Genomic DNA, 57,671 nt, shown 5'->3' on the forward strand with positions numbered 1-57,671 from the left:
TGAAGTCACAGGAGGTGTAAGAGGGCTGAGAGCTGAGACTTGAGGGCTGAGAGCTGAGACTTGAGAGTTGAGAGTTGAGAGCTGAGAGTAGAGACCTGAAAATAAATAGAACGCACGGATGTCATTATTAACCATACGCGAAATCAAGGAGCGCACGGAGGCTTTCTTTAAGTCCAAGGGTGTGCCGAATGCGCGATTGGATACAGATACACTGATAGCGCATTCGCTCGGGATGAAACGGCTGGAGTTGTATCTCGATCTCGACCGACCGCTGACGGAAGCACAGCTCGTTGAGCTGCGCCCGCTAGTCAAGCGCCGAGCTGATCGCGAGCCGCTGCAATACATTGTCGGCACGGTCGATTTTTGTGACATGGAGCTGAAGGTGGACCCGCGGGCGTTGATTCCACGCTACGAGACCGAGGAATTGGTGGAGCTCGTGTGCGAGGCATTAACTGAAACGCCTAACGCAATTTTAGATTTAGGAACTGGAAGTGGCGCGTTAGCTTTAGCGTTCGCCAATAAGTATCCTGAGGCGGCAGTGGATGCCGTTGATTTCAGTGCTGAAGCGCTTTCGCTCGCAAAGGAGAACGTCGTTGCACAAGGACTGGATGCCCGCGTTACGCTACACGAGGGCAGCTGGTTGTGTCCTTTGGGACTAGGTGAGGAGCGTTACGACCTGATCGTCTCGAACCCCCCGTATTTGACAGAGGAAGAAATGACGACTGCCGAGCCGGAAGTCGTCGCGCACGAGCCACATGGTGCACTCGTTTCCGGAGCCGATGGCTTGGATGACCTGCGCCTGATTTTTAAAGACGCCGCTGCGCATTTGAAGCCCGGCGGTTTGCTCGCCTTAGAGACGGGCATTGCGCAAACCGAAACCTTGAACGCACTCTGCGAGGCAGCAGGCCTGAAGGGGGAGAGCCTCGAAGACCTGTCCGGGCGTCCGCGGTTTTATTTCGCGAGGAAGGGCTAGCGTTGCAAAAGCGGTAGTGCGGTGAAAATTCCGACCGCGCCTGAACACTTGTAACGAGTTCAGGCAATAATACCAACATGCGACTAAAACTGGTAAAAAGGTTTAACCGCAGAGATCGCTGAGTGCGCCGAGGAGATGGGGAGGGCTGCGTGAAATGCTCTGCGTCAGCTCTCGGCGTGCTCTGCGATCTCTGCGGTTAACAAATACAGCTGAAAAGTATTCACAGTGGTCTTCCCTTCGATGGCTAGATACTACCAGTTTTAGTCGCATGTTGGTATTAGACCACACCTCACTCAGCCTGGGTTGCCAGTCCTCCACGATGTGGCGATTGTATGGTTTATTGCCGTTTGCGTAATATGGGAATTGTTCTGCCAAATGTGCGTTGTTGATGGTTCGTCTCAGAGCCTCCAATGAGCATCGCCTTTGACTTTGTGCAGTTGGAGAAGTTGCAAGCATCCACTGGAAATGTCGAAGAACCGTATTCTAACGACGCTTTTAAGGATCAACTGCAGGGCCCGACGCAGTGCTTAGAATTGAAACCACTCGCTTCCGGCTTCTTTGCACTACGCCGTGACGAGTCGCTAGAGGACATTGAGATCACAGAGGCGCTGTTGTCTTGGCGGTAGCGGTTCCGAATCGCCCGACCTGACCAATAAAAAACCCCGGCGAACCGGGGTTTTGAAAAGAGATGACTAAAAGCTTTATTTACCTTTAACCCTCTGGGCTGATTAACTCCACGTCTTCTGCATCCGGATCTGTATCAGTTTCAATGATAATGGTTGGAAGACCGGCATGTGGCGGGATGTTCTTCACGAAATTAACGATTTCCTTGAAGTAAGGGTCGTTCTCGGAGAGGCGAACGATGATGCTATGTGCTGGTGGGACCGCGTATGTGTCCGGGTTTTTGGCGCCAGGGGCGAATCCAACGGTGCTGACGTTGCCACGACCAAATTCGACCGTTCCAGCGACACGAGAAATGAGGTCGACTTTGCCGTCCTTATTTTGAACGAAGAAGACCAGTTCGCCGCGAATTGAATCGAAATAAAGTCCCATCACGAAGTTAGTGCCACGGATCGCAGCGGTGCCGAGCGGAGATTCGACGAAGAATTCGGAGCCTGGGCGAAGCTTTTTGACGTGTCCGGAGACTTTACCGTAGCTCAGTTCAAGCAATGCTTGTGACTTGCTTGGGTCCGCTTGGAGTTGCTCGTAGCTTTTATTGCCGCTGAAGGCATCTTGCGTGAGCTCAGCGATTTTTAGGCTAGAGTCTGCTTCTACGACGAGTTCAGAACCGTTGGAGAAAACGAGGAGTGCGTTGCTCAATCCTGTGGTGGTGACGCTGTCGCCTTGCTTGAGGATTGTGCCGACTGTGAGCGGCGTTTCGACACCATCTTCGGCGTGGCTCGTGACCGTGCCTGTCACACTCAGCACTTTAGCGCTGGCGAGTTGGGCTGCATTAATTGTGAGGGCGCTTAAGCCGAAGAGGGCAAGCAGCACAAGATAGAAGCGGGTGTTTTTCATAATAAAGTAATGTGGAAACAGATGGTTTAACTACTGCAACCTATTTTTTATCGCGTTTTATTCAAGCTTTTTCCATGTGGAATTCTACGATGGCTACCTTGACTCACGTGTAACCATCATTTGAGCGCTTTTGTCGTGCATACGCACCGCCTCATGGGGCAGCTGTCAGAGGGTGTTCAGTCGTGTTGCCTTGCCTGAAGTCGTCGCCAAACTGTCCGCGTGTTTCCTCGTTTGTTTCTTCACTGGCCCAGAGGGCACTCAGTTCGACAAGCTCAGTCACCCCTTCGGGACCAAGTCGGCAGACCTCCCAGACCATCTACGCGCTACTCGCGCTCCGTCAGCTTTTCCACTTTTCAGCTTTCAGCATTTAAGTTTTTCAGCTTTGCTCCTGAAATGACTCTATTCCGTCCCTGTATCGATCTTCACGCTGGTAAGGTAAAACAAATCGTTGGCGGCACTTTAAGCGATGACGGTGCTGGCCTACAGACGAACTTTGAGAGCGATCGCCCAGCAGGCTATTATGGGCATCTCTATCAGAAGGATGCACTCGTAGGTGGGCACGTGATTAAGCTCGGGCCTGACAATGACGCCGCCGCTCGTGAAGCGTTGGCGGCATATCCGCGCGGTCTGCAAATTGGCGGCGGGATTCATCGCGAGAATGCTGCGAGTTGGCTGCAGGCGGGCGCGAGCCATGTGATCGTGACCTCGTGGCTATTTGATAAAGACGGCCATTTTCGGCCAGAGCGCTTAGATGCGCTGGTTGCTGAAGTGGGCAAGGAACGCTTGGTGCTCGACTTAAGTTGCCGTGCAGACGGGGATGGTTGGATCGTGGCCATGAATCGCTGGCAGACACCGACCGATCTGCTAGTAGATGCGGGGACGCTCAATGACCTGGCGTATTCGTGTGACGAATTTCTGATTCACGCCGCGGATGTTGAAGGCAAATGCGAAGGGATTGATACGCGATTAGTCGAGTTTCTCGGAGCGCATGCAACGATTCCGGTCACATATGCTGGAGGCGTGCACGCCTTTGAGGATTTGCAAAGCGTCCAGGATCTAAGTGCTGGTAAAGTCGATCTCACGATCGGCAGCGCACTCGACCTCTTCGGGGGTAACAAAGTGCGCTATGAAGACTGCGTTGCCTGGAATCGAGAGCACGCGAGTTGTTAGTTGAGTGTTGTTCGTTGAGTGTTGTTTGTTGTTGCTTGACCGAGATCCTTTTTAGTTGCGTCGCAGTAACCAGCCCTCAGCCCCTCAACCCCTCAACCCCTCAGCTCTCAGCTCTCAGCTCTCAGCTCTCTTTTAGAGTTGGCAAACACTGAAAGGCTAGACATTCCAGTCCATCTTCTTTGACGCACAGTGCTTTAAAGACTCCTAAAACTTTTTATCTTTCTTTATGGAACTTCTGGATGTTGGTTTCGCTATTCTCCTTATTAAAATCGTCATTTGCGTGATGCCTGGCGTGCTCGGTATTTTCTTTATTGCGAGTTCAGAGGAGACAAAGCGTGGTATGCGCAGCGCTCTATGTAATCAGTTGTTCGGAATCAGTAATGTGATTCCGTATCCTAAATTTGCCCGGTTTCTGTATATTTCCGGCACGATCTTGCTCTTTATTAGCATCACGTTGAGCTGGTTCCTCCTTTTACGGAGTTTCTTTGAGGGCTGAGGGCTGAGGGCTGAGAGGTGAGAGGAATACTGTGCGGAATTTAAAGAAAACGGCAGCACAAGCAGCCGATCCTACTTAACCACTCATCTGCGTTGTTCCGCTTTAACCATTGCGTGAGCTTTGCTCGTTACTCGACAGATTTTCAGTCAGTTCGCTTTGTTCAAAAAAACTTGAACAAAAAGTATTTGCCTGATCTTATCAACCCCTCAACCCCTCAACCCCTCAACCCCTCAACCCCTCAACCCCTTGCCTACAGATGTTACAGCCACCCCTGCCGCGCTCTCGCCGTGGGAGACTTCGACGATCGAAGTCTTTATCCGTGCGGCCAGTTTGATTGGGTTACCACGTTCGGTGGGTGAGATTTACGGCTTTCTGTTTTGCGCGCAATCGCCGCAGACCTTCGATGAATTGGCGGAGCGTCTAGGGATCAGCCGAGGTTCGGTCAGCCAAGGACTCAAATTCTTGCGTCAGTTGGGTGCGGTCAAGGTGCACTATGTGGCCGGCAGCCGGAAGGATCACTATCAGCCCGAGCTATCCATGAAGCGCTTGGTGCATGGCTTTGTGCGCGATCAATTTTCGCCGCATTTGGAATCTGGTGGCGAGCGCCTCGATGCGATCGATGCCCTCATCGAATCTGAGCCAGATCCAGCACTGCGAGCGCACGCCGCTCAGCGAATCAATACCTTACGCACCTGGCAGAGCCGCATGCAAAAGCTCATGCCCATCGTCATGGCCGCACTCGGCGGCGCCAGCTTCTTCAATCAACCCAAAGATGCTCCAGAAATTATCTGAAATGCTGAAACATGGAAACGCTGAAAACCTGAAATCTAGAAATACTGAAAACCTGTCTCCTGAGTTGCTTCGCTCAAACCGCTTATCACCACTCATCATACGTTTATAACAGACGCTTTTAATCAATATCCATCGTGCTCAGATAAGCGTCCCATCAGCGTAAATAAGCGGTTAGGACTACAGCGCCTGAGCAGCATGCCTAAGCCGCGAACCAAACCTCACTTCCAAGTTTCCCAAATCATAAGCATCTAATTTTTTCACCAGTAGCGCCAACCGCGTGAGACGAAGTCTTTTACGCGGTTCATCGCTCATAAACTTAAGCCTCATCCATCACCATTCACATTTATTGACGTTCATTAACGGTTAACACTTTTTCATCTACCACGTGGCGCACCGCGCTTTACCTGGCAGTCATCGCGGCCCTGCCGCTTCCATAGCCAAATGCATCAGCCATTAGCTATTATTCATCAGTCATCGCACCGAAGGTGCCATCAATTATTACGGCTCTGCCGTTTGCGAAAGTCTCGGAAAATTCCCGAACGACCAAGGGCGGAAGCGTCGCCGCTTGCGGCGATGAAATGAGGCTTAGAGGTTGCAGCTGCGCTGCGGTGAGAGGCGAGGGGATGATGGGGGAGGCAGGATAAGGCTAAGAGCCGTCAATTATGACAGGATTTAAGTCACTTGAAGTTTGGAAGTTAGCGAAGCAGCTCGCAGTCGATACCTATCAGTTTACTAGAGATGGGCAGATTAAAACAGACTTCGGTCTAGTGGATCAGATGCGTCGAGCTGCGGTGTCGATTGCCAGTAACATTGCAGAAGGGGATGAGCGGAATACAAATAAGGATACCATACGATTCTTCTATATTGCCAAAGCTTCAGCCGCAGAACTGTATACCCAGATTGAAATCGCCGAATCCATTTACGAATTAGACATGAATCAGAGTGCCAAGTTAAAAGCGACCTGCGATCAAATGGCTCGAATGCTCCGTGGCTTGATTAAAGCCAGGTCCTTAAATTAAAAAGACCCTCCCTCCTTAACCTCTAAGCCTCTAGCCTCTTAACCTCTTAACCTCTGAGCCTCTAGCCTCTAGCCTCTAACCTCTTAACCCCTTAACCTCTCACCGCGCCTTCGGCGCTCCAGCTTCGCTGGTATGCTCTTCCCTCTCCTATTTTTTATTCTTCTCGGATGCTTTGCCTCATGGCTTGTGATCCACTGCTTGCTTGCGGTTGGTTTCGGCCAAGGCGGGGATGGCGAAGTGCAGCATCACCACACGCACACAGGCGTCATCCCGCGCATCGGTGGGGTGGGCCTGATGGCGGGCTTTGGTCTGACCTATTTACTGTGCTTTTATCAGCTCAATCCCGATGATAATAAGACGATCCTGCACTTCGCGGTGGCGGGTGGGGCTTTTGGCGCATTTCTCTTAGGCTTTATCGATGATTTTCGCCCGCTCGGTGCGAAGGTGAAGCTGCTCGCTCAGATCCTGATCGGGGTAGCGGCCTATAAGTGTGGGCTATCGATTGATCGAGTGGGCATTCCATTCACCGATACGATGGTCAATCTCGGAGTCTTCGGGATGTTCCTGACGGTCGGCTGGTTCGTTGCGATCATGAACCTGATCAATTTGATCGACGGGCTCGATGGCCTGGCCGGCGGGGTCGGGCTGATGCTCATGGCCTTGCTGGTCTATTTGAGCATTCAGCGCGGGATTGCCTTTTCCTCGATTCTCTCACTTGGGATGATTGGAGCGATTCTGGGATTCCTCTTTCATAACTTTCCACCCGCCAAGTGCTATATGGGCGATTCCGGCGCTTACATGATCGGCTATGTCATTGCCGCGCTGTCCTTGTTGAATGCAGAAAAGGGTGCCGTGCTCGCTGCACTAATTGCACCTGCCTTGGCCTTAGCTTTACCGATTGTCGATGTGGCCTTTGCGCTCCTGCGACGTGCAATCAAGGGCCTGCCGCTGTTTCGTCCAGATCGCGGGCATATCCACCACCGCCTAATGCGGACGGGGCTATCGCGCCGCAATACCGTCCTGGTGCTGTATGTGGTTTCCCTGTTCGCGCTCGTTGGCGGGCTGCTGGCTTTTGCAGATCGTGGGCGCTACTTGCCGATCTTTTTGGGGTTCGCGTTTGTGGTGATTCTTTTTGCGCTACGTGGACAGAAGATCTCTGCAGCCAGTGTGCGTGTCTTGCTCACAGATTCATTACAATCGCGTCAGGATACCCGTAATGCGTTGTATTTGAAGAACTGGCTCGTCGTCGAAGCCGAGCGGGCGGACAGTGCCACGCATTTGTGGTCAGACTTTCGCTTTGTGCTGAAAAAAATGGGCTTCTGCCGAGCCGAGCTCAAGCTAGGCGAGGAGACACGCGATTTCTATGTGCCGCATACGCCACATGACGATTTGGAGCTGCTCTGGAAAGAGACACATCGCACCGCAGGCGAGATCCCAATGGAGCTCACCCTTTACGCCGAGAAAGATAACTTTTCCGAACACCAATTCACCCTCGCCACCGATATCGCCGCCGAGGCATTGGGCAGTGCCCGCACTAAGTGGAAAGATATCAACGGCAGCCCGATGGACTTCGACTCCGTCGCCAAAGAAGCGACCGACTATCGGAAGCAAAAAGCCCGGAATCTGTATCGCCCGACGTATTAGCGGCTGCGCCGCTGTTTAAGTGGAGCGCGGTGCTTCAGCCCGCGAACCGAGCCTAGGATGAATCAGGAGTATTTTTATCCCGCTAATTAACTCTGATTATACGCTGATTTTGAAGAGAACCTTTCGCTTAGATTACCCCACTCATCAACTTAACCCCTTCACCTCTCAATCTGTATCGCGTGGAGCAAAGCTCTTTTACGCGACCCTTTTTGCGGCCACACAACAACACAACCCCAGTCAGTGTCTCCAAATCACATCGGATAAGCTTAAGAACCCATCGTGCTGGTTTAAGCGCTCGTTAAGCGCAGTTAAGCGGACCAAACCGCAGAGCCAAAGACCACAACCCAAGTCAGTGTCCCGAAAATACGTCAGCGTAAGCAAATTAGCCTGCCGCGAAATCGCGTGAGGCATCGCCTTTGCGCCTTTTTGCGGCCACACAACAACACAACCCAAGTCAGTGACCCCAAATCACATCCGTTCAGTTTAAGAACCCATCGTGTTGGTTAAGCGTAAGTTAAGCGTGATTAAGCGGACTAAAAAACAGCAAAGCCAACGCCCAGAACCGCGTAGACCGCAGCAGGCTTATTACCTCTAGCCCCCTAACCCCTTGTCCCGGCGTATTGAAAAGAAGCCGGATCACTCAACCCCGTTGCTCCCTGCCTATCTTTATATTTGCGTTTGGTGCCCATTTTTCACCCCCCCTTCACTTCACTCAGGGCACGCTAACGCGCACCATCTCCGCGCTGCTCGCGCTCCGTCCAATTTTCCCAGTTTCCGCGTTTCCAGTTTCCGTGTTTCCGTGTTTCCGTGTTTCCGTGTTTCCGTGTTTCCGTGTTTCCGTGTTTCCGTGTTTCCGTGTTTCCGTGTTTCCGTGTTTCCGTGTTTCCGTGTTTCAGCATTTCCAAGTTTCAGCATTTCTTAAGTCGTCACTCCAGTTCTGCTGGTTGTTGCTTGTCATCTCACATTCCTCAGCTAGTTTGAACGCATGAAACAAGTTGCGGAGATTCGCCACGCCTTAGCTGAGCATCACGAACAGCTGCAGGCTTTACATGTCGCCAACCTGTGGTTGTTCGGTTCCGCAGCACGCGGTGACTCTACCGCTAAAGATCTGGATTTTCTAGTCGAATATCAGGAAGCGACTAGTTTGGTCGAATTTGTAGAGTTGAAGTTGCTATTGGAGAAAGTTTTTCAAATGGAAATAGATTTGGTTAGCCGTGGTGGGTGCCGTGAGCGATTCTTACAGGTGATTCAAGACGATTTACAACATGTCGCGTAATTCCGATTTATACTTGTTGGATATTTTAGATGCCGGACAAGCGATACAAGACTACGTGAAGGGCTATGATTACGAAACCTTTGCAGCGGATCGAAGAACGCTTGATGCCGTAGTCCGTTGTTTTGAGGTGATCGGCGAAGCGGTGAAGCATTTGCCTGAAGAGTGGAAGGCTGAACATCTAGAAATTCCTTGGCATGCGATTGCTGCATTTAGGAATATATTGGCACATGCATACTTCAATGTGGATGCCAGCATTGTTTGGACGAGCTTACAGCGTGATCTTGAACCTTTACTCGGAGCCTGTGAGCAACTGCAAAAAAGTAAGTGACGGCGCACTGTCCCAGTTTCCGTGTTTGTTCCTTCACTTGCCCCAAGGGCACCCAGTTCAGTCACCCTTCGCTCCGCTCAGGGCACGCTAACGCGCACCATCTCCGCGCTACTCGCGCTCCGTCCAATTTTCAGCTTTTCAGAAGATTTCGCCACCGCCGATGCAGTCGAGCTCCTAGCCGTGCTAAGCTGAGCAACATCACAATAATCGCGTGCGCGCAGCGTTTTACGCGACCAGTTTTCAGTGTTTGTTCCCCCCAAATCACCCACTCATCAACTTAACCCCTTCACCACTCAATCTGTATCGCGTGGAGCAAAGCTCTTTTGCGCGACCCTTTTTGCGGCTAATTCAACCCATCTTTATAATTTGCGTTTGACCTCATTTTTTCTCCCAGACTTGCCGAATTGGTCGAAATTAATAAAGTAACCCTCATCGAATCGTGGAATAAAGTTCATGGATAATTCAACTCAAGATTTCATTGGGACGGCTGTCTCGTTTAAAAACGGAATGGTTCAGTTGGATTTAGCGGATGGTTCGGCTCATGCCTTTCCGGTTCAGTATTATCCACGTTTATGCAATGCCGCATCGTCCGATCTGGCTCAAGTTTGTCTGCGAGTGGGTGGACGTGCATTGCGATGGGAGGCACTAGACGAAGACATTTGGGTGGCGGATGCCGTGTGTCAGAAGTATCCCAAGCAATCAGTTCCAGCCGTTGCCGAGCCGCAAGCACCCTACGGGAAATAAGTCAGTCGATCGGTCAAGCCTCCCTTTTTCAGCTTTCAGCGTTTCAGCTATTTCATATTTTCAGGTATCCCAGACCGCTGCGCGGGTCCGCTTACCCACGCTTATGTCAGGATCGCCAACCGGCCGATCCGATCACTCTCACTTTCACTCGCACCGCTTCTTTTCCCCACAGAACCTTAACCACGTGGGACGAAGTCCTTTACGCGGCCACTCCAGCGCAGCCCGCACTCTCACCCTCACTTTCACTCTCACTCCCCCTAGACCGCGACCGCGAGTATATCTGCAGTGTTCCGAGCCTGTCTTCAGGCGACAAGACCGGGCCTATGCAAAAGCACAATAATTAATTCCCATAGGAACCGGACCGTATGCCTGGGAGTGCTACCAAGCACTCGGCCTCGACATTCCCCACGATCCTCGCGGCTTCATCGCACCCGCGGATTTCGCTAGCGACCCGAAGATTGAATGCCTTGGGGTGCTCAGCTGAGGCGCGGCTCAGAGTGAGGAGTGAGAAGTGAGGAGTGTTTGAGTGGTAGCGTTTCCAGTTTTCCGTGTTTCCAAATTTCAGCTTTTCAAAAGCCCACTATCACTCAGCCATCGGCTGAATCACTCTCACTCCGGCTCTGCCGGACATCACTAAATTTTCCATGAAAATTTTACTCACAGGCTGTGCCGGCTTCATCGGCTCACACACACTCGATCGCCTCCTTGCCGACGGCCACCAAGTCATCGGCGTCGATAACTTCGATCCGTTCTACGACCGCGCACTCAAGACCGCGAACATCGCAGCTCATTTGGACAATCCCAACTTCGAACTTCTCGAAGCCGACCTAGCCGAACCAGGAACCGACCAAAAACTCAAATTCCTAGCAGAGGGCTTTGGTCAGAAGACAGAGGACAGAGGTCAGAAGACAGAAGACGGAGAGCAGAAAACAGAGGAGGTTTCAGGTTTTCCGCTTTCCGCTTTCAGTGTTTCCGCATCTTTCGATGCGATCATCCATCTCGCCGCCAAAGCCGGCGTGCGTCCATCGATCGAAGACCCCGTCGGTTATCAGCGCGCCAATGTCATCGCGACGCAGAACTTGCTGGAATTCGCGAAGGAGAACGACATCAAGCAATTCGTCTTTGCTTCCTCCTCATCGGTGTATGGCGTGAACCCCAATGTGCCATGGAGTGAGAAGCACGATGTCTCCGGGCCGATCAGCCCCTATGCCAGCACCAAGGTCAGTTGCGAACTCCTTGGCCATGTCTATAGTCATCTGTATGGTATCCGCGTGCTCGGGCTTCGTTTCTTCACGGTTTACGGCCCTCGTCAACGCCCTGATTTGGCAATCAATAAGTTTGCGCGCCTGATCGAAGCCGGCGAGCCGATCCCAGTCTTCGGCGACGGCTCCACTCGCCGCGACTACACATTCATCGCCGATATCGTTGAAGGCATCCTAGGCTCCTTGCATTACACAGGCTCGAACTACGAAGTGATTAATATCGGCAACGACCAGACCGTCACGCTATCCGAGATGATTGAGACCATCGAGGAAGTCGTGGGTAAAAAGGCGATCATCGATCGTCAACCCGAGCAACCCGGCGACGTGCCTCAGACCTGGGCAGACGTGAGCAAGGCAAACAAGCTCTTTGGTTACAAACCAACCATCTCTTTCAAGGATGGCGTCACTAAGTTTTATGATTGGTGGCGTGATAATCAGCCAGTTCTGTAATGCTCATGCTTTGTTCTTTCAGCTTTCAGTGTTTCGCAATTTCATCTTTTCAAATGACGTCACTGACGTAGTGCGAGAAGCACGAAGATGGTAAATCGGAACGATTTGCCCGGAACGTAGTGAAGGGTGAGTGAAGCGGGTGCCCTTTGGGCGGCGAAAGGAACAATTCTATGAATGGCAGAAAGCCAAACAGTCGTTTTAGTTCTCTCGCAAAGTGCTGAGCACTGGCGGCAATCAATATCCGAGGCCGCACAATCAACAAACAACTTTGCGTCGCCATTATTCATCATCCATTAGTCATTAAATTTTATGAGTAAAATTTTAGTCACAGGCGGATCCGGTTTCATCGGATCGAATCTCGTTCGTCTTCTCGTAGGAGAAAAAGGCGAATCCGTCATCAACCTCGATAAGCTCACATATGCCGGCAACGCCGAGTCACTCGCCGACCTCGAAGGCAACCCGAACTATACCTTTGAGCAAGTCGACCTCTGTGATGCCGCAGCCCTCAACGCAGTCTTTGCAAAGCACCAGCCCGACACGGTCATGCACCTCGCCGCTGAGAGCCACGTCGACCGCTCCATCGACGGCCCCGGAGAGTTCATTCAGACCAACATCGTCGGCACTTTTAATTTACTTCAGGCAAGCTTAGCCTACTGGCGCAGCTTGCCTGAAGCAGTTCGAGTTTCGAGTTCGAGTGTGGAGTCTGACTCAGAGTCCGAGAGTAGTTCATTGCTCGAACTCGAAACTAGTAACTCGAACGACATGAAGAAATCGGATTTTCGATTTCTTCATGTGTCTACCGACGAAGTCTACGGCTCACTTGCATCCGACGCGCCTGGCTTCTCTGAAACGCACGCTTACGACCCGCATTCCCCGTATTCCGCATCTAAAGCTGCGTCCGATCACCTCGCACGCTCCTGGGCCGATACCTACGGCTTGCCAGTATTAGTCACGAATTGCTCAAACAATTACGGGCCGTATCAATTTCCAGAAAAGCTGATCCCTGTCGTCATTCTCAAATGCCTCCGCGGCGAACCAATCCCCGTTTACGGTAAAGGCGAAAACATCCGCGACTGGTTGTATGTGACCGACCACGCCGAAGCACTCTACACCGTCGTCACCAAAGGCCGAGTGGGCGAGACCTACAACATCGGGGGTAATAATGAGCGGACGAACCTGGAACTCGTTCAATCGCTCTGCCGATTAATGGATGAGTTGCATCCTAAGGATGCAAAGTTCGAGTCACAAGTTGCTAGTTCGAGCGATGCAGAAATCAAAGACTCACAACTCGAACAACCGCAGAGCGGTTCGCTCTCGAACTCTGTCAGTTACGAACGATTGATCACTTTCGTAACTGACAGACCCGGTCACGACATGCGCTACGCGATCGATCCCACGAAGATCCGCGACGAACTCGGCTGGGAACCCAAAGAAGACTTTGAAAGCGGTTTTCGTAAAACGGTAAAGTGGTATCTCGAGAATCGTCAGTGGTGGGAGTCTATCCTGGATGGTTCGTATCAGTTAGAGCGTTTGGGGGAAGGCTGATTAAGGATTGTTGATTGCGGATTAATGAAATCCAAATGATCATTGAGAGAATGAAGACACATCAAGACTTTGAAGAGATGGAAGTGTGGCAGGATGGCCAAGATCTGGCCGTTTCAGTTTATACTGATTTCGCAGCAGTGAAGGACTATTCGTTTTGTGATCAAATCAAGCGAGCAGCGGTTTCGGTCAGCAACAACATTGCGGAAGGAGCTGAGCGGGCCACGAACCCCGAGTTTGCCAGGTTCCTTGACATTGCAAAGGGATCTTCTGGTGAAGTGAGAAGTATGTATCGCCTCGCCCAGCGGTTGAAAATGATAGAGTTTCGGTCGTCGATGAACGCTGTGGACAATGTAAGAGTATTTCCCGTCAATTAGGGGGCTTTGCTAAATACCTTCGTCAGACTAAAAAGTAGGCCTTTCAGGAGTAAATAACCCGTCATCACTAATCCCTCATTGGGAATCTTGAATCAATAATCAGCTCTCCATCATTTGTAATCAGGAATCCCTAATCTTTAATCAATAATCTACGATCTTTATGAAAGGAATCATACTCGCCGGCGGTGCCGGCTCCCGCCTCCACCCAATCACACTTGCCGTATCGAAGCAGCTCATGCCGATCTACGACAAGCCGATGATTTATTATCCGCTGTCTGTCCTCATGCTGGCTGGGATTAACGAAATACTGATCATCACCACCCCTGAGGATCAGGCTGCCTTCAAGCGTTTGCTCGGCAATGGTTCTGAGCTCGGTTGCCGATTCGAGTATACCATTCAGGAAGTGCCCAATGGGCTCGCTCAGGCTTTCGTGCTTGGTAAAAAGTTTATTGGTGACGACAAGGTCGCCCTAGTGCTCGGCGATAATATCTTCTACGGTTCCGGTTTTGGTGAATTAGTGCGCCGCAATACCGATCCCGACGGTGCCGTCATTTTTGCCGCTCCGGTGCATGATCCTGAACGCTATGGTGTCGTCGAGTTTGACGATCAAAAGAATGCCATTTCTCTCGAAGAGAAGCCGGCCGAACCCAAATCAAATTTTGCCGTTCCTGGACTTTATTTCTATGATAATGACGTGGTTGAAATAGCCGAAACCATCGAGCCTTCTGCGCGTGGTGAATACGAGATTACAACAGTCAATCAAGTTTACCTTGAGCGTAAGATGCTGAAGGTCGGCGTATTCAATCGCGGTGTTGCATGGCTCGATACGGGCACGTTCGCCTCCCTTAATGAAGCCTCTACCTTTGTTCGTGTGATCGAAGAGCGGCAAGATACCAAAATTGGCTGTATCGAAGAGGTCGCCTACTACTCCAAGTTTATCACTAGTGAACAGCTCATGGGGTTAGCTGAGAAATACGCCAAATCCGGATACGGCGATTATCTTAAGCGTGTTGCCACACTTTAGGGGCTCGAACTAAAAACTATACACTCGAACAACTGCTTCGCAGTTCACATGAAACGAATTAACGTAACAGAACCTTTCCTCCCTCCCTTTGAAGAATACGTAGAGTATCTCAAAGGGATTTGGGAGCGCAATTGGCTGACAAACCAAGGGCCGCTGGTTCAAGAGTTTGAGCAAAAGCTTCAAGCCTATCATTCGCTGTCAACACCAGTGCATTGCGTGACTAATGGAGCACTTGGGTTGCAGATCGCACTCAAAGCGCTCGATGTAAAAGGGGAGGTGGTCACCACACCGTTTTCCTACGTTGCGACGACAGCTTGCCCGTTATGGGAAGGCTGCACAGTCAAGTTTGCCGATATCGAACCCGATACACTGACAATTGACCCGCAAGCGGTTGAAGCTGAGATCACTTCAGAAACGGAAGCAATTCTTGCGACACACGTGTTTGGCAACCCCTGCGATGTCGAGGCACTTGATGCGCTCGGGGCAAAACATGGATTGGCGGTTATTTATGATGCAGCACATGCTTTTGGTGTGACTTACAAAGGAAAGAGTATTTTGGAATATGGCGATGCCTCTATGGTTAGCCTGCATGCCACGAAGTTGATGCACGCCGTTGAAGGCGGCTTTATCGTCGCCAAAGACTCTGCGGTTTCCGAGAAGATGGAGTGGATGCGTCGCTTCGGGCATAAAGGCACGGAGGCGTTTCATGGCGTCGGCACCAATGCAAAAATGAGTGAGTTACACGCTGCCATGGGCTTGTGTAATTTAAATCATGTCGAGGAGATTCTAGGTAATCGAAAGGCGGTTTGCGATGCCTTCGATAGGGCCTTCAGCTTTCAGCCCTCAAGTCTTCGAGCTCTTGTTTATCGTCAGGGGGCATCCAGAAACTATTCTTATTACCCTGTAATCTTTGAGTCTGAAGCAAAACTACTGAAGGCCATGGGAAAAATGAACGATTCCGGGATCTTTGCCCGTCGCTATTTTTACCCGAGCTTGGAGCACGTGCTGACTTCGATGGTGGGAGAAGTCACCGAGGTATCTAGAAATATAGCAAGTCGGATCGCTTGTCTTCCTCTTTCGGCGACTCAAGAGCAGGCGACAACTGAAGAGATTCTTTCAATACTTTTAGCAGAATAAAAAATCAATGAACCCAATTAAAGAAATTCCATTCGGGCGCTACTTCGAAGATTTTGGAGCAGGCGCGATTTATCATCACAGTGTGCGTAAAACCATTACCGAGAGTGATAATAACCTATTTAGTTTACTCACGATGAATCACCATCCGGTTCATCTTGATCAGCAGTATGCGGAGCAGGCGCAGCATGGTCAGGTGTTAGTCGTTGGCACACTGGTCTTTTCACTGGTGGTTGGCTTGACAGTTGCGGATATCAGTGGTCGGGCAGTGGCAAACCTCATGTATGAAGCTGTAAATCACGATGGCCCTGTGCACCTCGGAGATACGATTCATGCGGAAACCGAGGTCCTAGAGATGCGTGAAACGAATAGCCGCAATGATCGCGGCATTGTTTATGTCGAGACGCGCGCCTTTAATCAGAAGGATGAACGTGTGCTGACTTTTCGTCGCCGTGTGTTAGTGCCTAAGCGCAATGTTTGATCGCTCTTATCATTTCATCCCAGCGAATCGGCCGAAGCTGTTTGATCGAACCGACTCTTTGGGGGCGGATGTGTATGTCTTCGATCTGGAAGATGCCGTTTCGCGCGACGAAAAGCCGGCGGCTTTGGCTTCATTTGAAGCATGGGTGGGGAAACAAGAAGATTTAAGTAAAGTTTTCATTCGGTTGAATGGTTGTGACGATTCTCTTGCGGCGTCCGAACGAATCTTGATTGGAAAATACCCGCAATTGGGGGTCGTCTTGCCAAAGGTTACCTCTGCCAAAGCGTTAACACAGTCTGTCGATTTTTACCGATTTGATCGCTCTCGCCGTATTATCGGGCTGATTGAAGATGCTGCTGGGCTCAACGCATTAGATGCAATCCTTGAACTCAAAGTTTTGCGGGCGGTGGGGCTTGGATTGGAAGATTTTCTCAGTCATTCCATCTTTGAAACTTCACAGCTGGAAAAACTGGTCGATCACATCCGAAGTAAGATTGCACTGGCCGCATTGGCCTATGGGATTGACGCCATTGATACGATTTCCACCGATATCATCGGTGGGCCGCAATTGAAGTCTGATATCAACGATGCCCGATCGGCAGGTTTTAATGGGAAATTCTCCATACATCCGAGTCAAATTAGTCCGATTAATAAGGGATTTTCTCCTTCTGAAGCGGTTTTAAATAAAGCGGCTTCGATCACTGAAAATTGTAATTCTACGGATATCGAATCCGGCTATTTAAAAATCGCCGGAGAGATCATCTCGCCCCCGAAACTCAAGAAACTTCAAACCATTCAGCAATTTAGCGATCATCATGGACTTACAAGATAACAAGGAAACACGAGGTAGTTTACGTAGCGCGATGTTTGTGCCCGGCTTCACGCGTAAATTTCTCGATAAAGCCGTCAGTTTTCGTGCGGACGCGCTCTTACTTGATTTGGAAGATTCTGTGCCTGAACCCTGTAAAGATGACGCCCGAACATACATACGGGAATACTTGGATCAAAACAAATTTCCGCAGCAGACATTCATTCGCGTGAATGACATTGAGTCCGGATTGTTGACGAAGGATTTGGACGCCACTATTCATGAAAACACAACTGGTTTCATGTTTACCAAAGTGCGGGATGAGAACGATATTATCTATTTCGATAAGCTGCTGACTCAGTATGAGCACGACCACGGATTCCCTGTTGGAAAATTCAAAATGCTTCCATTGATTGAAATGGGCTCCGCGATTCTACGTGCTCATCAGATTGCGACCGCTTCTACACGTATGATCGGCCTCGCATTTGGTGGAGAGGATTACCTGACCGATTTGGATGGTCTGCACAAAGAGCACGGCACAAGTTTGATCGTGCCACGCTCCTTAATTGTGATTGCGGCTCGCTCTGCACACATGGACGTGCTCGATACGCCGTTTCTTGATATCCGTAACCCTGAAGGCTTCCGTCGTGAGGTTGAGCAGGCGCGCGAGCTTGGATTTTCCGGTCAATTGCTACTGCACCCCACTCAAATTGATGTGGCGAACGAAGTCTTTTCCCCCTCTGAAGAGGATATTTCAGAAGCGAAGCGTATCATGGATGCAATTCGAGAAAGCAGCGAAAAAGGACAGGGGACGACATTGTTGGACGGCAAGTTAGTCGGCCCACCAATGTGGAAACGTGCGACTAAAGTTCTAGCGAAGGCCGAACGTATTGCACTCGCACAACGAGGACATATGAAGTGAATTTTTTTAAGATAATAATCAAATAAAGGATAAGTTATGGCAGACACTAATGTAATTATGTTGGGCGGCAGTGGAATCGGAATGATTGCATCTTCGATCTTGGATCGCGTCGGAGGTTTCCGTATGTGCGGTTTTCTTAATGATGTCGTTCCAGTTGGAACCGAAATCGGAAAATACAAGAAATATCCCGTTTTAGGGCCATCGGAAGACATTCATGATTTAATTAAGAAATATGATGCGCGTGTGTTTATCGCCTATATTGGAATGACCAATGAGCGTGAAACCACGAGTAAGCTGAAATCGTTGAATATCCCTAAGGATCGCTTATTGAGTATCATTGATCCCACGGCTGTCATTCCTCAGGATTATTGTCAGATTGGAGCAGGCTCTTTGATATGTCCGTTGGCACAGTTGAGTGCTGACACCACATTAGGGGATAATTGTATTATGCTTCCCAACAGTTTTGTCGGCCATGATTCTGTATTAGAGGATTATGTCTCCATTGCCAATAATGCCTGTATCGGAGCGAATGTTCGGGTTGGATATGGCACGCATGTCGGAACCAATGCTTCTACGCGCGAGAAGATTACTATTGGGAAATATTCCGTAGTAGGAATGGGCTCTGTCGTGCTGAAGGATGTGCCTGAGGGCGGTGTCGTTATTGGTAATCCAGGGAAGATACTTCGTGTTCACGAATAGCTTGTGGGGAATCTAGGTTCATTGCGTCAGCAAGCCACTTCAGGTGTTATCTGGAGTGCCTTTGAACGCTTCGGGCAGCAAGGCTGTGCTTTTATTGTGCAGCTTGTGCTGGCTCGACTATTGGCCCCGGAGCAGTTCGGTCTTATCGCGATGGTTGTGGTCTTTATTGTGATCAGTCGCGTGGTGGTCAATGCAGGCTTTTCTCAAGCGATTGTTCAACAGAAGACTGTGAGTGCAGTTGATTTGTCGACTGTGTTTTATACAAACATGGTGATTGCGCTGTTGATGGCGTTACTCCTTTGCGGGGTTGCCCCAATGATTGCTATTTTCTACGAGCAGCCATTGCTTGTTCCAATTTTACGCTGGCTATCGTTATCGCTGATTTTTGGAGCATTGGGTGGAGTGCATCAAGCGTTGATACAACGTGCGATGGACTTTAAGAAATTATGCTACGTGGGCCTGCCTACCACTTTTCTTGCTGGTTCAGTGTCAATCTACCTAGCGTGGAATGGCGCTGGAGTTTGGGCATTAGTCGTATATCAAATTTTAGGTGCAGTATTGAGCTCAGCGTTCCTCTTCGTTGTCTCAGGGTGGCGCCCTCAATTGCTTTTTTGCTTCGGCAGTCTTGCCAGGATTTTTCCTTTTGGATGGCGTTTGGCCGTGTCAGGAGTGCTCGATCAAGTATTTCAAAATATCTATGTTTTAGTCATTGGAAAGTGTTATTTACCGATTGAAGTGGGGTATTATCAACGCGCAAAGGGGTTTCAGCAGTTACCGATGACTAATATGCAGGCGATTCTTGGCCGTATCGCCTTTCCTCTGTTCTCGACATTACAGGATGAGCCTGAACGAATGCGTCGTGGGTTGAGTAAAGCTGTGCAATTAGGTGCTTTGATTGCCTTTCCATTGATGGCAGTTATGTATGTTGTCGCGGAGCCCATGATAGTCTTACTGATTGGAGATAAGTGGCTGCCTTCGGCTGAATATTTGAAATTACTCTGTATTGTCGGCGCACTCTATCCGCTACATGCGTTGAATTTAAGTGCGTTGATGGGACTTGGTCGTTCTGATCTGTTTCTCCGACTTGAAATCATAAAGAAGGTGATGGTTCTAGTTAACATCCTACTGACTTATCGTATAGGGATCACTGCAATGATCTATGGTATGATTATAACTTCATTCTTGGCGTTGTTCTTGAATACTTATTTTTCAGGACGATTTATCGGCTACACATTTGGCCAACAAATACGGGATGTCCTGCCAATCGCACTCTTAGCTCTAGTGATTTGGGCAGTTGCAGGGTTTGTGTTATCACTATTCCCTATATTCGATCTCATTGGACTGGTGTCGTCTCTTATGGCAGCGATTTTTGTGTTCACGTTTGGATTGCGCGCTGTTGCTTTAGGGGTTCATGGAGAATTGAGGACTGTTTTGTCGCGAGTTCCGTGTGGATCCTGGCTTGGTCGGCTAATATTTAGTCGTTGAGTAGTGCATTCTTAATAAGATAATTGATTTTTAGAGTATGTTTTTACATTTGATTTTTAATGAGTCTAAATTTCCTCAGCGAATAAAAATGCGTTTTGAGCGAGTATCGCCAAACCAGCATTGCTATGTTGTCTTGAGACACCCAGGCACTAAGTCCGTCGCGGGAGATGATTTTCAGTCAGTCTGTAATCCCGAAGAATTAGCGGTGATTGTTGGGGCTCGAAATGATTGGGAGGGGGTCATTCTAAATGGTATGCTGGCGCACTTGGCCGCGTATCTCGGTGTGCTACCCCCTGATGTCAAATGCGCCTACTATCTTTGGGGCTTTGAGGCTTATGGCCTCCTTCAATCGTCCCCGACATATTTACTTCTTCCACGAACTGCGCAGTTAACTTTGACTCTAAAAGCCCGTTTACGATGGTTGGTTTATGGACTATTGGGCCGTCGCCGTCGCTTGAGGATCTGCGCTAAAGCTGTCGCAACTCGTATTGACGTTGCATTGTTTCCTATCCATGAAGAATTGGAAATGTTGAAGCAAAAACGACTGATTCATGCCAATACCAAATGTATTACCGGAATGGTCGGGATGGGGATGGATCAAGCCATCGAAATTGGTAAGCGAGGTTCATTGGGAGAATCGATATTACTCGGGAATTCATCCGCAGTGACGAATAACCATATTGACCTGTTTTACGATATATATGAAAATGTGAAATTGGAAGAAGGTCAACAGATCATTGTTCCTTTAAATTATGGCTCAACGAAGGAATATCGTGATGCCGTGATACAAGCTGGACATGAGCTGTTTGGTGATCAATTTGTTCCGATCACGGAATTCATGGCATTGGATGACTATCATGAGCTCTTGATGCAGTGTGGACATGTGTTTATGAATCATTGCCGACAGCAAGCTCTTGGGAATACCCTCATGACTCTATCGATGGGTGCGACTGTTTATTTGAGGCCAGAGAGCACTGTCTCAATTGCATTAAAGCGCCTAGGGTTTCATTTTTGCGATATCAAAGGTATTGTGGGCGCAGGTTCAAAAAAACGTAGATTACTCAGTATTAGTGATGATTGCGCTCTCGAGAACAAAGAACTCGTTCAACGGCACTTTAGCGTCGAACTTAGTTTACAGCGGACAGTTGAATTACTGGATTTCATGAGGCAATCATAGCTGGGGTGATGATGGATTACGTGTCCGTGATGGTATCGATTAGAAGGGTAGTGAAATTAGATTAAAAACGATTTATTTTGAGGTATGTATCGTTGAGTTCATAGAGACACTACGGTCTGGTTGCAGTTTCGGGGAACTGTAATGTGTTTTTAATTGGTAGTAAGCCAGTTCTACCACATTCGCGATCGAGTTGTGTCATGATAATTTTAGTTTGTGCTTCGTCCTTATTTCGGGATCTTCAGATTTATAGCGTATGAGTTTACCAGTAATAGTAGTCGCGGGATACAATCGACCTGGTTCTTTAAGCCGACTTTTGAGCATGTTAAATTATGCCTTTTATCCATCTGGAGGGGTGAGATTGGTGATCTCAATTGATGGTGGCGGCAGTGATACTGTCTGTCAGTTGGCTGCCGATTTTGAATGGAAGCATGGAGAAAAGGAAGTGATTCTTCACCCTGCAAATATGGGGCTGCGGAAGCATATTCTGAGTTGTGGAGATCTAACGAAAAAATACGGAGAGATTATCATGCTTGAGGATGATATTGGGGTTTCGCGGTATTTCTATGAATACGTATTGTGCTCACTTCGTCAGTTTTCTGATTCTAAAGTAGTGGCTGGCATTTCTTTATATAAGCATGCAATCAATGTAAATTGCGGTGCTCGGTTTGAACCGGTGAGTAATGGTGTTGACTATTTCTACATGCAGTTTCCGCAGTCGTGGGGGCAAGTGTGGACATGTCAGCAATGGGAGTCATTTCGAGCTTGGTATGATATCGACGCCAATCATACAAAGGACTTAGATATTCCAGAGTATGTATCTAGGTGGCCTGAATGCTCATGGCTTAAGTATTACCTTAAATACATGGTAGATGAGTCACTCTTCTTTGTGTATCCTAATGTCTCTTATTCGACTAATTTTAATGACACTGGGACAAATGTCGGGCGGGCTAATAATACATACCAACTTCCGCTGGCGGAATGCTGCTTACCTATGACGTTGGATGACTCGCAGGCGCTTTACTATGATGTATATTTCGAAATGACAGTGGAGTCTTTATCGAAGTTGGACGCCCCACTGGCACAAAATGTAGATGTTATGGATTTGTTCGGTTGTCGTGACTTAACGAGATACCCACCAGAAGCGTCTATTTTAACTGTTCGGGAGTGTATTGATGTATCTGCAACTTATGCGTTGCGACTGAGGCCTCGTGTGATGAATTTACTTCTGAAGTGCGAGGGGGATGGTATTTCGTTGGGGCAGGTATCTGGAGTTCGAGAGACAAATGGAGTGTTACGTGATTTTATGTATGATTTGCGATGGCTTGGTGGCAGGAGAATGATTCCCGTTATCTACAATTTAATTGTTCAGAGGCTACTGCGATGGTGGTAAATTATATAAGACGATACCTGTCTGATCCCAGATTAGTAATAGAGGATCGAAAGAAGCATGTGAAGCTCTGCTTCTCTTCTAATGCATTTAAGGCGATCTTCGAAGGTCGTAGCAAAATCTATCCGCTTGCAAATGTCAGAAGCTCTAAGATCGGTTTTGGTTCGTATATAGGCCCACGTAGCTTTCTCCCTAGTAGTCATATTGGGCGTTATTGCTCTATTGGTCCAGATGTCATGCTGCTTCCTGGGACGCATCCATTGGATGGCCGTTTATCAACGCATCCATGTTTTTATTCAAAGATGGGGCAATCGGGTTTTACTTATGCTGACAAGCAACTGTTTGAGGAATTTAGTTATGTGGATGACGAGAGATCCTATTATCTGGAAGTTGGCAATGATGTGTGGATCGGTGCGCGTGCCATTATTGTTGGAGGCGTGCGAATTGGGCACGGTGCAGTCATTGGGGCAGGAGCTATCGTGAATAAGAATGTGGATGATTATTCAATAGTAGCTGGTGTGCCAGCAAAGCATATTCGGTATCGTTTTTCAGAGAGTAAGCGTGGGCGACTTTTGGCGGAAAAGTGGTGGGAAAATGATGAGAAGTGGATACGTGAAAATTTGGATAGATTTGAACCAAACAATGGAGATTTAGATTCGTAGTGCTATTTGCATCTCTGAGTGAATTATTTGTTATATGATCAAGAAATTTTTAATTGCGATATTTTGTCTGAGCCTGCCGTTTACGGATGCTTATATCATACATCCGTATCTCCCATGGCCTTTAATTATCTCATTGTTCATGATATTTCCTTACACTGTCTTTGATGGTCAACGTAAGGGGAAGATGTTTGAGGGGTATGACGGTCTGCTGGTTGTGGGGTGGGCTTTTGGTATCTTGGCGATTGTGTTCAGCCCAGTCGATTTTAGGTATAATAATGTTTCGCACACATTGGTTCTGCCCGTGGTATTGTTGGGTTACTTGTTCATCCCATTGAGGCTGATTAGCGACGAGAAAGATGTGAGCTTCCTTGTGCGGATGTTTGCGTTTATGCTACTCTGGTATGGCGTGTTTATCGTTCTGGAATATATTTCTAGGAATTATTTTGGTGGATTTTATTTTAACTCTATACCGCATAAGTCAGATCTCCGAAACATGGTGGGACGCGGCTGGTCTGGTTGGGGGGATGTGAAGGAATTCTATCGGCCCCGTGGCTTATCAGAAGAGTCGGGACATAGTTCATTGATTTTTGAGCTTGGCATGCCAGTGATGCTATATGTGAGCTCAACAGGTATTGTTAAGTCTGTTTATGCATATCTGATTGCTGCGCTATGTGCGATTGCGGTATTCATCTTGGGGAGTTCGATTGGAATGATCACAGCGCCTATATCAATTGTCATTATTTGTATTATCACTCGCAAGTTAAAGCTACTGATCTCGGTTTGCCTTCTTGGTGCTATTGCTCTGCTCATTGCAAACTTTGCATTTGACGGCTATTTAGAGATGGTCATCAAACGAATGTTTGCGAAGGCGACAACGATGCTGACCGGAGACGGAGATATCGGTAGTGGTTTAGAGCGACGACAAGCATACATAAATACTTTTGGATTAATCACGAATTACCCGTTTGGAGTCGGCTGGGGGACTACATCTATCATGGGTAAAGTGGGCTATAGTAAGGACTCTGTGATTATGTATATGGGACTGCTTAGTTTGTATTCTGAGTGGCTGGTTGCGGTTGGAGTTTTGGGTGCCAGTGTTTTCCTAGTTTACTTATTCAAATTGCTTGGTGTCGTCCGTAAATGTGGCAGCTACCTATTACTTGCTGGATTGATGGCTCTTCTTTTACACTACGTTATTATATCTAATTATTGGTATCCGTATTTATGGATTTCTGTCTTATTTATACGTTTGTTTGCAAGGTTCCCTGTTCAAGGAGGGCCTCGCTGGGCACATCTGAATTAAAAAATATGAAGGCTTTTCTAGGGATATTTCAAATTGCATGTCAAATTACTCGATTTGTATATCGTGGGTTTTGGTATAAATTGCTTGGGCCAATTATATTCAGTGGTGTGGGTGTTAAGTTCGGACGTGGCTTGAGAGTGTTAGGCATGCCAATTATCTCAATGTGTGAAAATTCAGAAATCAGACTGGGAGAGAATGTTAAGGTTTATTCGAATTCTCGCTTCACTCCGCTTGGGGTTTCGCGGCCTTGCATTTTTAGAACGATGGGGCCTGGGGCGTTGATTGAGGTCGGCTCAAATGTTGGGATGAGTGGTGTGGTCTTATGTTCAAGGGAGAAAATTACTATTGGAGACGATGTTTTACTTGGTTCTGGAGTTATGATCGTCGATTCTGATTTTCATCCTCTTCTAGCCTGCGAGCGTAACCAACCGGGTGGGGATGATATGCACGCAAAGCATGCACCGGTTGTAGTTGAGTCGCGCGCCTTTCTTGGGATGAATTCAATAATATTAAAAGGCGTGCACATTGGGGCGGATAGTGTTGTTGCTGCTGGTTCTGTGGTTACCAAGGATGTTGAACCCGGGACGATCGTTGCAGGGAATCCAGCGGTATTGGTGAAACGGTTAGATCTCAGATCTACAGAACAGTTGAGTCGTTCGTGATTACAGTAATAACAGTCTGTTTTAATGATTTCGAGGGGTTGAGTCGGACAGTTGATTCTGTCATTGCACAGCGGAAGTTGTGTGAATTGCAGCATATTATCGTGGATGGAGCATCGACTGATGGAACTCGCCAGTATTTAGAGTGCGCTAGTGAGGAAGGTCGAATCGATGGTTATGTTAGTGAGTCGGATCGTGGAATATATGATGCGATGAATAAGGGATTTTCAAATGCGCAAGGGGAGTGGCTTCACTTTTTGAATGCAGGTGATATCTATGCGTCTGATGATGCATTGTCTGTTGCGCTATCCAGATTACGGAAAGGTGTGCTGAACTATTTTGACTTATATCAGTGGTCGTTGAAAAGCGATGGGTATGAGACGAAGGCATTTATCTATGATCGTGAACGTTTGAATGTCGGTTGTTATCTCATGCAGCCTGCAACGATTCTACATCGTGATCAGGTGGCTGAGGTGGGGGCCTTCTCCCTCGAGTATTCAATTGCAGGCGACTATGATTATTTGCTTCGTCTCTTAAAGAAATTTCCTGCTTTGCGTCATGATTACGTGCTCACAAAAATGGAGCCTGGAGGTGTCTCAGATGTTAACTATGTCGAGAGTTTTCGGCAATTTCGTAAGGTTTCTGTTCGGCATGGATTTCCAGTATGGAAAGCATACGTCATCTACATATTAAAAGTCGTCAATTCGACAGTGAAAAGATTACTTAAATGATCGTTGGATTTAACCAGGTGTTGAGCTTTAAAGGAATGACGGGGGGCGTTCGCCGTGAGCGTGTCATGCTTCCTTTGGTGATTCGGAATCTCTTGGAACGCGGAGTGAAGTCTGTCGTGTTCATTGCCTCTGATTGCGACTATTCTGAAGTGCAGCAGTGGTTAGAGGGATCTGGGGTTCATGCTATTGTGCAGACCCGAATTCCTTCTAATTCGACGTGGAAACGAGTCTTACTTTCGAAGTGTCTATTTTCGGGCTATTTGAAGACGCAACAGGTCGACTTATTTGTAGATCTATATTATCCTCTATCTTCGATGCGTGCCAAGACATGTTTTACAGTGCATGACTTACGCTTTATCACGCAACCAGAGACTTATTCACGTTTCCGACTGATTTTTTTGAAGACTTTGGTTCCTTATACGCTCAAGCGAGTGGATCAAATCGTGGCAGTTTCTGAGTTTACGAAGCAGGATATCGTTGAGAATGGCTGGGCGGATCCTTCGAAAGTCGAGGTTGTTTATAACTCATTTGATGCCCGCGCATTTATGAGTGAAGAGAATGCGCTACCTTCAAATGTAGATCAATTCTTGGATGGAAGGGACTATTTTCTTTGTGTTGGCCATTTGGAACCTCGAAAGAATTTGAAGCGTATCATTAGTGCTTACTCAAGGTATCGTGCTAAGGATGGTCGCAGTATTGCTTTGGTGATCGTTGGCAAGGCCAACGCATCATTCACCACTTTGATTGAAGATGCGCTCGCTGGGACTGAATATGCGAAGGATGTCTTAGTAACTGGTTTTGTAGAGGATCAATACTTACCTGGCTTGTATCAGAAAGCCGAGTTGTTTTTATTCCCATCCCTACACGAAGGGTTTGGTATCCCGGTCTTAGAAGCGATGGCGGCGGGGACGCCTGTCATTACATCGAATTCTTCAGCACTTCCTGAAGTCGCAGGCGATGCTGCGTTATTGGTAGACCCTGAGTCGATCGATGAGCTCGAAGCTGGTATACACCGTATCATGAGTGATTCGGTATTCTTGGCTGATTTAGTCGCTCGTGGTCACGAGAACTTAAAGCGATTTGATGATCGTGCGCTATCCGAACGGTTGGCGTCTATTCTGTATTCTATAGTAAATGAAAAAAGTAATCGTATTTAGCGGGAAGTGTGATTCATTCCTCAATTTTAGGAAGCGTTTGCTTCAGGGGTTTGTTGCGAATGCGGATCACGTTACGGCTTCAGCACCTGACCATGAAGCATCTGAGGTTGAGCAACTGAAGACGCTAGGGATTGATTATCAGGCTATTGCTTTGGAGCGGACGGGGATGAATCCGTTTGCAGATTTAGCTTATTTTCTGAAGTTGAAAAAGTTTCTTAAAACTGAACAGCCAGATCTTGTTTTCTCATATAATATCAAGCCTGTGATTTACGGCAGTTTAGCCGCTCGGTTTGCTGGCGTGAAGACAATACATGCGCTGATCCCTGGTGTCGGCTATCTATTTGCTCCGAATCCTTCGTTCATAAAGAAAATTCTACAGCAGATGGTGTTTCCGCTTTACCGTTTTGCTCTGAAGCGAGTGGAGGTCTTGTTTTTTCAGAACCCAGATGATTTGCAGACTTTTAGAGAGTGTCACTTGATTGGTCCGAATACGACGGCGGTGCGCGTGAATGGCTCAGGGGTGGATCTAAATGAGTTTGAGTGTTCAGCTCCTCCTGTGGATCCGATTCGCTTTTTGTTTATCGGTCGTCTGATCCGAGATAAGGGACTGATTGAGTATGCCGCAGCCGCAAAAGCCTTGAAGGCGAAGTATGGTGAGCGCGTTGAGTTTGGTATCTTAGGGGCGTTGGATTCGAACCCTGCTGCAATTACTCAGGCTCAGCTCGACGAGTGGGTGTCTGAGGGCTATATCAAGTATCATGGAGTGACAAAGGATGTGCGCCCGTATTTGCGTGAAATGAGCGTGTTTGTGCTTCCATCATTTTATATGGAAGGCGTGCCTCGCACCATTCTTGAGAGCTTGTCGATGGGACGTCCGATCGTGACCTGCAATACTCGTGGCTGTAAAGAGACGGTGAATGAGGGGGAGAATGGTTATTTGATTCCACCGCGTGACTCTGAAGCGCTGACTGTTGCATTGGAGTCCTTTTTGAAGGATCCGAGTTTAGTGGAGACAATGGGCAAGGCAAGTCGTGCCATGGCTGAAGAACTCTATGATGTCGAAAAGGTGACAGAACAAATGCTGAAAGCCATGCATCTAAAAGCGAATTGATAGAATGTCTGGTCATTGTTTCGAAAAGCCCGCCGTGTGCGGGCTTTTTTGTGCTTTCTTGAGATGTAGTGGTCGGTATGCTTGATTGCATGTGTCGTTATTTAATTATGCTTTGTGTGCCGATCTTGGCCTTTGCGGGGCGTGCGCCTTCTTGGCGGAATGATCGCGATCTAGGTTCAGAGCAGCTGCGAATGTCAGCAATTGAATACCTGGTGCTTCCTTGTGATGCAGGTGATACTCTGCTGACTGCTGTGGAGGATTTGAAGGAATTGATGCAGCTACGCTATGATGTGAGCCTTGAGGTTCGTGACATGCCGCTGGGAACTTCCCCAAAGAACTCGATCGTGTTACGTCGTAATAGGCTACCATGGGATCGACTGAATATTCATCGCGAGCGCACACGTGTCTTCGTGGAGGCGGCAACGGATGAGGGCTTTGTCAATGGAATCTATACCTTGTGTCGGGATGTCTTAGGGGCACGGTGGTATTGGCCTGGAGAGTTAGGCCTTGAGTTTGTGGGTGAGCCGATGCGCTTGTTTCCTGAGCGCCGGTGGGACCAAGCTCCGGCATTTATTCAGCGGGGAGTGCCAGGGCAGGCTGGGGTCTTTCAGACCCGCAATCGATTGGTGCAGGATTATGATTTCAGTCATGCCTTAGCGACGATTTTTACGCCTGAGTTATATGAGCAGGAGCCGGATGTATTTCCATTGATTGACGGGGTGCGTAAAGCCCCTAAGGGAAGCCGTTCGCGTGGTGCGCAGCCTGATTTTACCAATCCCAGGACAGTTGAAATCGCAGCGGATGCGGTGCGTTCGTATTTTGAGGCGTATCCGGAGCGCACGAGTATTTCACTGTCATTGAATGATACGATGAAGTTTGATGAGTCTGCTGCGACGCAGGCAGTGGTGGAGCCCTTACAGTATTTTCGAGGGCGTCCGAATTATACAGAGTTAGTCTTCAGATTTATGAATGCTGTAGCCGAGCAGGTGTTCGAGGAGGATGCGCTGCTCTGGACAACGGATGGTCGCCCACGTTATCTGACGCAGTTGGCGTATTATTGGACGGAGCAGTCGCCTGAGTTCCAATTACACCCGCGCGTCATGCCGATCCTGACTTCGGATCGAGCGCAATGGCATGACCCCGCTTATCGTGCGGAGGATCAGGCCTTGATTCGAAGGTGGTGCGATTCGGGCGCTGAGCGCGTTGCGACGTGGGACTATTACTATGGGCCAGCTTATCCGTATCCGCGTCAATTTAGTCAATGGATGGCAGAGAGTCTGCGTTACATGAGTGAACAGGGCGTCACTGCGTTTCACGCCAAGCTGCCGGCCTCTTGGGGCTTGGATGGCCCCAAGGCTTGGTTGATGGCGCAGTTGCTGTGGGATCCGACTGAGGATGTGAATGATCTGCTGAGTGAGTTCTACGCAAACTTCTTTGGTGCAGCAGCTGAGCCGATGCAGGCGTTTTATGAATTAGCGGAGTTGCAGCGTAATGAGTATGAAGGGGAGGCCGGCTGGATTAAATTCTTTCAGAATGAGGCAGGGATCGCGCTGTTCTCGGAAGCGACACTGCGTGCAATGCGTGAGCAGTTGGAAGCGGCAGCGCTGCTGGTTGAAGCAGATACTCGTCGATTGGAACGCGTGCAAGTAGTATCCGATGCCTTCCGCTTGACGGAGCACTATGCTGCCTATCAAGGAGCACGTGTCGGGATGCTGAATGTGAGCCTAGCGGTGCTGAATGATCGTGGCGAGGCGGATGAGTTGCCTAGCTTGGTGGCTCGGTTTGTGACGGCTCGAAGCGAGTTTAAGCATTATGCTGCTGCGTTGATTCAACAGCCGATGCACCGCCGATTGAATGATTTTGTAAAGCTGCCACAATCCGATCCGCTACCGGTGGCACTTGCTGCGCTGGCGCATTCTGGTGTGATTTCGGCTGTGGAAGTGCCTTCTGAGTATCAACAGGTGGCTGATGTGGCTTTGGAGTTGGAGGCTGCCGGCGAGGCGTTTGTTTCAATGCGATCCAATCCAAGCCTGAGTAGCAAAGGTCAGACTCTGAATCCGAGGAAGTTTCCAGGGCCTGCCTTGCCTTCGGTTTCCGGTTGGCATTTTAAAGTGAGACCGAGTGAGCATTTCGTGGTGGATCGCATTGATGACGGTGCAGGGGTGCGGATTTCCGGTGCAGATTATTGTGTGATGGGTTCTGTTTTTCCTGTGATCGGAGAGAAGTCCTACGTGTTAGACTTTGAAGCTGAGTATTCTGTAAGTGGGGATTGCCGTATACAGGTGCAATTATTGTGGTCTGACATTGCGGGGCACCAGTTCCAGGCCGACATCCCATTGATGTTTCCTGCCGGGCAAAGTGATGGGTTTACACGCGTGGTGATTCCTATCGCCGCACCTGTCGGAGCGTATGATCTCCGCATAAATTTTTGGAATTACCGGCAGTCAAAGGATGATTTTATTGAGCTGCATTCAGTGGATTTTGGGTTGGTGGGGAGGCCTATGGGTAAGTGAAGGAACAAACACTGACGGAGGCTCTGTATTTTTTGAACCACCCGTTCCCGTTGGTCACTAGTCGTAAGGCGACAGCGCGAAGGGCATTTTAGGGGACAGGAAATTGAAAACGCTTGATTCACTTGCGGCAGGCAAGCCTGTGTTGACAAACATGACTGGTTGGATTGCTGGACTAGTGCATGATAATCAGTGCGGCTATGCGGTGGCACCAGGGGATGCTGGAGCGTTCGCTGACCGTCTGATTGAATTGAAAGGAAATCCAACATTGGTTGCTGAAATGAGTCGAAATGCAAGAGCGCTAGCAGAGTCTCAATTTAGTCGTGATGCGATGGCTGTTAAGTTTGAGCAAGTGCTACAAGACGCCGCAGGCGTATAGGTGGAAGCCATTCTATTTTCAAAAGCCCGCATCTGCGGGCTTTTTTGTGCCTGTTGGCTCCGCCCTCGGGTTGAGTGCTGGGTGCACTTCGCGCTGGTTAAGCCTCCGTGGCGTCGTAGGTGCTTTAATTATACTCGATAGTCGTATTAATAATACGACTATTGTGAATGATCGAATCAATGTCATTTTAGGGGATTTTTTAGGGACAGGGATTTTTTAGGGACAGGCACCTGAATGTGTTTGGCGATCCTCGCAATCGCACCGGAAGATTCGGATTTGGTGGATTTGACCGCGTAAAAGACTTCGTCTCACTCGGTTAGGGTTGAGGCTGGTTCGTGGCGCCGGGCGATGTTGCGGGGCTTGCGGCGGCGCTGGATCAGATCAGTGCCGATCCCGAGGGCTTATTGGAAAAGCGCGAGCGGCGTATGCGTATGCGCATTTGGGGCAGGATGCCTTGGCGAAGGAATGGGCGCGCGCGTTGCGCGGAGAGTGATCGCGTAAAGGACTACGTCCCACGCGATTAGAGTGTGAGTGCAGCGCTGCGCGCTTGTTATGTCGTGGTGGCTGGCTTTTGAATGATTGAGAACCCGCATTGTGCGGGTTTTCTTTTAGCGATACGGCTAACGTTTTTTATGCTGTGAATTTAAGAGTCGGGGGACATTTTTAGGGACAGGCGATTGAGATCTCCCGGTTAAACTGATTGGAATGACAACAAGCTCTCTGCGAGAAGCTCGTCCTGAAGGCTCCGCCGGTTGCTTTAGCTACCCTTCGTTTCCTTTGGTCTCTGACTTTTGGCCTCTGAGTGTTGTCCTCCGATTTCTGACTTCTAGTCTCTGTCCTTTGATCTCTGTCTCTGCGTATGGGCAGGAGTGTCCATCCTCCTGCTTGTGGTCGAACTAGGAACAGCGACTCCGTCGCCCCTCACCAAGCTAACTGTCACTCTCGCTTAAAATCCGCTTTAGGTAGAGGCGGTCGATTGCGTCTTTTTCGCGGACGGTTTGCTTCGTTTCCAATAGCAGCTCTGGTGTGGCAAAGGGGATACGAACACCTTCAAATTCTTTCCATACAACACGATCCTGTGCTGTTTGGAAATCAATGCCGCATGCGGTGCCCATTAAATCAACCACAACCTCATCGGCGACACGAACGACGCCATACTCTTCAATATCTGAATCGCGCACCTCGCGAACGGCATTATCAGGTAGGATCGATAGTGCTTGCCGGAGCTTTTGTATATTCTCAACTGCTCGGTCAACTAAGAGGTCAATATCTTCAGTGCCTCGATTGAATCCATGTGCGACCATGGCCATGCCGCCAATTACAATATAAGAAGCATTTGCGGCATTCAGGGCCGCGCAAATTTTTAGCAAGTCTCCGGATTCTGGATCTCTTGGCTCAAGATCCGTTGCCATAATGAATGCCCCTTGTTGTGCGTTGTCCTTTTCTCAAGGGAGCGAGGCTTCGTTGTAAACGATCAAAGCGTCTCCAAATGTTTGCAGCAGCTGATCGTGGCATCGGTGCACGTGTGCTACGTCCACGAACGACTTTCATCGTCAATGTTGCCTCGGGATTTTTCATTTATGTATCATCCACTGTGTGCTAGGGCAGTTCAAGCTCTGATTATCAAGGAAAAACGAGCTCGGGACGTGATAGTGAGGGGAGAAATGGGGCCAGGAGAAATGGCACCAAACGTTTAAATTAAACGCCGATCTTCTGCTCTGAGGCTCTGCTTTTTTAACCACCCGTTTCCGTTGGTCACTAGAGAGCACAGAGCACCCAAGGCACATAATTAACACAGAGCGAGTCCGATGTGTTCAGGGGAGAACTGGGGCATGTCGTTCTGTTTGCAATGGTATGTGTTGGACGTTGAGTGTTGTCTCCTGCTCTCTGGCTCTGCTGTTTTTCACACGGAGTCACGAAGACACGGAGGCTGGCGCAGTTGGTGTGTGGTCGTTTTTGGGAGGTAGGGCGTCTCGCCCTACGCGCTGCGTCAAGGGCAAGAGGGCGCAGTTGAGCGTTGTTAGTGCATGAATCATTCGCAATAGTCGTATTATTAATACGACTATTGTGGATGATCGAATCAAAAGATTTTTAGATTCAACTATGGAGCGTGGGCGTCTCGCCCAACGTGCGGTTCCAGAGACGCATGGCTAGGCGGTGTCGTTAGGCCGGAGGCCTACGCTCCATAATGATGAGTGAGAGTTGTTCTGGAGTTGGCTGGTTGCCATCTGGCTACCGTGGAAACGAATAAGCAAACGGCAGCTGAAGACAGCCACTTCCCACTCCTCACACCGCACTCCTCACTCTGAGCCGCAGGCTCAGCTAATACCCTCTGTTCGGTGCGAGCCAGCCACCACTTCGAGATTTCGTAGCGTGCAGCTTCAGCAAACGTGCGTCGGAGTTGCTCTGAGAACTGCGTCTAAAGAGCGCAGCTACTGAAGTAGTTTCAGTATTCTTCCCGCATTGGTATCTATTGATACTGCATAAATGCAAATCGAAAAGATGATTTTCGATTTGCATTTATGGGCAAGGGTGGTTCCATACGTCTATGCCAACTCCACATTCAACACTGACACGTGAGCGGGAAGTCGCTACTTTGCGCAATGCTCTGGAATTCAGTCGAGCGGTTGCCCTCGTGGGGCCTAGGCAGTGTGGGAAAACGACCTTGGCACGTGAGTTTGTGGATTTTGATTCGCCGAATTACTTCGACCTTGAGGATGAGGCGGATGTCGCTCGACTGGAGAATGCAGCCTTTGCTTTGGGAAGCCTATCAGGTCTTGTGGTGATCGATGAGGTGCAGCGCCGTCCAGATCTTTTCCCTACGCTTCGTGTGTTGATTGATCGGCCTAATAATCAAACTCAGTTCCTGATCCTGGGAAGCGCATCGCCTGACCTGTTGCGTCAATCATCCGAGACACTGGCGGGTCGAATCGCCACAATTGAGCTGGCGGGATTTTCGCTTAGTGAAACGGGCACGGCATCGTTGCGCTCACTTTGGATCCGTGGCGGATTTCCGCGTTCCTTTCTCGCTGCATCTGAGGCGGAGAGCGTGTTTTGGCGCAAGAACTTCAGTCGTGACTTTTTGGAGCGCGACCTTGGTTTGCTCGGGCTTGAAATTGCACCGACTGCAATTGGCCGCCTCTGGAAGATGTTGAGTCATTATCATGGGCAGAATTTAAATAATGCAGAGCTCTCACGTTCTCTGGGGATCACGGCTCCTACGGCAAAGCGCTATGTGGATATATTGACGGGTGCGTTCATGGTGCGACAGTTACAGCCTTGGTTTGAGAATATTAAGAAGCGTCAGGTTAAATCGCCGAAGATTTATTTTCGGGATTCTGGCATCTTACATTATCAACTTGGCATTGCGAACGAGGCGGAATTACTCGCCCATCCGAAATTGGGTGCGTCGTGGGAGGGCTTCGTGATTGAGCAAGCGTTACAGTATTTTCAACCAGAGGATCAGTATTTTTGGTCAACGCAGAGCGATGCGGAATTGGATCTATTGATGTTTATTAATGGCAAGCGGATCGGCATGGAATGTAAGTTCACAGATAAGCCGCAAGTGACCGCTTCGATGCGTTCGGCAATGCAGTTGCTCTCCTTGGAGCATCTATACATCGCCTACACTGGAACGAAACGCTACATGCTCGATGAGAAGATCGAAGTGTTGCCGGTCAGTGTCTTCGCGGAGTGTTGAGCCGTGAGACTGAGTCTAAAGCACCCCAAGGGCATGACACGAGCAGCTGAGACAGAGATCTGAGATCGGAAACCTGAGGGCTGAAGATCCTGGGGTTTCAGCCCTCCGCTCTCAGGTCTCAAGTCTCTTCCCTCCGCTCTCTTCCCCTAATAGCCCCGGTTCGGTGCTAGCCAGCGTTCGGTGGTTTCGAGATCGAAGTCTTTGCGCTGGGCGTAGTCTTCCATCTGATCTTTGTTCATTGGGCCGACCAAGGTGTATTTCGCTTCGGGATGGGCGAAGTAGAGGCCACTGACGCAGCTGCCGGGGGTCATGGCAAAGTTCTCGGTGAGCGCCGCGCCGGTGTTGACTTCGGCGTCGAGGAGCTTCCAGATCGTTGCTTTCTCGGTGTGGTCCGGTGTCGCGGGATACCCACTTGCCGGGCGGATGCCGCGATACTTTTCTTTGATCAACTCCTCATTGCTGAGGGCTTCGTCGGCTGCGTAGCCCCAGAGCTCCTTGCGGACTTTCTGGTGCGTGTATTCGGCGAGGGCTTCGGCGAAACGGTCGCCGATGGCTTTGACCATGATCGAGCTGTAGTCGTCGTGGGCGTCTTCGAATTCTTTGGCGAAGGTATCCACTCCGTGGATACAGGCGACGAAGGCGCCGCAGGCATCGACTTGGCCGCTTTCCTTCGGTGCGACGAAATCGCTCATCGCATAGTAGGTGTCGCCCTTGGTCTTTTTCTTTTGTTGGCGCAGGGTGTGGAGCACGTCGAGCACTTCGCCGTTGTCGCCGTAGACTTCGATGTCGTCGCCGATTGAGTTGGCGGGCCAGAGACCGACGGCGCTGCGTGCGCGGAAGCGCTTCTCTTTGACGATGCGCTCGAGCAATGCCTTGGCGTCGTTGTAAATACTCTTGGCTTGTTCCCCGTATTTTTCGCTGTCGAAGATTTTTGGATACACGCCTTTGAGCTCCCAGGTCCAGAAGAGTGGGGAGAAGTCGAAGAATTCGGCGAGCTCTTCGAGCGGGATATGATCGCTGACGGTGACGCCTTGCGCGTTGGGTGCTTTGAGGTCGGCGTTTTCCCAGTCGCAGGTGAAGCGCTTTTCGCGGGCGGTTTCGAGTGGAATCAGATCCTTGGTTGAGTTGGCTTTGGCGAAGCGTTCGCGTTGCTTGACGTTCTCGACTTCGACTTCGGCGGCAAAGGTGTCGCGGGTCTCGGGATTGAGCAGCTTGTTGCAGATCTCCGTCACAAGCGAGGCATCGCCGACGCGGACGACTGGTTGGTCGTAGTGCGGAGCGATCTTGATCGCGGTGTGTGCCTTGCTGGTGGTCGCGCCACCGATGAGGAGCGGTTGAGTGAAGCCGCGCTTCTTCATTTCGTCGGCGTTGAAAATCATCTCGTCGAGCGAGGGCGTGATCAGGCCGGAGAGGCCGATGATGTCGGCGCCCCAGGCTTCGGCTTCTTCGAGGATCTTATCGCAGGATACCATCACGCCGAGGTCTTTGACTTCGTAGTTGTTGCAGGCGAGCACGACGCCAACGATGTTTTTACCGATGTCGTGCACGTCGCCTTTAACGGTGGCGATCAAGAATTTACCCGCCGAGGAGCTGGCGGTAGCGTCGGCCTTTTCAGCTTCCATAAACGGCAGCAAGTGTGCGACGGCGCGTTTCATGACGCGGGCGCTTTTCACCACCTGTGGCAGGAACATGTCGCCATCGCCGAAGAGTTTACCGACGACCTTCATGCCGTCCATCAGCGGCCCTTCAATGACGTTGAGCGGCTTCGGATATTTGAGGCGTGCCTCTTCGGTGTCGGCGTCGATGTGCGCGACGATACCTTTGACCAGCGAGTGAGAGAGGCGCTCTTCAACGGTGCCGTTGCGCCAGTCGTCTGTTACGTCAGCCGTTTTTTTTTCCGCAGCTGCGGGCACTGCGCCGCTTCCGGATTTGAGAAAAGCTTCCAGCACTTCAGGATTCTTTTCCTTGGTGGCGCGTTCGAAGAGTTCGCGCAGGATGTTCATGCCTTCGAGCATGGCTGCGTTGATGCGCTCTTCGGGTGTGCCTGTGCCGAGGGTGACGGTGCCAGCTTTGATGGCTTCGGCGAAGTCGATCAGTTTCTCGGTAGCGTCGTCGTTGCGGTTGAGCAACACGTCCTCGACCAGCACCTTGAAGGCGGGATCGATCTCGTCGTAAGGCATGAGCATGCCAGGATTGACGATGGCCATGTCGAGGCCTTTGGCGATGCCGTGATGCAGGAAGGCTGCGTGCATGGCTTCGCGCACCGGATTGTTACCGCGGAAGGAGAAGGAAATATTAGAGAGGCCGCCGCTGGTGCGGGCGCCTGGGCAGCGCTTTTTGATTTCTTCGACGGCTTCGATGAAGTCGACGGCGTAGTTATTGTGCTCCTCCATGCCGGTCGCGACGGTGAGGATGTTGAGGTCGAAAATGATGTCCTGTGGATCCATGCCCACTTCTTCGGTGAGGATCTTGAAGGAGCGCTCGGCGATGGCGACCTTGTCGTCGCGCGTTGCGGCTTGGCCCTTTTCGTCAAAGGCCATGACGATGGTGGAGGCACCGTAGCGCATGATCTTCTTGGCCTGCGCCTTGAATTCGTCTTCGCCGCCCTTGAGGCTGATCGAGTTGACGATGCACTTGCCCTGCACGCATTTGAGCCCTGCTTCGATGACGGACCACTTGGAGCTGTCGATCATGATCGGCACCTTACAGATGTCCGGCTCGGAGGCGACGAGGTTGAGGAAGCGTGTCATGCAGGCTTCGCCGTCGAGCATGCCTTCGTCGAAATTGATATCGATGATCTGTGCGCCTTTCTCGACTTGCGAGAGGACGATGGCGAGAGCGCCAGTAAAGTCGTCGTTTTTGATCAGCTTTTTGAAACGCGGGGACCCGGTAACATTGGAGCGCTCGCCGACATTCACAAATGGAGTCTCGCCCATAATGATGTTGAAGGCTTCGAGTCCGCTGAGGCGTTGCGCAGGCGTCACCGTTGGGATGGCGCGTGGTGCGTATTGGCTGACTTCTTTGACGATGGCCGCGATGTGGTCGGGCGTGGTGCCACAGCAACCGCCGACCAAATTGACTAGGCCGTCTTTGGCGAATCCACCGACAGCGCTGCCCGTGTGGACCGGTGTTTCGTCGTAACCCGTGGCAGCCAATGGATTGGGGAGGCCGGCATTGGGGTAGACGTGGACATTGGTATCGGCGACACGGGACAGCTCTGTGAGGAACGGACGCATCAGGTCCGCGCCGAGTGCGCAGTTCAGGCCGACGCAGAGTGGCTTGGCATGGCGGATCGAATTCCAGCAGGCTTCAACGGTTTGCCCGGAAAGGGTGCGACCAGAGAGGTCGGTGATGGTAACCGATACGATGACCGGTAGGCGCTCTTCCTGTGTATCGAAGAAATCCTCGATGGCGTGTAGGCAGGCCTTGAGGTTGAGCGTATCAAACACGGTTTCTGGCAGCAGGAGGTCGACGCCGCCCGCGACGAGGTCTTCGACCTGCGCGTAGTAGGCCTTGTAAAGTTCGTCGTAGCTAGTCGCGCGGTATTCCGGGCGGTTGACGTCGGGTGAGAGCGAGCAGGTGCGATTGGTGGGTCCGATCGCGCCGGCCACGAACGTCGGGCGGCCTTGTTCGGCGGACACGGCGTCGGCTACTTTGCGCGCTAGTTTTGCGGACTCGATATTGATATCCCGCACGCGGTGCTCGAGGTGATAGTCGGCCTGCGCGATGGTGGTGCCCGAGAACGTGTTGGTCTCGATGATGTCCGCGCCCGCTTCGAGGAACTGGCGGTGGATGGTCTCGATCACATCGGGGCGGGTGATGCTGAGCAGGTCGTTGTTGCCCTTGAGGTCGCCCTTGTCGTCGGCAAAGCTCTCGTTGCGGAAGTCCTTCTCCTCCAGCTTGTATTGCTGAATCATTGTGCCCATGGCACCATCGAGGAAGACGATGCGCTGTGCGAAGAGATCGGCGAGGAGTTGACCTTTGGCGGTCAGTGGCTTGTTGGAAACTGTGGTGCTCATAGAAAGTAAATATCAACGTATCAGTATATCTTGATATGTTTGCAAGCTTGGAATGAAGGTGATGCTTTGTGGCGAGTTTTGTGTCTTTTTGGTGTATGTTGCTTGCGATGTCTAGTTTTGATAAGCAGGACGAGGGCGTATCATTATGTGGGCTTTGGATGATAACGATGTTATGCGATGTAAATAATTGACCTCGCTTCAGCTTTGCGATGACATTCCTTTTTTGAGTCCTTACCTCTTATGTTTACTTTGAAAACGACACTTTTTACCGCAGCCGTTGTCCTGCTGCCTGGTTTTTATGTTTCTGCTGGTGATCTGACGCCTCCTGTGGGGCCGCCATCCTCAACGATGAAGACGCTCGATGAGATCGAGCCGCGCATTCCGATTGATCCGGAGGGGCAGACTCAGATCGTCATCGATACCCCAGGGCATTATTTTTTCACCAAGGCAGCATCAATCGATGAACTAGCTGTGCAGGCTGGGGGAGTGACGATCGACTTTGGGGGCTTCGCGCATAGCATGCAAAACTTGATCGGAGTCAGCTCTGATTCCTCAACGCTGCCAGTGATACTTCGCAATGGCACGCTGCTTTCCGGAACCGCTATTTCGGCGATAGACGCAGACAATGACTTGAGGCTTGAAAAGCTTCATTTCGAAGGAGGGTCGGTGAATTTCGAGGGCTCAAAGCTGTTAGTCCGAGGTTGCACCTTTGTTCGATCGTCTAGCAGCACTCAAGATTTTGCGCTGCAATTAGGCAGCGCTTCGCTCGATGTGGATGGTCTGGCTGTTGTGGGTTATCCCATCGGGCTCAATATGCCACAGACTGATGAGCATTCTACCTATGTGCTAAAGAATATCACTGTTTCCGGCAGCAACTCGGCAATCGCGCTCTCCGGTCTAGGAGCCGTCAGCCTGATGGACTTCCAGATGAACGGAGATACCTCTGCTTATCCAGACGGCACGGCAATTGAGCTGGAGAATGACGTCAGTCTGTTTCTTCGCCGGGGAGTTTTAAAGGGATACGTTACATTGATTCAATGTAGCTCATCAGTCTCTCTCCGAGCCGAAGATACTCAATTTCTCATTTATAACGACGCTCTTAGCTTAAACAGTTTTCAGTCATCTTTAAACTTCGAGCGCTGTGTGTTTTCCCCTGTCGGGGCCATTGGTGCGAGTGAAATACTTTTGAGTGGAAGCTTTAACGGTGGGTCTGCGATTTTTAGAGGCTGCACGATTGAGCGTTTGAATGAGCTGGTTGATGCACCAGAGACGCCTGCCTATGGCCTGCTTTCGTTCAAAGATTGCTCAATCAAAGCTCTGAGCGATCTAGATATCCCTGGAAGGTCCGTTTTCGTTGGAGGCCTGATCGAGATGACAGAAAGCTACGGTCCAGTCCGCCTATTTGAGAAGAGCCGTTTTCGTAATGTTGAGTTCAGCGGTTCCGGGGGCACTCTAGAGCTGGGCGACGGTGTATCGATCGTCTCTTCGAGCATCTCAGGCTTCAATGGTGTGCTGGGTGGTCGCGCAAGTTTGCGCGACACTCAGGTAATTGCTGGTGAAGACGGAGGGCTTGGCTTGGGAGGGGACCCTTCATCTACTTTCCTCCTTTCAGGTTCTGTGGTGGAAGGCTTTACCACCGGGCTAAGTGGGGGCACTTTTATCTTAAACCAATGCGAGATTCTAGAATGTGGAACTGCGATCGACGTGGAGCAAATCACTGTCCGGGATAGCGTGATTTCGGCGGACGATCTCGGCCGCGTGAATGGTCGGGCAATTATACTTGGTTCAGTCTTTCGTGCTGGGGCTAATGGTTTGGTCGTCGACCAAGTTCAGGCGCGCGATACGGTTTTTGACTGTAGTGATAAGGGGGCGGGAACGGCGCTCGAAATAGAAAACTCAGGGAGTAGTGTCGTGGCCTGCTCCTTTTCCGGGTTTGGGACGGGAGTCTCTGCTGGCTCTGCGGCCGTTATTTCTGATAATAGCTTTCTCAGCCTGATCTGGGCGGTCGATGGACAGGCTCCAGACTTAAACATAACGGATAACGTCATCGCAGATTGCGAAAACGGGATCAACGCCGCTGACGGAGCTTTAATTCGGAACAACCACGTGTTTGTGTCCGGTATAGGTATCCAAGGTTCGGGCTTGATTGTCCAAAACACGGTGGTGACGGCGAGTGCAGCAGCTTATAATTTAGGCAATGGCACGATTGGACGTGAACTCACTGGAGATGCGATTAACCCGGCGGCTAGTCCGGCAGTGGAAGACGCCGGCGAGCCGTGGGCGAATGTATGGGAGAGCCTTAGCCAGTAATTATTGATGCTCCGATTTCTACAGTTGATTTCCCTTTGCTTGTTTAGTGCGACTGCGGTCGCCGCTCCCTCGACGCTAGAGCCTGAGGAGGGGGCTGCGTGGTCGGAGAGTGTCGGTTGGCTGAATGCGGCCGATGGGAGCTATGGTCTTGTGGTTAAGCAAGCGTGGCTGGAGGGGTATGCTTGGTCTGAGAATGTTGGCTGGATTTCCTTTGGCGAAGGGCCTGTGGATGGTTTGGCTTATACACAGCAGTCTGGGGATACAGGAGTGAATCGTTCTGTTGAGACTGGCATGCTCGAGGGCTACGCTTGGTCGGAGAATACTGGCTGGATTCGTTTTGGCGCTAATGTGTCTGAGAATGCCGCGATGGATGATGCGGGTGTTTTTTCCGGATATGCATGGAGCGAAAATCTGGGCTGGGTATCTCTCGGAGAGCTACGCCGTGCACCTGATAACGAATGGGATGGCCTAAAGGACTCGTGGGATCCCGATGATGATAATGATCGACTGCCAGATGTCGTAGATGGGACTCCATTTGACGCGACCAACGGTTTGGCCGATGATGACAGTGACGGTCAAGATAATGGCAGTGAGTATGTTGCCGGCACAGATTCGCAGGATGCTAGTTCATTGTTTAGAGTGTATGGAATCCAGCCGGAGGCCGAAGGAGGATTCCGTATACAATGGGAATCGGTTGTTGGGAAAACTTATAGAATTATGTGGGCCGCAGAAGTTGGGGGATCCTATGTTCCTGTTGGTTCTGATATTTTAGCGGTGGGTGAATTCAGCGAGGTCGTGGATGCCTTTCAGGCGGATTCCGCTTTTTATAAGGTGACCGTGGTTGAGACGGCAGAGTAATTAGCAGCAACGCTGCTATTTGCCCGCGATTTCAGCGAGCTAGTCAAAATGCTTGTTTTTGTGCAAGACTTCGGAAAAGCGGAAAAGCGGAAAGCGGAAAGCGGAAATTTTGGAAATGCTGAAACGACTCTTGCGCTGTGCTTTTGTCCGTGTGCTGAGGCTCTGCGGCCGAAATGAGTTCCTCATTCCGCTACGCCCGGATTTGTAGCGGATCGGCGAATGCCGTTTCGATCTGTGCGGTGTGCGCGTGCCGAGGCTCTGTGGCCGAAATGAGTTCCTCATTCCGCTACTCCCGGATTCTGTAGCGGATCGGCGAATGCCGTTTCGACCTGTGCAGTGTGCGTGTGCCGAGGCTCTGTGGCCGAAATGAGTTCCTCATTCCGCTACTCCCGGATTTGTAGCGGATCGGCGAATGCCGTTTCGGTCTGTGCGGCGTGCGTGTGCCGAGGCTCTGGGGCCGAAATGAGTGCCTCATTCCGCTACTCCCGGATTCTGTAGCGGATAGGCGAATGCCGTTTCGATCTGTGCGGTGTGCGTGTGCTTTGGTTAATGAATCACAAGGCCGACTTGATTCAGTTCTACCAAATTAGATTGGCTCAGCGCTGAGGCAATCGCGTCCATGTGTCCTTCAAACAGCTCTAGAAGCGCGCGATTCGAAATATTGCCAGTAGAGAGAAGCAATAGCCTTTTAGGCGAACCGATCAAAATGTGTGCATTTAAAAAATCGGCATCTTTGGTCACGATCACTGCATTTTCTTGATCTGCGATTTGAGCGACCTGATCGTCTGGAGTGCGATTTCCGAATTCGAGCCCCCAAGTGTGCTGGGCTTCGTGACCCAATTTTCGCAACTGAATGACTAAGCGCTTGGGTAATTGCGCATCGACAACAAATTTCATGCAGCCGTTAAGGGAGCGAAGGATTTGATTTTAGCAAGTCGAGCGGCGTAGGCCTGAGCGGCTTTAAAGTCTTCTGGCTCTAGATCAGGATAATCTTCTAACAATTCTGCTTCTGTCGAATCCCCGCTCAACATTTCTAAGATAAACTCAACGGGGTAGCGTAATCCACGAATGCATGGCTTTCCATGGCAAATATTCGCAGACATGGTGATACGCTTTAGTAAAGTGTCGGAGTGCATGCGTAATAATCTGTTTCGGTTTCTAAGTGTTGCAACTAGAATCGGCTCATCGCAGGGCGCAAGTGCTTTTTAGGCGGAGCCCGAAAGTGCGTCTTGCAAACGCTGACGGAGCACGATCGTGCGGCATGTCCTCCGTAGCTCAGCGATGGAAGAATGGAAGAGTGTGAACCCCGGATTTGTAGCGGATCGGCGAATGCCGTTTCGATCTGTGCGGTGTGCGTGTGCTGAGGCTCTGGGGCCGAAATGAGTGCCTCATTCCCTTGGAAGCGTCTAGCCTAGGAGTGTTACAGAGCTTCGTTTGTTCTGGCCTCTGCTCGGTCTTCGCGAAGCAAAGCCCCTACATTGAAAGTCGCGAAATAGCTCTAATACACTTTTTACTAGGTGGTATGGAGCGCCTTAGTCAAAGAATCGGAGACAGCACGCGCCAGACTGTTTCGCTTACAATCTCGTGCCCCTGTGAATTTGGATGAATGCGGTCGGCGAGGTTCAGCTCGATCTCTCCGCCGACGCCTTCTAGCAGAAACGGGATGAGCGCGGCGTCGTTCGCTTCTGCGAGGGTGGGATAGATGGCGGCAAAGGCATCGGTGTAGTCTGTGCCGAGGCTCGGAGGTAGGCGCATCCCAGCGACGACGATCGTTGCCTCGGGGGCGCGCGCTTTCACTTTATCGATGATGGCTTGGAGGTTCTTCGCAGTGGCTTCGGTGTCGGTGCCGCGCAGGCCGTCGTTGGCACCGAGGGCTAGCACGAAAATATCCACGGGCTTGCGTAGCATCCAGTCGATCCGTCGTAGGCCGCCTGCACTGGTATCGCCGCTGACCGCGCCGACGGTGACTTCGGCGGCGATGCCTGCCGCGTCGATTTTCTTCTGAATCAGGGCTGGGTAGGCGAGCTCGGGGTCGATACCGTAGCCTGCGGTGAGGCTATCGCCGAAGAAGAGTATTTGGGTGGGTGGCTGCTCGGCATGTGCCGTCGGTAGGTTGAGCAACACAACAAGGAGACCGCACAATCGCGCGAGGCATTTGAAAAAAGGACGAAAGCGGTGACTATTGGCGAACATACCTAAGAACAAGAAGCCACGCGCGAATAAATGCAAACACCAGCCAGCAATCTCCCAGCCATTGAAATCAGTGGTCTCTCTAAAACTTACCCTTCAGGTGAGAGTGAGCTGACCGTGCTCACTGCGATCGACTTCAGTCTCTCGGTCGGTGAGAGCCTCGCGATTGTTGGGCCATCGGGCAGCGGCAAGACCACGCTGCTGGGGCTGTGCGCGGGGCTGGACTTGCCGACGGCGGGCAGCATCCGTCTGCTCGGTGACGCGCTTGAAGACCTTGACGAAGACGCCCGCGCCCGATTCCGCGGCGAACAAATCGGCTTTGTCTTTCAGAATTTCCAGCTGATCCCTACACTTACGGCGCTGGAAAATGTTTCCGTGCCGCTGGATCTGCTCGGTGGCCGCGATGCTGAAGCCAAGGCCAAGCGTCTCCTCGATAAGGTGGGTCTCGGCGCGCGTATGGATCACTATCCGATTCAACTTTCGGGCGGCGAGCAGCAGCGTGTTGCACTGGCTCGGGCTTTTATCAACGAGCCGAAAATCCTTTTTGCCGACGAGCCAACCGGCAATCTCGACGGTGCCAATGGAGGCACGATCGAGGAATTGCTCTTTGATTTGAATCACGAACTCGGCACTACGCTGGTGCTGGTCACGCACGACCCGCGGCTCGCTGCGAAGTGTGACCGTATCCTCAGTCTGCGTGATGGTCGCATTGTTGAATCCGAGCAGTCGGCTACCGTATGAGTTTTATTCTGAAAACCGCTTGGCGTGATGCACGGCATCAGCCGAACCGCTTACTGCTCTGTGCGCTCTCGATTGTCTTCGGCGTCGCGGCGATGGTCGCGGTCGATTCCTTTGCAGCCAATTTAACGAAGGCCATGGATGCCCAAGCCAAGACGCTCCTTGGTGCCGATTTGGAGATTACCTCACGAGCGGGCTTTGATGAGCGTGCGGAGCTGATGATCGATGGGATTGGAGGCACGCAGGCGAGGGAGACACGTTTCGCGTCGATGGCCTATTTCCCAAAGGCCGAACAGACGCGGCTGGTGCAAGTCCGTGCCTTGGGTGGCGGGTTTCCTTTCTATGGCGAGTTCGAAACGGAGCCTGCAGGCATGAACCCCGCACTCTCTGAAGCGCCGGTCATTGTGCTGGATCCATTGTTGCTGGTGCAATACGGCTTGGACGTGGGCGACACCGTGACGCTCGGAGCGGTCGATTTTACCATCACCGCCAGCTTGCAACGTGTGCCAGGCGAGGCTGCGTTCGCTGGGTTGTTTGCGCCGCGCGCATATATTCCGCTTTCGCAGCTTGAAGCGACTGGTTTGATTGGCACGGGGAGTATCGCCTTTCACCGTGTTTACTTTAGTGAACTGGCTCGTCCAGCCGAGAAAATCGCAGAGGCGTATGCCGACCGTTTTGCCAGTGCGCGCCTTTCCGTTGATACCGTGCAAGAGCAGCGAGAGAAGGTGGGGCAACCTCTGGAAAACCTGACCCGTTTTCTCAGTCTGGTCGGGTTTGTGGCTCTGTTGCTCGGAGGTGTCGGCATTGCGGGCGCGGTGCATGCGTATCTACAAAAGAAACGCGATACGGTGGCGATCTTGCGCTGTCTCGGGAGCGATGCCCGTATCGCTTTCAGTGTGTTCTTGGTGCAGGTCGCCGGTATTGCACTGGTTGGCGCGGTAGCGGGTGCGGCCTTGGGCGTGCTGTGCCAATCCGTGTTGCCGCAGCTGTTGGCGCCGCTCTTGCCTTTTGAACTAGATTTCTTTGTGCACCCGCCGAGCATTGTGACAGGGCTGGGCTATGGGTTTATGACAGCCTTCATCTTCGGGCTGTTTCCGTTGCTGCCGCTGCGGCGCATAAGTCCGCTGCAAGCCATCCGTGCCGACTTTGAAAGTGGCAGAAAACGTCGAGATCCACTTGCGATGGGACTCGCCGGATTGGCTGCTGCCGCGTTGGCTGGATTCTGCATGAGTCGCACAGAGGTGTGGTGGCATGGTCTCGTCTTTGCTGCAGGGCTGGGCTTGGTGACCGTGGTGCTTTGGTCGATCGCGGTGCTGATGAAGTGTGTGTTGAAGCGCTTTTTCAAGCCGTCGAACTTTCTGCTGCGTCAAGCCGCGGGCAATTTACACCGTCCGAATAATCGCACGGTCTTTCTCAGCGTCAGTCTTGGGGTGGGGACGTTTTTGATTTTTACACTGATCTTGATCCAAGCCGGCTTGTTGCAGCAGACGGATATCGCAGCGCGGAGCAATGATCCGAACATTCTGTTTTTTGATGTGCAGCAAGACCAGTATGCAGGCTTGGAGACGATCTTGAATGACAAGGGCATCGCAATCATGGAAGCCGCGCCGATTGTGACCATGCGGCTCAGTGCGGTGAAAGGGCGCACGCTTACGGAGATTAAGAGTGATCCAGAGAACACGATTGATGAATGGATTCTGAATCGCGAATGGCGTAGTAGCTATCGTGGTGCGCATGGCTCTGCCGAGCGCTTGGTGGCGGGCGAGTATGTGGCTCGGTGGGACTCGTTCGAGGAGCCGGTGCCGATTTCGCTGGAAGCGGACATGGCAAAGGACTTGGGGGTCGAACTTGGGGATTCGCTCATTTTCGACATACAAGGCATCCCGATGGAGGTTACGGTGAGCAGTCTGCGCAAGGTGGATTGGACGGAGCTACGGCCTAACTTTTTTGCCACTTTCCCGCTTGGTGTCTTGGAGGCGGCGCCGCAGTGGTGGATTGCGGTGGGGCGCTCGCCCGATGTGGCGACCACGGCTGCCTTGCAAACTGAGCTCTTTCAGGCGTATCCCAACATCTCTGCCGTCGACCTCAATGTGGTGATCGATGCGCTGCAGAGTATCTTTGGGCGGATCAATTTCGCGATTCGATTTATGGGACTATTTACCGCGATTACCGGAGTGATCATCCTCGCCAATGCGGTGACGACGAGCCGCAATCAACGTGTGCGTGAGAGCGTGCTGCTACGCACGATTGGCGCAAGCGGACGGCAGATTCGGGCGATCCTTGCGCTGGAGTATGCATTGATCGGTTGTGTCTCTGCCGTCATCGGCGTTGGGCTGGCAGTCGCCGCCAGCACTGCTCTGGGCGTCTGGGTCTTTAAGGTCGATTTTTATATCCCAGTGGCACAGGTCGTTGGGGCGGTCGTGTTTGTTTCAGGACTTGCCGTCGCGACGGGAATGTTGAGTAGCCGAGGGATTGCGAGTCACCCGCCGTTGGCGATCTTGCGGCGCGAGAGCTAGTGGTGAACGCGGAATGCGGAATGCGGAACTTTGAATGAGAACGCGTGCTGTGGATCATGCGGATTGTATGTCAGTCACTTTGTAGTAGCATCGCGCTAGGCGTTGGATCGTATACATGTAGTAGGGGCTTTGCTTGCGAAGCCCGCGGACAGGCCACGGGTAATGGAAGTTCTGAAACTGGATCTACCTGCGCGGGTGTCCCAAGGAACACCCCTACAGAAGTCTTATTGGCTGAACTCGTTCCAGGTTTTCATGCGCGGTCGGAATTTTCACCCGCCAGTCGAAGTGTTTGTCATCGTAGTGTAGGAGCTTTGCTCGTCCGAAGCGCGCGCAAGTCGAAGCTGCATCATGATGATCAGAGGGAGTCTCGTAGGAGAGCCTATTTTGTGTGTGGAAATTCAACTATGGAGCGTGGGCGTCTCGCCCAACGTGCGGCTCCCGAGACGCATGGCTACGGTGGAAACGAATCAAAGAACGGCAGCTGAAGACAGCCGATCCCAGTTCCCCTTCACCACTCAACCACTTCTCCTCTCAACCCTTCCCCCTGGCCGGTAGGCTTTCCTGCTAAAATCACAAATAGAGATTGGCGCGTGAGTGGGAACTGTGCACATATTATGAGGTATGGAAAAAGTAGATGCATGTATTTCAAAGGAGTGGCGCCGTCGGATGCTGTTCATGTTATTTATGGTTTCATGTATCGCTGGCTGGTTCTTGTATGATGGCTACTCGGTGTGGCCGAGTGAGGCGGAGCGACACGCGGAATTTATCGAGATCGAGGACGCGCTGATTGCGTCTGGTAAGATCGAAGCGCAACCGAAGAAGGCGCATGGTGGTGAGGTCAATGAGTATCTACGTATCGAATGGGAGCGTCATGCGCGGGAGGTCGGTTATAAGCGCGATATCCCGAAGGAACGGACGGATGCTTCGATTCGTGAGCAGCGGATGATTGGCTGGGTGATGATGACGGGCTCTGCGATTTTTGGCCTTTGGGTGCTGTGGAACCATAAGCTGCGCGTGCAGACTGAGGGCGATGTCGTGATCGGCACCGCTGGTCAGCGCGTCGAGTTGGACTCCATTATCGCGATCGACCGCAAGAAGTGGAAGAATAAGGGCATTGCTTACGCGATTTATGAAGCGGGGGGCAAGGAACGCCGCCTCTGCTTAGATGACCATAAGTTTAAAGGCTGCGAGGCGATCATTCTCGAAGCGGAGAAGCGTATTAAAGCGCGCACAGGCGAGGGGGAAGAGACTTGAGGGCTGAGAGCTGAGGGCTGAGACTTGAGAGCTGAGACTTGAGGGGTTTTGGTTTGGCCTGCTGGCTCCTCTTTGCTCTATGATTTACGGCGGATAAGAAGCGCTGGATCAGTAGAAGCGTGCTTCCAGCCGCTTTTCCTCAGTGGTAAGCCGCTTCTACTATTGGCTTATAAGCTCTCCAACTGCGTTTGCTAGAGATTGTCTTTAATCGATGTTCGATTTTGCTGAGTGCGTTGGTTCGGTTTGCGGGCTAAAGCACCGCACTACTTTGGGAGACGGCTTCTAATTGCGCCTTCGTGTGCGCGTTCTGGACAATCTCGAGGAAGTTGGCAGGTTTAAGGCCGTGGGCATTTCAAAACGAAATTCGATACTGGTCGCCGCGATTGTTGTGAGCCTTGGGATCAGTTGCTGGTTGCAAGGCAGTGATGCGATGTGGCGTAGCTTGTGGCCGAGTGCGGTGGCGCTGGCAGTGGTGCTGCTTTCGCGCAGCGCGTTGGTCGGGCTGCTGACGGGAGCGGTCTGTGGCGCGGTTTTGCTCGCAGGTGGCTCGGTGGTTGGCGTGCTGGAGCAATTGTGGTCGCAGCAATTTTGGCCGATCTTTGGCTCTTCGTGGAAGCTGAGCGCGATTTTGTTTACGCTGATACTCGGTGGATTCGTCGCCTTGGTCGAGGCGGGCGGTGGATTGCAAGCACTGGTGCGACGCTTGCTGGGCTCTGGGAGGGCACCGCATAAGCGGATGCAGTTGACGGTGTTTGGGTTCGGACTGCTGGTGTTTTTTGATGGCTTGGCGAACACGATGCTGATCGGGCGCTTGTTGCGTTCGGCTGCAGATCGCTGCGGGGTGTCGCGGGAGAAGTTGGCCTATCTCGCGGATACGACTGGATCGGCGGTGGCGTGTCTGGCGTTTATTTCGACTTGGATTGCGTTTCAGCTGTCGATGATTCGCGAGGGCTTTGCAGTGGCCGGCGTGGAGGTCAGCGCGTATGGGTATTTCTTTAAATCACTGACGACGAATTACTATTGCTGGTTCTCGTTGGCGCTCGCGTTGGTCTGTGTGTGGCGCGAGTTTAATCCTGGATCCATGGGAGTCGCAGAAGCGCAGGCGCGTCGTGCGGAAGTGGCTGCGGATGTGTCGGCTGAGCGGGCACATGTGAGTCACTGGGGCTTAGCGATCGTGCCGATTGCGGTGCTGACCTTGTCGATTCCCGTGCTGACTTACTGGATCGGTTCGGAGTCGTTGTTGCCCTTTAGCCTGAGCAAGTTTGCTGAATCGTATGGCAAGGCGGAGGCCTATGTGCCGCAGATCTTGGTGGCATCCAGTGTGTTGGCCTCGTTAGTGGCGGCAGTGGCGTATGGACTTTCGAGGCGGGGGGCTACGGCGAGTGAGGGGTCCCAAGGTCAGTCGTCGCTTGTCACATTTTTATCGGGGGTGCGTGAGATAGCCGGGCCGGTGTTGGTCTTGATTGCAGCTTGGATGTTGGGCGCGGCGATCAGTCAGTTGGGCACGGCGACGTGGCTGAGCGAGTTTTTACAAGGGCGCTTACCAGTGGCGTTGCTGCCCGCGGGGATTTTTGTGTTGGGCGCCGTGATCTCGTTTTCGACGGGCACCTCGTGGGGCACGATGGGGGTGCTTATGCCATTGGCGATTCCGGTGATCTTTGCGCTCTCGGAGGGCAGCGTAGATCTGGAACGTGATCGATTGGTGATCGCTGCGATTGGTGCGGTGTTTAGCGGCGCAGTCTTTGGAGACCATTGCAGTCCGTTTAGCGACACGACGATCGTGGCATCGATTGCAGCAGGTGTGACGCCATTGGATCATGTGCGCACACAATTGCCGTTTGCGCTGTTGGCTGCGTTGGTTGCGTTGCTGGTCGGATTTGTGCCGTTGGGCTATGGGCTTAGCGCGTGGGTCTGTTTGATTGTGGGGTTTGCTTGTCTGCTGGGGTTGCCGAGTGTGTGGCGCGGCCGTGCGCGCATTAGTGCAAACCAATGAAGTTTATTTCAATAAACTAAAAAAGCTTTACTCTGGTAAAGTTTATTGCGATAAAGCTTTTATTGCGCAGCATCATTCGATGCTGAGTTAGATCTATGCAGCCCTTACCTCCCAACCCGTTTCGCTATGGAGCCATTGATATTCATCCTGAGGTGATCAATCGTGTCGTTGACCGGAGTCGTTTGCGTGATGTCTTGAGTGAGCCAGGCGGGCGTTTGTTGATTCATGGGCGTCGCAGGATGGGAAAGACGACCCTTTGCAAGGCGGTGGTCGAGGAATTGAAGGCTGAGGGGGTTGCAGTGCTGATGGTTGATTTTTCGACGGCGACTCAGCTTGCCGATTTATCAAATGCGCTCTTGCAGAAGATTACGGCGGCGAGTGGTAAGGGGTGGCAGGACTATGTGAGTGACTTAATGCGGGCTCTGAGTCTGCAGTTGGAGACTGAGGCGGATCCGCTTACGGGGGCGATTAAGGTGCGCTTGAAGCCCATCGCTCGCACTGCGCCGATTGATGAGCAGCGTGAGACCTTTATTGGGATCTTGGATCGGGCAAATGAATTAGCGAAGCAGCAAGGGCGGCATTTTGCGCTGGTTGTCGATGAATTTCAGGAATTGGCTCGATTTGAAGATGAGGCGACATTGTGGAATCTTCGCGCAGCGATTCAGCATCATACACATATGAGCTATGTGTTTACGGGCTCGCGTGTGCATTTGATCAATCTGCTGATGGCCAGTGACCGTGCATTCTACAAGATGTTCAGTGCGATCAATTTTGAGCCGGTGCCATTGGCTGAGATGCGTGCATGGCTTGCAGGTAAGTTTGAGGCGAGTGGGGTTGTGCAGCTCGATGGGCTGGGTGCGTTGTTGAATTTGGCGGAGGGCTGCACTGTGGATCGCTTGCGTTTGGCGGCGATGAGTTACCCGTTGGCTGCAGCGAGCGGAGAATTGACTCAGCCTATGGTGGACCGTGCATACCATGCTGTGATTGAGGAGGATAAAGCCTTCTTTCAGAGTGACTGGCAGCAATTCACCCAGCATCAGCAGAACATTCTAAGAGCGATGGCTGAGGGCGAGACAAAGCTCGGGAGTGCGAGGGTGCGGCAGCGATTTAGTTTGCCAGCCAGTGGTAGTGTGTCGAATACCTTAAAGGCATTGTTGGAGCGAGGTGTGCTGTATGGCACTGAATCGGCTCCGGGGTATGCCTATGACAATCCATATTTTAAAGAGTGGGTCCATCAACGGAATCAGCTCGATTTGGGCCTTAGTTAAGTGATGCGTGTAGAACAATTAAAAGAACAGTTTCCTAATATATCCGAAGACAAGTGGCCCGTCATTGAAAAGTGGGCGGTGTTGCTGCGTGATTGGAATTCGAAGATCAACCTGATCTCGCGTAAGGATATTGAGTATTTGGAAGAGCGGCACTTGTCGCACTGTCTGGCGATTACCAATCACTTGAAGCTCATGAACGGCACGCGCATCATGGATGTGGGCACCGGTGGTGGCTTTCCTGGTATCATCATGGCGATCTGCTATCCGCAGGCGCAGTTCTTGTTGATCGATGCGATCGGCAAGAAGATCAAGGTGGTGCAGGATTTGATCGACCAGCTCGGCCTAAAGAACGTCGAAGCCAAGCACACGCGCGCGGAAGCGATTACCAAGCAATTCGATTTCGTGACGGGGCGTGCGGTCAAAAACCTGCCCGAGTATTTCAGTTGGATCAAAAAGAACGTCCGTCGCGGCGAGAAGAATACGATTCCCAATGGCGTGCTCTATTGGAAGGGCGGCGATATGGACGATGAATTGGACACTTTGGGCATTCGTCCACGCAAAGTGATCAATTTGGAAGACACTTTTAGTGATCCATACTTTGAGCAGAAATTTATTTTGCATTTCGATGCGCGTGATGTGCCACGTGCGCGGAAGCCAAAGCCAGCCGAGCAGTAATCGCTGTTTCGGAGGGGCCATTGATGGCTTTCAGCTTTTTTTAACCCTTTGCATATAGTGGGTTACGTTTTTTTGTGACTGTATCAGTCGACTTCACCAGGTGCGATTTGAGCGCGCTTTAGTATGCATGGAATGGAGGCTCCGATGCTCACTTATTAGTTGTGCGAATATTAGATCGTATGAAATTTATATTTTTTGGGTATTATTTGTAAAATTGGCACGCGCTGAGCTAATGTGACAGCCGCGTTACATTTTTAGCGCACAACAAACAAACAAACAAAATATACTTATGAAATTGAAAAATATATTATCAACAGGTGCGCTTTTTACTGCGGCAACTTTGAGTGTTCAGGGAGCTGGCGAAACTGTTCCTGCTGAAGAAGTAGCAATGGAGAAGGAAGACAGTCCTTTCTCGTTTAACGTATCTCTAGATGCACACTCGCACTTCATGTCTTATGGTGTGAATGTCTGGGGTGATGACACTAAGGATATTGGCGATGAACTGTTGTTCCAGCCATCTGCAAGTATCGATTATGCGATCAATGACACGAGCGGTGTCTATGTTGGTATCTGGTTCGATATCAATGATCTTGCTAGTGATCCAGATGTCGGCCCTGACTTGGGTGGTGACACTCAGGAGATGGATGTATGGATCGGTTACTGGAAGACGTTTGATAAACTAACTTTGGATTTCACGTTCCAACAATGGTATTACCTTGGTGAAACTGAAGGCATCTTTGATGTTACAGTTTCCTATGACACAATGTTTTCACCATACATTAAGATGCACAATCGTATCGAAGCTGTTGGTGACCAAGAGAAGGGCCAAATGTATGAAATCGGTGGCACGCTCTATGAGGGTGAATTCAAGGGCTTAGCTTACGGTTTCTCTGCTGGTGTTGGCTTCAGTTTCGATGACTACCACGTTCAAGGTGAAGACGGCTATGCATACTCCTTCCTTGGAGCAAGTGCTAGCTATGTCATCTACAGCAACGACAGCCTAGAAGTAGATCTTCACGGTGGCCTCACTTACTTCGACACAGAGAAGGATACTACAGGCAATGCCGAGAATAGCTACCTGACTGCCAACTTCGGCGTCGGTTTCAGCTTCTAATCTAATTTTCAATCCCAGCTTCACCTAGTGGAGCTGGGATTTTTTATATCCTAATTCACAAACTACCTAGACTATACTCACATGATACACAAATTTCTTAATACAGCTTCCAAGGCTTTGACTTTGGGCGCATTGGCTGCCGCTTCGGTTGGCATATCTCAAGCAGAAGAGGAGACCGTAAAGGTCGGCATTCTTCACTCTCTAAGTGGCACCATGGCGATCTCTGAAACATCGCTACGTGACGTGCTTCTATTCACTTTCGACGAAATCAATGCCAATGGTGGTGTGCTCGGTAAGCAGATTGAAGCGGTGGTCGCTGATGGTGCTTCGGACTGGCCAGTATTCGCGGAAAAATCTGAGCAGCTACTCGCTCAAGATAAGTGTGCGGCCGTTTTTGGTTGCTGGACTTCGGTGAGCCGTAAATTCGCTCTGCCAGTATTTGAGAAATACAAAGGTCTCCTTTTTTACCCGGTGCAATACGAGGGTGAAGAAGAGTCTCCGAACATCATCTACACTGCGGAAGCAGTTGGGCAGCAGGCGATTCCTGCAGTGGACTACTTGCTAGCTGAAGGTTACAAGAAGTTCTACCTGATCGGCACTGACTATGTGTATCCACAGACAACGAACATCGTTCTTTTCGAATACTTGCTCTCTAAGGGTATTCCTGTCGAAAACATCGGTGGTGGCATTCGTTACGAAGGTGACGTTGCAGTGTCTGCTGGTAACTACACACCATTCGGTCACACAGATTTCCAGCAAATCGTTGCTGATATCAAAGGCTTCGCCGCTTCCGGTGATGCATGTGTGATCAACACCATTAACGGTGACGCGAACGTTCCTTTCTTCAAGGAAATCGCTGCGTCCGGCCTCTCTTCGGATGAGTGCCCAATCGTTTCGTTCTCACTTTCTGAAGATGAGTTCCGTAGCTTGCCAACGAAGGACCTTGTTGGTCACCTCGGATGCTGGACATACTTCATGTCCATCGATTCGCCTGCGAATGATAAGTTCAAGGCTGACTTCCAAGCATGGTTGGAAACAAAAGCTCCGGATGCAGTTCAAAAAGAAGGTCGTGTGACATGTTCGCCAATGGTGCTTTCTTATAACGGTGTGTATCTCTGGAAAGCTGCAGTCGAAAAGGCTGGCACATTTGATCCAGAAGCAGTGATCAAGGCGCTTGAAGGCGGTATCTCTTTTGATGGTCCTGGTGGCACAGTCACTAGCCAAGAGAATCATCACGTGACTAAGAGTGTCTACATCGGAGAGACACTTGAAGACGGTCAATTTGAAATCCTCGAAGTAATTCCCGACGTAGTCGGCGAGCCGTGGTTGAAGGGCACATTCAACTAAGGTCGAACGCCTTTTAACTGTTCAAAAGATATTGTAGTTTAATTTGTTTGGCGGGGCCTGTGGGATTTTTTCTCACAGGCCTTTGCTTTTTTGTTTGGGCGGAGCTCGTCCCTCCCAAACATATCACTGCGGGAGGGATGGCCTCCGCGCTTGCCGCGTTCTACGCTGCCGTCCGCACAGCCTCAGCACCGAACCACAGCACTCAACCTAGATTCAGCAGTAGGCTTAGGTTCAATTTTATAAACTACGAATCCTCACTAATTTGCGCGAATCTGACAGGTCGCCAAAATGGCGAAGAGCTTCTTACCCTTAGCTCACATCCATGAGCTATATAAGTATTTGTGAGCATGCGCTTTCTGGGATTTATTCGCGTGGATCTGCGTAGATTGCTACGCCATCTGCGGCAGACCTCCGTCGTAGTTTTAACTCACCTTTTTAGGCTCAACCACAGCACCAGCACAACGTAAAGATCAGGCTCCGCCTCGTCTGCCGAGCCTCAGTTCTGCACTTGCACGCAGCGGACGGCAGCGTAGAACGCGGCAAGCGCGGAGGCCATCCCTCCTGCTTAACCTTAGTTTTGCGCTTACCTGCGATGGAGATTGTCCCTTCTGAATTCTCGGCACCACTTATAAATCATTTCACGTTCGAGTGCGATTGGCCTGATAAATGCTAACGACTCCTTTTTGCTTCTATGAATCCTATACTTTACCTATTTCGACATACTTCATTGAGAAGGTGTCTTCAGCTATTTTGCTGTAGTCTAATCTTTATGGTGTCTGCTAATGCGCAGGATCGCAGCGCGCGATTGGTCCTTTCAGAGCTCATGCTGGCGGATAAAGCGGATGAGGCAGGTCTGATCGCAGAGCTGTCCAATTATGGTGATCCAGAGATTGCGGTGATTTATGAGGCCTGGCGCACCGGAGGTGTTTACACGCTGACGGATACGAGTGGCGATGTGCGCTTGCTGCAATTCGGCGAGCAGACCGGATGGTCGTTGGTTGCGACAGGCGAGGCGGTTGAACTAACAGAGGCTGAAGTTGCCGAGACTAAGAAAGAACGCGCGTCACGCGGCGTGCGTAAGGCGATGTTGGGACTGTTGGATACGCTTGGTTTGAAGGCGGACGATCCGAAGGAGCGCATTGATTCGGCGATTAAGATGGGGCAGAGTCAGAAGCCAAATTTCGTCGAACCATTAGAAAAGCGTTTGAGTATAGAGACGGATAAACAGGTGAAGGCAGCGATTCGTGAAGCACTCGCCATCAGCTTATTGGCAAATGGCAATGACGAACAAGTGCTAGGCGCGGTGCTCGAGTTGACCGAATTGAAGTCGAATGCGTCTCGTGGGTTTTTAGATAAAGTGCTGGCGGCACAGGTCGCGGCTGGCACGCCAAAGAGTGAGATTGCGTTGGCCGTCGAGCAGGCGCATGTCGTGATCGAAGCGCACCTGAATATGGTGGATTTCTTTGGTAGCTTCTTTCGCGGATTCAGCACGGGTTCGGTGCTGCTGATCGTTTCCTTCGGGTTGGCGATCACCTTCGGACTGATGGGGATCATCAATATGGCGCATGGCGAGTTCGTTGCAATCGGTGGTTATACCACGTTCATGGTGCAGAACTTTTTCATTAGCACGTGGGGCGCGGAGAGTTCAGCCTTTGGTTGGTATTTTGTAGTGGCCTTGCCTATTAGTTTCTTGGTGGCGGCCTTCATTGGATTACTTTTAGAGAAGTCAATTATTCGCTTTTTATACCGTCGTCCGCTGGAATCACTGCTCTGCACGTGGGGGATCTCAATGGTGATGCAGCAGCTGTTTCGCTTGATCTTTGGTGCTGCGAATGTGCAGGTCAATGTGCCGAACTGGCTGATGGGTAGTGTCGGGTTTGGTGGCTTCGAAATGAGTTATACGCGCTTGATGATTATTTTCATCGCATTCGGAGTTGTCATCGCGACGTGGTTGCTGCTGCGCAAGACGAGCCTCGGCTTGCACATTCGTGCGGTGATGCAAAACCGCAGCATGGCGAGCAGTCTAGGTATACCGGTGGCACGTGTGAACTCGATGACCTTTGCGCTCGGTTGCGGCTTGGCTGCGATCGGGGGGTGCGTGCTCTCGCAGATCGGTAATGTCGGTCCGCTGATGGGGCAGGCATACATTGTCGATAGTTTCATGGTGGTGGTGATCGGTAGTGTCGGCAACTTGCTAGGTGCAGGACTCTCTGCGATGGGCATCGGTATGGTCGATCAGTTACTGCAGCCGTCGCTCGGCCCAGTGATGGGCAAGATCACCGTGTTCTTCGTGATCATTCTCTTTCTTCAATGGCGACCAGGCGGTCTCTTCCCTACGCGTTCGCGTAGTCTTGATGATTAAACCTTAAATGCGTCGTTAGCAGTTAGAAGACAGGAGTTAGAATCTGATCATATGTGCTTCATTCCTAAAGACTAACTCCTGACGCCTAGCTCCTAACTTCTGAATCT

The 57,671-nt window shown here is 50.8% G+C and carries 50 protein-coding genes (1 of these 50 only partly in view); 44 read left to right on the forward strand and 6 right to left on the reverse strand.

Annotated elements, in window-relative coordinates; genetic code table 11:
- From prfA to GZZ87_RS05075, 3 genes are all read left to right on the forward strand, one after another.
- A protein-coding gene (prfA, locus tag GZZ87_RS05065; protein WP_162026115.1) for a peptide chain release factor 1 crosses the window boundary here: on the forward strand, window positions 1-20 show its final stretch. It extends 1,069 nt beyond the left edge of the window; only the last 20 of its 1,089 coding nucleotides appear in the window; its start codon lies off the left edge, out of view; it ends in the stop codon at window positions 18-20.
- Between the two features lie 98 nt (window positions 21-118).
- Window positions 119-973 carry a peptide chain release factor N(5)-glutamine methyltransferase gene (gene prmC, locus GZZ87_RS05070; RefSeq protein WP_162026114.1) on the forward strand — a complete coding sequence of 285 codons (855 nt, stop codon included), beginning with the start codon at window positions 119-121 and terminating at the stop codon, window positions 971-973.
- 410 nt (window positions 974-1,383) lie between these two features.
- Window positions 1,384-1,599, forward strand: a complete 216-nt coding sequence (locus GZZ87_RS05075; RefSeq protein WP_162026113.1) for a hypothetical protein — start codon at window positions 1,384-1,386, stop codon at window positions 1,597-1,599.
- Window positions 1,600-1,684: 85 nt separating this feature from the next.
- Here GZZ87_RS05075 and GZZ87_RS05080 read toward each other — a convergent pair whose 3' ends face one another.
- Complete coding sequence (locus tag GZZ87_RS05080; protein ID WP_162026112.1) at window positions 1,685-2,491, reverse strand: FecR domain-containing protein; 807 nt, start codon at window positions 2,489-2,491, stop codon at window positions 1,685-1,687.
- A 393-nt stretch (window positions 2,492-2,884) separates the two neighbouring features.
- Here GZZ87_RS05080 and hisA point away from each other — a divergent pair, with 393 nt between their 5' ends.
- The 29 genes from hisA (at window position 2,885) to GZZ87_RS19700 (ending at window position 31,744) form a co-directional block, all read left to right on the forward strand.
- Complete coding sequence (hisA, locus tag GZZ87_RS05085; protein ID WP_162026111.1) at window positions 2,885-3,661, forward strand: phosphoribosylformimino-5-aminoimidazole carboxamide ribotide isomerase; 777 nt, start codon at window positions 2,885-2,887, stop codon at window positions 3,659-3,661.
- Window positions 3,662-3,887: 226 nt separating this feature from the next.
- Window positions 3,888-4,157 carry a hypothetical protein gene (locus tag GZZ87_RS05090; protein WP_162026110.1) on the forward strand — a complete coding sequence of 90 codons (270 nt, stop codon included), beginning with the start codon at window positions 3,888-3,890 and terminating at the stop codon, window positions 4,155-4,157.
- A gap of 246 nt (window positions 4,158-4,403) precedes the next feature.
- The gene (locus GZZ87_RS05095; protein WP_162026109.1) at window positions 4,404-4,949 is read left to right on the forward strand and encodes an ArsR family transcriptional regulator; all 546 of its coding nucleotides are present in this window, start codon (window positions 4,404-4,406) and stop codon (window positions 4,947-4,949) included.
- 662 nt (window positions 4,950-5,611) lie between these two features.
- A complete protein-coding gene (locus tag GZZ87_RS05100) occupies window positions 5,612-5,968 on the forward strand; it encodes a four helix bundle protein (RefSeq protein WP_162026108.1) in 357 nt (118 codons plus the stop codon).
- A gap of 132 nt (window positions 5,969-6,100) precedes the next feature.
- A complete protein-coding gene (locus tag GZZ87_RS05105) occupies window positions 6,101-7,612 on the forward strand; it encodes an MraY family glycosyltransferase (RefSeq protein WP_162026107.1) in 1,512 nt (503 codons plus the stop codon).
- Between the two features lie 985 nt (window positions 7,613-8,597).
- Window positions 8,598-8,888 (forward strand): nucleotidyltransferase domain-containing protein, encoded by a 291-nt coding sequence (locus tag GZZ87_RS05110; RefSeq protein ID WP_162026106.1) that lies wholly within the window; start codon window positions 8,598-8,600, stop codon window positions 8,886-8,888.
- On the forward strand, window positions 8,878-9,216 hold the full coding sequence (locus tag GZZ87_RS05115; protein WP_162026105.1) for a DUF86 domain-containing protein: 339 nt from the start codon (window positions 8,878-8,880) through the stop codon (window positions 9,214-9,216). Before GZZ87_RS05110 ends, GZZ87_RS05115 begins: the two co-directional genes overlap by 11 nt.
- Window positions 9,217-9,669: 453 nt before the next feature.
- Window positions 9,670-9,960 (forward strand): DUF2442 domain-containing protein, encoded by a 291-nt coding sequence (locus tag GZZ87_RS05120; RefSeq protein WP_162026104.1) that lies wholly within the window; start codon window positions 9,670-9,672, stop codon window positions 9,958-9,960.
- 644 nt (window positions 9,961-10,604) lie between these two features.
- Window positions 10,605-11,672 carry a GDP-mannose 4,6-dehydratase gene (locus GZZ87_RS05125; RefSeq protein ID WP_162026103.1) on the forward strand — a complete coding sequence of 356 codons (1,068 nt, stop codon included), beginning with the start codon at window positions 10,605-10,607 and terminating at the stop codon, window positions 11,670-11,672.
- A 309-nt stretch (window positions 11,673-11,981) separates the two neighbouring features.
- The gene (gene rfbB / locus GZZ87_RS05130) at window positions 11,982-13,217 is read left to right on the forward strand and encodes a dTDP-glucose 4,6-dehydratase (RefSeq protein WP_162026102.1); all 1,236 of its coding nucleotides are present in this window, start codon (window positions 11,982-11,984) and stop codon (window positions 13,215-13,217) included.
- A gap of 50 nt (window positions 13,218-13,267) precedes the next feature.
- Entirely contained in the window at window positions 13,268-13,591 is a 324-nt protein-coding gene (locus GZZ87_RS05135) for a four helix bundle protein (RefSeq protein WP_162026101.1), read from the forward strand.
- Window positions 13,592-13,751: 160 nt separating this feature from the next.
- On the forward strand, window positions 13,752-14,615 hold the full coding sequence (rfbA, locus tag GZZ87_RS05140) for a glucose-1-phosphate thymidylyltransferase RfbA (protein WP_162026100.1): 864 nt from the start codon (window positions 13,752-13,754) through the stop codon (window positions 14,613-14,615).
- A gap of 48 nt (window positions 14,616-14,663) precedes the next feature.
- Window positions 14,664-15,752, forward strand: coding sequence for a DegT/DnrJ/EryC1/StrS family aminotransferase (locus GZZ87_RS05145; protein ID WP_162026099.1), 1,089 nt, complete (start codon window positions 14,664-14,666; stop codon window positions 15,750-15,752).
- Window positions 15,753-15,759: 7 nt separating this feature from the next.
- Window positions 15,760-16,230 carry a MaoC family dehydratase gene (locus GZZ87_RS05150; RefSeq protein WP_162026098.1) on the forward strand — a complete coding sequence of 157 codons (471 nt, stop codon included), beginning with the start codon at window positions 15,760-15,762 and terminating at the stop codon, window positions 16,228-16,230.
- A complete protein-coding gene (locus GZZ87_RS05155) occupies window positions 16,223-17,062 on the forward strand; it encodes an aldolase/citrate lyase family protein (protein ID WP_162026097.1) in 840 nt (279 codons plus the stop codon). Before GZZ87_RS05150 ends, GZZ87_RS05155 begins: the two co-directional genes overlap by 8 nt.
- Window positions 17,046-17,960 carry a CoA ester lyase gene (locus GZZ87_RS05160; RefSeq protein ID WP_162026096.1) on the forward strand — a complete coding sequence of 305 codons (915 nt, stop codon included), beginning with the start codon at window positions 17,046-17,048 and terminating at the stop codon, window positions 17,958-17,960. Before GZZ87_RS05155 ends, GZZ87_RS05160 begins: the two co-directional genes overlap by 17 nt.
- 36 nt (window positions 17,961-17,996) lie before the next feature.
- Window positions 17,997-18,659: an acetyltransferase gene (locus GZZ87_RS05165; RefSeq protein WP_162026095.1), complete on the forward strand. Its 663-nt coding sequence runs from the start codon at window positions 17,997-17,999 to the stop codon at window positions 18,657-18,659.
- A gap of 21 nt (window positions 18,660-18,680) precedes the next feature.
- On the forward strand, window positions 18,681-20,144 hold the full coding sequence (locus GZZ87_RS05170; RefSeq protein WP_162026094.1) for a lipopolysaccharide biosynthesis protein: 1,464 nt from the start codon (window positions 18,681-18,683) through the stop codon (window positions 20,142-20,144).
- Window positions 20,145-20,181: 37 nt separating this feature from the next.
- Window positions 20,182-21,321 (forward strand): TDP-N-acetylfucosamine:lipid II N-acetylfucosaminyltransferase, encoded by a 1,140-nt coding sequence (locus tag GZZ87_RS05175; RefSeq protein WP_162026093.1) that lies wholly within the window; start codon window positions 20,182-20,184, stop codon window positions 21,319-21,321.
- Window positions 21,322-21,640: 319 nt separating this feature from the next.
- Entirely contained in the window at window positions 21,641-22,711 is a 1,071-nt protein-coding gene (locus GZZ87_RS05180; RefSeq protein WP_162026092.1) for a hypothetical protein, read from the forward strand.
- A 59-nt stretch (window positions 22,712-22,770) separates the two neighbouring features.
- Entirely contained in the window at window positions 22,771-23,370 is a 600-nt protein-coding gene (locus GZZ87_RS05185) for a CatB-related O-acetyltransferase (RefSeq protein WP_162026091.1), read from the forward strand.
- A gap of 34 nt (window positions 23,371-23,404) precedes the next feature.
- A complete protein-coding gene (locus GZZ87_RS05190) occupies window positions 23,405-24,673 on the forward strand; it encodes an O-antigen ligase family protein (RefSeq protein WP_162026090.1) in 1,269 nt (422 codons plus the stop codon).
- Between the two features lie 5 nt (window positions 24,674-24,678).
- Entirely contained in the window at window positions 24,679-25,335 is a 657-nt protein-coding gene (locus GZZ87_RS05195) for an acyltransferase (RefSeq protein WP_162026089.1), read from the forward strand.
- Window positions 25,332-26,063, forward strand: coding sequence for a glycosyltransferase (locus GZZ87_RS05200; RefSeq protein ID WP_162026088.1), 732 nt, complete (start codon window positions 25,332-25,334; stop codon window positions 26,061-26,063). Before GZZ87_RS05195 ends, GZZ87_RS05200 begins: the two co-directional genes overlap by 4 nt.
- Window positions 26,060-27,220, forward strand: coding sequence for a glycosyltransferase family 1 protein (locus GZZ87_RS05205; RefSeq protein WP_162026087.1), 1,161 nt, complete (start codon window positions 26,060-26,062; stop codon window positions 27,218-27,220). The genes GZZ87_RS05200 and GZZ87_RS05205 overlap by 4 nt, the downstream gene beginning before the upstream one ends.
- A complete protein-coding gene (locus tag GZZ87_RS05210; protein WP_162026086.1) occupies window positions 27,198-28,331 on the forward strand; it encodes a glycosyltransferase family 4 protein in 1,134 nt (377 codons plus the stop codon). The genes GZZ87_RS05205 and GZZ87_RS05210 overlap by 23 nt, the downstream gene beginning before the upstream one ends.
- Window positions 28,332-28,522: 191 nt before the next feature.
- A complete protein-coding gene (locus GZZ87_RS05215; RefSeq protein ID WP_162026085.1) occupies window positions 28,523-30,844 on the forward strand; it encodes a DUF4838 domain-containing protein in 2,322 nt (773 codons plus the stop codon).
- 103 nt (window positions 30,845-30,947) lie between these two features.
- Window positions 30,948-31,220, forward strand: a complete 273-nt coding sequence (locus GZZ87_RS05220; RefSeq protein WP_162026084.1) for a glycosyltransferase — start codon at window positions 30,948-30,950, stop codon at window positions 31,218-31,220.
- Window positions 31,221-31,555: 335 nt separating this feature from the next.
- Window positions 31,556-31,744, forward strand: a complete 189-nt coding sequence (locus tag GZZ87_RS19700) for a hypothetical protein (RefSeq protein ID WP_162026083.1) — start codon at window positions 31,556-31,558, stop codon at window positions 31,742-31,744.
- A 405-nt stretch (window positions 31,745-32,149) separates the two neighbouring features.
- On the opposite strand, the gene GZZ87_RS05225 is transcribed toward GZZ87_RS19700, so the two are convergent.
- The gene (locus GZZ87_RS05225; protein ID WP_244648011.1) at window positions 32,150-32,632 is read right to left on the reverse strand and encodes a nucleotidyl transferase AbiEii/AbiGii toxin family protein; all 483 of its coding nucleotides are present in this window, start codon (window positions 32,630-32,632) and stop codon (window positions 32,150-32,152) included.
- Between the two features lie 1,136 nt (window positions 32,633-33,768).
- Between GZZ87_RS05225 and GZZ87_RS05230 the strand changes: the two genes are divergently transcribed.
- Entirely contained in the window at window positions 33,769-34,920 is a 1,152-nt protein-coding gene (locus GZZ87_RS05230; protein WP_162026082.1) for an ATP-binding protein, read from the forward strand.
- A gap of 146 nt (window positions 34,921-35,066) precedes the next feature.
- Here GZZ87_RS05230 and GZZ87_RS05235 read toward each other — a convergent pair whose 3' ends face one another.
- Complete coding sequence (locus GZZ87_RS05235; RefSeq protein ID WP_162026081.1) at window positions 35,067-38,939, reverse strand: methionine synthase; 3,873 nt, start codon at window positions 38,937-38,939, stop codon at window positions 35,067-35,069.
- 240 nt (window positions 38,940-39,179) lie between these two features.
- Here GZZ87_RS05235 and GZZ87_RS05240 point away from each other — a divergent pair, with 240 nt between their 5' ends.
- The gene (locus tag GZZ87_RS05240; RefSeq protein WP_162026080.1) at window positions 39,180-41,249 is read left to right on the forward strand and encodes a hypothetical protein; all 2,070 of its coding nucleotides are present in this window, start codon (window positions 39,180-39,182) and stop codon (window positions 41,247-41,249) included.
- 6 nt (window positions 41,250-41,255) lie between these two features.
- A complete protein-coding gene (locus GZZ87_RS05245; protein WP_162026079.1) occupies window positions 41,256-42,107 on the forward strand; it encodes a hypothetical protein in 852 nt (283 codons plus the stop codon).
- Window positions 42,108-42,653: 546 nt separating this feature from the next.
- On the opposite strand, the gene GZZ87_RS05250 is transcribed toward GZZ87_RS05245, so the two are convergent.
- The 3 genes from GZZ87_RS05250 to GZZ87_RS05260 all read right to left on the reverse strand — a co-directional run bounded on the left by GZZ87_RS05250 (window position 42,654) and on the right by GZZ87_RS05260 (window position 44,249).
- Window positions 42,654-43,004, reverse strand: coding sequence for a DUF5615 family PIN-like protein (locus tag GZZ87_RS05250; RefSeq protein WP_162026078.1), 351 nt, complete (start codon window positions 43,002-43,004; stop codon window positions 42,654-42,656).
- Window positions 43,001-43,243: a DUF433 domain-containing protein gene (locus tag GZZ87_RS05255; RefSeq protein WP_162026077.1), complete on the reverse strand. Its 243-nt coding sequence runs from the start codon at window positions 43,241-43,243 to the stop codon at window positions 43,001-43,003. The genes GZZ87_RS05250 and GZZ87_RS05255 overlap by 4 nt, the downstream gene beginning before the upstream one ends.
- Before the next feature lie 400 nt (window positions 43,244-43,643).
- Complete coding sequence (locus GZZ87_RS05260; protein WP_244648010.1) at window positions 43,644-44,249, reverse strand: arylesterase; 606 nt, start codon at window positions 44,247-44,249, stop codon at window positions 43,644-43,646.
- Between the two features lie 81 nt (window positions 44,250-44,330).
- Between GZZ87_RS05260 and GZZ87_RS05265 the strand changes: the two genes are divergently transcribed.
- The 9 genes from GZZ87_RS05265 (at window position 44,331) to urtB (ending at window position 57,564) form a co-directional block, all read left to right on the forward strand.
- The gene (locus GZZ87_RS05265) at window positions 44,331-45,038 is read left to right on the forward strand and encodes an ABC transporter ATP-binding protein (protein WP_162026075.1); all 708 of its coding nucleotides are present in this window, start codon (window positions 44,331-44,333) and stop codon (window positions 45,036-45,038) included.
- The gene (locus GZZ87_RS05270) at window positions 45,035-47,551 is read left to right on the forward strand and encodes an FtsX-like permease family protein (RefSeq protein WP_162026074.1); all 2,517 of its coding nucleotides are present in this window, start codon (window positions 45,035-45,037) and stop codon (window positions 47,549-47,551) included. Before GZZ87_RS05265 ends, GZZ87_RS05270 begins: the two co-directional genes overlap by 4 nt.
- A 621-nt stretch (window positions 47,552-48,172) precedes the next feature.
- Window positions 48,173-48,805 carry a hypothetical protein gene (locus tag GZZ87_RS05275; RefSeq protein WP_162026073.1) on the forward strand — a complete coding sequence of 211 codons (633 nt, stop codon included), beginning with the start codon at window positions 48,173-48,175 and terminating at the stop codon, window positions 48,803-48,805.
- 343 nt (window positions 48,806-49,148) lie between these two features.
- Entirely contained in the window at window positions 49,149-50,798 is a 1,650-nt protein-coding gene (locus GZZ87_RS05280) for a Na+/H+ antiporter NhaC family protein (RefSeq protein WP_162026072.1), read from the forward strand.
- 95 nt (window positions 50,799-50,893) lie between these two features.
- A complete protein-coding gene (locus tag GZZ87_RS05285; RefSeq protein ID WP_162026071.1) occupies window positions 50,894-52,066 on the forward strand; it encodes an ATP-binding protein in 1,173 nt (390 codons plus the stop codon).
- A gap of 3 nt (window positions 52,067-52,069) precedes the next feature.
- On the forward strand, window positions 52,070-52,741 hold the full coding sequence (rsmG, locus tag GZZ87_RS05290; protein ID WP_162026070.1) for a 16S rRNA (guanine(527)-N(7))-methyltransferase RsmG: 672 nt from the start codon (window positions 52,070-52,072) through the stop codon (window positions 52,739-52,741).
- Between the two features lie 289 nt (window positions 52,742-53,030).
- Window positions 53,031-53,855, forward strand: coding sequence for a hypothetical protein (locus GZZ87_RS05295; protein WP_162026069.1), 825 nt, complete (start codon window positions 53,031-53,033; stop codon window positions 53,853-53,855).
- An 81-nt stretch (window positions 53,856-53,936) separates the two neighbouring features.
- Window positions 53,937-55,202 carry a transporter substrate-binding protein gene (locus GZZ87_RS05300; protein ID WP_162026068.1) on the forward strand — a complete coding sequence of 422 codons (1,266 nt, stop codon included), beginning with the start codon at window positions 53,937-53,939 and terminating at the stop codon, window positions 55,200-55,202.
- 769 nt (window positions 55,203-55,971) lie between these two features.
- Entirely contained in the window at window positions 55,972-57,564 is a 1,593-nt protein-coding gene (gene urtB, locus GZZ87_RS05305) for an urea ABC transporter permease subunit UrtB (protein WP_244648009.1), read from the forward strand.
- The last annotated feature ends 107 nt before the right edge of the window (window positions 57,565-57,671 follow it).

Source organism: Lentimonas sp. CC4, assembly GCF_902728235.1.
Lineage (GTDB): Bacteria > Verrucomicrobiota > Verrucomicrobiia > Opitutales > Coraliomargaritaceae > Lentimonas.

What these genes read in the sequence shown, in the direction of transcription:
- prmC (WP_162026114.1), top strand. Translation starts at nt 119, where the DNA reads ATGTCATTATTAACCATACGCGAAATCAAGGAGCGCACGGAGGCTTTC.
- GZZ87_RS05075 (WP_162026113.1), top strand. Translation starts at nt 1,384, where the DNA reads ATGAGCATCGCCTTTGACTTTGTGCAGTTGGAGAAGTTGCAAGCATCC.
- GZZ87_RS05080 (WP_162026112.1), bottom strand. Translation starts at nt 2,491, where the DNA reads ATGAAAAACACCCGCTTCTATCTTGTGCTGCTTGCCCTCTTCGGCTTA.
- hisA (WP_162026111.1), top strand. Translation starts at nt 2,885, where the DNA reads ATGACTCTATTCCGTCCCTGTATCGATCTTCACGCTGGTAAGGTAAAA.
- GZZ87_RS05090 (WP_162026110.1), top strand. Translation starts at nt 3,888, where the DNA reads ATGGAACTTCTGGATGTTGGTTTCGCTATTCTCCTTATTAAAATCGTC.
- GZZ87_RS05100 (WP_162026108.1), top strand. Translation starts at nt 5,612, where the DNA reads ATGACAGGATTTAAGTCACTTGAAGTTTGGAAGTTAGCGAAGCAGCTC.
- GZZ87_RS05105 (WP_162026107.1), top strand. Translation starts at nt 6,101, where the DNA reads ATGCTCTTCCCTCTCCTATTTTTTATTCTTCTCGGATGCTTTGCCTCA.
- GZZ87_RS05110 (WP_162026106.1), top strand. Translation starts at nt 8,598, where the DNA reads ATGAAACAAGTTGCGGAGATTCGCCACGCCTTAGCTGAGCATCACGAA.
- GZZ87_RS05115 (WP_162026105.1), top strand. Translation starts at nt 8,878, where the DNA reads ATGTCGCGTAATTCCGATTTATACTTGTTGGATATTTTAGATGCCGGA.
- GZZ87_RS05120 (WP_162026104.1), top strand. Translation starts at nt 9,670, where the DNA reads ATGGATAATTCAACTCAAGATTTCATTGGGACGGCTGTCTCGTTTAAA.
- GZZ87_RS05125 (WP_162026103.1), top strand. Translation starts at nt 10,605, where the DNA reads ATGAAAATTTTACTCACAGGCTGTGCCGGCTTCATCGGCTCACACACA.
- rfbB (WP_162026102.1), top strand. Translation starts at nt 11,982, where the DNA reads ATGAGTAAAATTTTAGTCACAGGCGGATCCGGTTTCATCGGATCGAAT.
- GZZ87_RS05135 (WP_162026101.1), top strand. Translation starts at nt 13,268, where the DNA reads ATGAAGACACATCAAGACTTTGAAGAGATGGAAGTGTGGCAGGATGGC.
- rfbA (WP_162026100.1), top strand. Translation starts at nt 13,752, where the DNA reads ATGAAAGGAATCATACTCGCCGGCGGTGCCGGCTCCCGCCTCCACCCA.
- GZZ87_RS05145 (WP_162026099.1), top strand. Translation starts at nt 14,664, where the DNA reads ATGAAACGAATTAACGTAACAGAACCTTTCCTCCCTCCCTTTGAAGAA.
- GZZ87_RS05150 (WP_162026098.1), top strand. Translation starts at nt 15,760, where the DNA reads ATGAACCCAATTAAAGAAATTCCATTCGGGCGCTACTTCGAAGATTTT.
- GZZ87_RS05155 (WP_162026097.1), top strand. Translation starts at nt 16,223, where the DNA reads ATGTTTGATCGCTCTTATCATTTCATCCCAGCGAATCGGCCGAAGCTG.
- GZZ87_RS05160 (WP_162026096.1), top strand. Translation starts at nt 17,046, where the DNA reads ATGGACTTACAAGATAACAAGGAAACACGAGGTAGTTTACGTAGCGCG.
- GZZ87_RS05165 (WP_162026095.1), top strand. Translation starts at nt 17,997, where the DNA reads ATGGCAGACACTAATGTAATTATGTTGGGCGGCAGTGGAATCGGAATG.
- GZZ87_RS05175 (WP_162026093.1), top strand. Translation starts at nt 20,182, where the DNA reads ATGTTTTTACATTTGATTTTTAATGAGTCTAAATTTCCTCAGCGAATA.
- GZZ87_RS05180 (WP_162026092.1), top strand. Translation starts at nt 21,641, where the DNA reads ATGTTAAATTATGCCTTTTATCCATCTGGAGGGGTGAGATTGGTGATC.
- GZZ87_RS05190 (WP_162026090.1), top strand. Translation starts at nt 23,405, where the DNA reads ATGATCAAGAAATTTTTAATTGCGATATTTTGTCTGAGCCTGCCGTTT.
- GZZ87_RS05195 (WP_162026089.1), top strand. Translation starts at nt 24,679, where the DNA reads ATGAAGGCTTTTCTAGGGATATTTCAAATTGCATGTCAAATTACTCGA.
- GZZ87_RS05205 (WP_162026087.1), top strand. Translation starts at nt 26,060, where the DNA reads ATGATCGTTGGATTTAACCAGGTGTTGAGCTTTAAAGGAATGACGGGG.
- GZZ87_RS05210 (WP_162026086.1), top strand. Translation starts at nt 27,198, where the DNA reads ATGAAAAAAGTAATCGTATTTAGCGGGAAGTGTGATTCATTCCTCAAT.
- GZZ87_RS05215 (WP_162026085.1), top strand. Translation starts at nt 28,523, where the DNA reads ATGTCAGCAATTGAATACCTGGTGCTTCCTTGTGATGCAGGTGATACT.
- GZZ87_RS05225 (WP_244648011.1), bottom strand. Translation starts at nt 32,632, where the DNA reads ATGGCAACGGATCTTGAGCCAAGAGATCCAGAATCCGGAGACTTGCTA.
- GZZ87_RS05230 (WP_162026082.1), top strand. Translation starts at nt 33,769, where the DNA reads ATGCCAACTCCACATTCAACACTGACACGTGAGCGGGAAGTCGCTACT.
- GZZ87_RS05235 (WP_162026081.1), bottom strand. Translation starts at nt 38,939, where the DNA reads ATGAGCACCACAGTTTCCAACAAGCCACTGACCGCCAAAGGTCAACTC.
- GZZ87_RS05240 (WP_162026080.1), top strand. Translation starts at nt 39,180, where the DNA reads ATGTTTACTTTGAAAACGACACTTTTTACCGCAGCCGTTGTCCTGCTG.
- GZZ87_RS05245 (WP_162026079.1), top strand. Translation starts at nt 41,256, where the DNA reads ATGCTCCGATTTCTACAGTTGATTTCCCTTTGCTTGTTTAGTGCGACT.
- GZZ87_RS05250 (WP_162026078.1), bottom strand. Translation starts at nt 43,004, where the DNA reads ATGAAATTTGTTGTCGATGCGCAATTACCCAAGCGCTTAGTCATTCAG.
- GZZ87_RS05255 (WP_162026077.1), bottom strand. Translation starts at nt 43,243, where the DNA reads ATGCACTCCGACACTTTACTAAAGCGTATCACCATGTCTGCGAATATT.
- GZZ87_RS05265 (WP_162026075.1), top strand. Translation starts at nt 44,331, where the DNA reads ATGCAAACACCAGCCAGCAATCTCCCAGCCATTGAAATCAGTGGTCTC.
- GZZ87_RS05270 (WP_162026074.1), top strand. Translation starts at nt 45,035, where the DNA reads ATGAGTTTTATTCTGAAAACCGCTTGGCGTGATGCACGGCATCAGCCG.
- GZZ87_RS05275 (WP_162026073.1), top strand. Translation starts at nt 48,173, where the DNA reads ATGGAAAAAGTAGATGCATGTATTTCAAAGGAGTGGCGCCGTCGGATG.
- GZZ87_RS05285 (WP_162026071.1), top strand. Translation starts at nt 50,894, where the DNA reads ATGCAGCCCTTACCTCCCAACCCGTTTCGCTATGGAGCCATTGATATT.
- rsmG (WP_162026070.1), top strand. Translation starts at nt 52,070, where the DNA reads ATGCGTGTAGAACAATTAAAAGAACAGTTTCCTAATATATCCGAAGAC.
- GZZ87_RS05295 (WP_162026069.1), top strand. Translation starts at nt 53,031, where the DNA reads ATGAAATTGAAAAATATATTATCAACAGGTGCGCTTTTTACTGCGGCA.
- GZZ87_RS05300 (WP_162026068.1), top strand. Translation starts at nt 53,937, where the DNA reads ATGATACACAAATTTCTTAATACAGCTTCCAAGGCTTTGACTTTGGGC.
- urtB (WP_244648009.1), top strand. Translation starts at nt 55,972, where the DNA reads ATGGTGTCTGCTAATGCGCAGGATCGCAGCGCGCGATTGGTCCTTTCA.